Annotated in this window: 56 protein-coding genes, 1 pseudogene and 1 other annotated feature (1 of these 58 running past the window's edge); of the genes and pseudogenes, 51 read left to right on the top strand and 6 right to left on the bottom strand. The window is 36.3% G+C overall.

Features of this window, described 5'->3' with window-relative positions:
* Together addA and ACQRDX_RS01810 are read left to right on the top strand one after the other, a co-directional pair.
* On the top strand, window positions 1-2,615 hold the 3' portion of the coding sequence (gene addA, locus ACQRDX_RS01815; RefSeq protein ID WP_427893883.1) for a helicase-exonuclease AddAB subunit AddA. Its footprint begins 1,018 nt before the window's first position; only the last 2,615 of its 3,633 coding nucleotides appear in the window; its start codon lies beyond the left edge, outside the window; the stop codon is at window positions 2,613-2,615.
* 9 nt (window positions 2,616-2,624) lie between these two features.
* A complete protein-coding gene (locus ACQRDX_RS01810) occupies window positions 2,625-3,359 on the top strand; it encodes a PHP domain-containing protein (RefSeq protein WP_427893881.1) in 735 nt (244 codons plus the stop codon).
* A gap of 39 nt (window positions 3,360-3,398) precedes the next feature.
* On the opposite strand, the gene ACQRDX_RS01805 is transcribed toward ACQRDX_RS01810, so the two are convergent.
* A complete protein-coding gene (locus tag ACQRDX_RS01805) occupies window positions 3,399-3,701 on the bottom strand; it encodes a hypothetical protein (RefSeq protein ID WP_427893879.1) in 303 nt (100 codons plus the stop codon).
* A gap of 103 nt (window positions 3,702-3,804) precedes the next feature.
* On the opposite strand from ACQRDX_RS01805, the gene ACQRDX_RS01800 reads away from it, so the two are divergent.
* From ACQRDX_RS01800 to ACQRDX_RS01785, 4 genes are all read left to right on the top strand, one after another.
* On the top strand, window positions 3,805-4,551 hold the full coding sequence (locus ACQRDX_RS01800) for an SDR family NAD(P)-dependent oxidoreductase (RefSeq protein ID WP_427893877.1): 747 nt from the start codon (window positions 3,805-3,807) through the stop codon (window positions 4,549-4,551).
* Between the two features lie 116 nt (window positions 4,552-4,667).
* Window positions 4,668-5,438, top strand: coding sequence for a polyphosphate polymerase domain-containing protein (locus tag ACQRDX_RS01795; protein ID WP_427893875.1), 771 nt, complete (start codon window positions 4,668-4,670; stop codon window positions 5,436-5,438).
* Window positions 5,419-6,108 (top strand): DUF4956 domain-containing protein, encoded by a 690-nt coding sequence (locus ACQRDX_RS01790; RefSeq protein ID WP_427893873.1) that lies wholly within the window; start codon window positions 5,419-5,421, stop codon window positions 6,106-6,108. Before ACQRDX_RS01795 ends, ACQRDX_RS01790 begins: the two co-directional genes overlap by 20 nt.
* A 145-nt stretch (window positions 6,109-6,253) precedes the next feature.
* Window positions 6,254-7,234, top strand: a complete 981-nt coding sequence (locus tag ACQRDX_RS01785; RefSeq protein WP_427893871.1) for a rhodanese-related sulfurtransferase — start codon at window positions 6,254-6,256, stop codon at window positions 7,232-7,234.
* A gap of 272 nt (window positions 7,235-7,506) precedes the next feature.
* Here ACQRDX_RS01785 and ACQRDX_RS01780 read toward each other — a convergent pair whose 3' ends face one another.
* Entirely contained in the window at window positions 7,507-7,683 is a 177-nt protein-coding gene (locus ACQRDX_RS01780; protein WP_427893869.1) for a DUF3042 family protein, read from the bottom strand.
* Window positions 7,684-7,756: 73 nt separating this feature from the next.
* On the opposite strand from ACQRDX_RS01780, the gene miaA reads away from it, so the two are divergent.
* The 13 genes from miaA (at window position 7,757) to ACQRDX_RS01715 (ending at window position 20,130) form a co-directional block, all read left to right on the top strand.
* Entirely contained in the window at window positions 7,757-8,641 is an 885-nt protein-coding gene (miaA, locus tag ACQRDX_RS01775) for a tRNA (adenosine(37)-N6)-dimethylallyltransferase MiaA (RefSeq protein WP_427893867.1), read from the top strand.
* Between the two features lie 101 nt (window positions 8,642-8,742).
* Window positions 8,743-9,990, top strand: coding sequence for a GTPase HflX (gene hflX / locus ACQRDX_RS01770; RefSeq protein WP_427893948.1), 1,248 nt, complete (start codon window positions 8,743-8,745; stop codon window positions 9,988-9,990).
* Entirely contained in the window at window positions 9,977-10,609 is a 633-nt protein-coding gene (locus tag ACQRDX_RS01765) for a cystathionine beta-lyase (protein WP_427893865.1), read from the top strand. Before hflX ends, ACQRDX_RS01765 begins: the two co-directional genes overlap by 14 nt.
* A gap of 11 nt (window positions 10,610-10,620) precedes the next feature.
* Window positions 10,621-11,550, top strand: coding sequence for a ribonuclease Z (gene rnz, locus ACQRDX_RS01760; RefSeq protein ID WP_427893863.1), 930 nt, complete (start codon window positions 10,621-10,623; stop codon window positions 11,548-11,550).
* Window positions 11,547-12,302, top strand: coding sequence for an SDR family NAD(P)-dependent oxidoreductase (locus ACQRDX_RS01755; RefSeq protein ID WP_427893861.1), 756 nt, complete (start codon window positions 11,547-11,549; stop codon window positions 12,300-12,302). Before rnz ends, ACQRDX_RS01755 begins: the two co-directional genes overlap by 4 nt.
* A complete protein-coding gene (recJ, locus tag ACQRDX_RS01750; protein ID WP_427893859.1) occupies window positions 12,299-14,500 on the top strand; it encodes a single-stranded-DNA-specific exonuclease RecJ in 2,202 nt (733 codons plus the stop codon). The genes ACQRDX_RS01755 and recJ overlap by 4 nt, the downstream gene beginning before the upstream one ends.
* 134 nt (window positions 14,501-14,634) lie before the next feature.
* Entirely contained in the window at window positions 14,635-15,147 is a 513-nt protein-coding gene (locus ACQRDX_RS01745) for an adenine phosphoribosyltransferase (protein ID WP_427893857.1), read from the top strand.
* Window positions 15,148-15,252: 105 nt separating this feature from the next.
* Window positions 15,253-16,197, top strand: a complete 945-nt coding sequence (gene metA / locus ACQRDX_RS01740; protein WP_427893855.1) for a homoserine O-acetyltransferase MetA — start codon at window positions 15,253-15,255, stop codon at window positions 16,195-16,197.
* Window positions 16,198-16,206: 9 nt separating this feature from the next.
* The gene (locus ACQRDX_RS01735; protein WP_427893853.1) at window positions 16,207-16,902 is read left to right on the top strand and encodes a DnaD domain-containing protein; all 696 of its coding nucleotides are present in this window, start codon (window positions 16,207-16,209) and stop codon (window positions 16,900-16,902) included.
* Window positions 16,903-17,550: an endonuclease III gene (gene nth / locus ACQRDX_RS01730; protein WP_354367002.1), complete on the top strand. Its 648-nt coding sequence runs from the start codon at window positions 16,903-16,905 to the stop codon at window positions 17,548-17,550.
* Window positions 17,537-18,238: a tRNA (adenine(22)-N(1))-methyltransferase gene (locus ACQRDX_RS01725; protein WP_427893851.1), complete on the top strand. Its 702-nt coding sequence runs from the start codon at window positions 17,537-17,539 to the stop codon at window positions 18,236-18,238. Before nth ends, ACQRDX_RS01725 begins: the two co-directional genes overlap by 14 nt.
* Window positions 18,228-19,016 carry a Nif3-like dinuclear metal center hexameric protein gene (locus tag ACQRDX_RS01720; protein ID WP_427893849.1) on the top strand — a complete coding sequence of 263 codons (789 nt, stop codon included), beginning with the start codon at window positions 18,228-18,230 and terminating at the stop codon, window positions 19,014-19,016. Before ACQRDX_RS01725 ends, ACQRDX_RS01720 begins: the two co-directional genes overlap by 11 nt.
* 10 nt (window positions 19,017-19,026) lie before the next feature.
* Complete coding sequence (locus ACQRDX_RS01715; RefSeq protein ID WP_427893847.1) at window positions 19,027-20,130, top strand: NAD(P)/FAD-dependent oxidoreductase; 1,104 nt, start codon at window positions 19,027-19,029, stop codon at window positions 20,128-20,130.
* 68 nt (window positions 20,131-20,198) lie between these two features.
* Here the strand turns inward: ACQRDX_RS01715 and ACQRDX_RS01710 are convergent, their stop codons facing one another.
* The gene (locus ACQRDX_RS01710; RefSeq protein WP_427893845.1) at window positions 20,199-21,896 is read right to left on the bottom strand and encodes a hypothetical protein; all 1,698 of its coding nucleotides are present in this window, start codon (window positions 21,894-21,896) and stop codon (window positions 20,199-20,201) included.
* Between the two features lie 86 nt (window positions 21,897-21,982).
* On the opposite strand from ACQRDX_RS01710, the gene ACQRDX_RS01705 reads away from it, so the two are divergent.
* From ACQRDX_RS01705 to ACQRDX_RS01650, 12 genes are all read left to right on the top strand, one after another.
* Window positions 21,983-22,909, top strand: coding sequence for a glycosyltransferase family 2 protein (locus ACQRDX_RS01705; RefSeq protein ID WP_354367012.1), 927 nt, complete (start codon window positions 21,983-21,985; stop codon window positions 22,907-22,909).
* 53 nt (window positions 22,910-22,962) lie between these two features.
* Window positions 22,963-23,814 carry a dTDP-4-dehydrorhamnose reductase gene (gene rfbD, locus ACQRDX_RS01700; RefSeq protein WP_427893843.1) on the top strand — a complete coding sequence of 284 codons (852 nt, stop codon included), beginning with the start codon at window positions 22,963-22,965 and terminating at the stop codon, window positions 23,812-23,814.
* 104 nt (window positions 23,815-23,918) lie between these two features.
* Window positions 23,919-25,073 (top strand): beta 1-4 rhamnosyltransferase Cps2T, encoded by a 1,155-nt coding sequence (gene cps2T, locus ACQRDX_RS01695; protein WP_354367016.1) that lies wholly within the window; start codon window positions 23,919-23,921, stop codon window positions 25,071-25,073.
* A complete protein-coding gene (locus ACQRDX_RS01690; RefSeq protein ID WP_427893840.1) occupies window positions 25,063-25,992 on the top strand; it encodes a glycosyltransferase family 2 protein in 930 nt (309 codons plus the stop codon). Before cps2T ends, ACQRDX_RS01690 begins: the two co-directional genes overlap by 11 nt.
* A 3-nt stretch (window positions 25,993-25,995) precedes the next feature.
* Entirely contained in the window at window positions 25,996-26,802 is an 807-nt protein-coding gene (locus ACQRDX_RS01685; RefSeq protein ID WP_427893838.1) for an ABC transporter permease, read from the top strand.
* Window positions 26,802-28,025: an ABC transporter ATP-binding protein gene (locus tag ACQRDX_RS01680; protein ID WP_427893836.1), complete on the top strand. Its 1,224-nt coding sequence runs from the start codon at window positions 26,802-26,804 to the stop codon at window positions 28,023-28,025. Before ACQRDX_RS01685 ends, ACQRDX_RS01680 begins: the two co-directional genes overlap by 1 nt.
* Window positions 28,026-28,039: 14 nt before the next feature.
* Window positions 28,040-29,893 (top strand): rhamnan synthesis F family protein, encoded by a 1,854-nt coding sequence (locus ACQRDX_RS01675; RefSeq protein WP_427893834.1) that lies wholly within the window; start codon window positions 28,040-28,042, stop codon window positions 29,891-29,893.
* Window positions 29,893-31,134: a glycosyltransferase family 1 protein gene (locus tag ACQRDX_RS01670; RefSeq protein ID WP_427893832.1), complete on the top strand. Its 1,242-nt coding sequence runs from the start codon at window positions 29,893-29,895 to the stop codon at window positions 31,132-31,134. The genes ACQRDX_RS01675 and ACQRDX_RS01670 overlap by 1 nt, the downstream gene beginning before the upstream one ends.
* Window positions 31,127-32,116, top strand: a complete 990-nt coding sequence (locus tag ACQRDX_RS01665) for a glycosyltransferase family A protein (RefSeq protein WP_427893830.1) — start codon at window positions 31,127-31,129, stop codon at window positions 32,114-32,116. Before ACQRDX_RS01670 ends, ACQRDX_RS01665 begins: the two co-directional genes overlap by 8 nt.
* Before the next feature lie 72 nt (window positions 32,117-32,188).
* Window positions 32,189-34,678, top strand: a complete 2,490-nt coding sequence (locus ACQRDX_RS01660) for an LTA synthase family protein (RefSeq protein WP_427893828.1) — start codon at window positions 32,189-32,191, stop codon at window positions 34,676-34,678.
* Window positions 34,679-34,686: 8 nt separating this feature from the next.
* On the top strand, window positions 34,687-36,444 hold the full coding sequence (locus tag ACQRDX_RS01655) for a hypothetical protein (protein ID WP_427893826.1): 1,758 nt from the start codon (window positions 34,687-34,689) through the stop codon (window positions 36,442-36,444).
* 63 nt (window positions 36,445-36,507) lie between these two features.
* Window positions 36,508-37,920, top strand: a complete 1,413-nt coding sequence (locus ACQRDX_RS01650) for an HlyD family secretion protein (RefSeq protein WP_427893824.1) — start codon at window positions 36,508-36,510, stop codon at window positions 37,918-37,920.
* A gap of 43 nt (window positions 37,921-37,963) precedes the next feature.
* Here ACQRDX_RS01650 and ACQRDX_RS01645 read toward each other — a convergent pair.
* Window positions 37,964-38,748 (bottom strand): annotated as a pseudogene (locus ACQRDX_RS01645) (transposase); the annotation flags it as partial.
* Window positions 38,749-39,046: 298 nt separating this feature from the next.
* On the opposite strand from ACQRDX_RS01645, the gene ACQRDX_RS01640 reads away from it, so the two are divergent.
* From ACQRDX_RS01640 to ACQRDX_RS01620, 5 genes are all read left to right on the top strand, one after another.
* Window positions 39,047-39,892: a CHAP domain-containing protein gene (locus ACQRDX_RS01640; RefSeq protein WP_427893821.1), complete on the top strand. Its 846-nt coding sequence runs from the start codon at window positions 39,047-39,049 to the stop codon at window positions 39,890-39,892.
* A 352-nt stretch (window positions 39,893-40,244) separates the two neighbouring features.
* Window positions 40,245-40,790 carry a GBS Bsp-like repeat-containing protein gene (locus ACQRDX_RS01635; RefSeq protein WP_427893819.1) on the top strand — a complete coding sequence of 182 codons (546 nt, stop codon included), beginning with the start codon at window positions 40,245-40,247 and terminating at the stop codon, window positions 40,788-40,790.
* Between the two features lie 27 nt (window positions 40,791-40,817).
* Entirely contained in the window at window positions 40,818-41,069 is a 252-nt protein-coding gene (locus tag ACQRDX_RS01630; protein ID WP_427893946.1) for a CHAP domain-containing protein, read from the top strand.
* Window positions 41,070-41,261: 192 nt separating this feature from the next.
* Window positions 41,262-42,485 (top strand): peptidase T, encoded by a 1,224-nt coding sequence (pepT, locus tag ACQRDX_RS01625; protein WP_427893817.1) that lies wholly within the window; start codon window positions 41,262-41,264, stop codon window positions 42,483-42,485.
* Window positions 42,486-42,539: 54 nt separating this feature from the next.
* Window positions 42,540-43,007, top strand: coding sequence for an EbsA family protein (locus ACQRDX_RS01620; protein ID WP_354367042.1), 468 nt, complete (start codon window positions 42,540-42,542; stop codon window positions 43,005-43,007).
* 6 nt (window positions 43,008-43,013) lie between these two features.
* On the opposite strand, the gene ACQRDX_RS01615 is transcribed toward ACQRDX_RS01620, so the two are convergent.
* Window positions 43,014-43,208 (bottom strand): ferredoxin, encoded by a 195-nt coding sequence (locus ACQRDX_RS01615; protein ID WP_354367043.1) that lies wholly within the window; start codon window positions 43,206-43,208, stop codon window positions 43,014-43,016.
* A 45-nt stretch (window positions 43,209-43,253) separates the two neighbouring features.
* On the opposite strand from ACQRDX_RS01615, the gene ACQRDX_RS01610 reads away from it, so the two are divergent.
* The 5 genes from ACQRDX_RS01610 (at window position 43,254) to rplT (ending at window position 45,940) form a co-directional block, all read left to right on the top strand.
* Complete coding sequence (locus tag ACQRDX_RS01610) at window positions 43,254-43,886, top strand: SAG1386/EF1546 family surface-associated protein (RefSeq protein WP_427893814.1); 633 nt, start codon at window positions 43,254-43,256, stop codon at window positions 43,884-43,886.
* 20 nt (window positions 43,887-43,906) lie between these two features.
* On the top strand, window positions 43,907-44,587 hold the full coding sequence (gene cmk / locus ACQRDX_RS01605) for a (d)CMP kinase (protein WP_427893812.1): 681 nt from the start codon (window positions 43,907-43,909) through the stop codon (window positions 44,585-44,587).
* A 23-nt stretch (window positions 44,588-44,610) separates the two neighbouring features.
* Window positions 44,611-44,735 (top strand) — a sequence feature (ribosomal protein L20 leader region).
* Window positions 44,736-44,749: 14 nt separating this feature from the next.
* Window positions 44,750-45,280: a translation initiation factor IF-3 gene (gene infC / locus ACQRDX_RS01600; protein WP_427893810.1), complete on the top strand. Its 531-nt coding sequence runs from the start codon at window positions 44,750-44,752 to the stop codon at window positions 45,278-45,280.
* A 40-nt stretch (window positions 45,281-45,320) separates the two neighbouring features.
* Entirely contained in the window at window positions 45,321-45,521 is a 201-nt protein-coding gene (rpmI, locus tag ACQRDX_RS01595) for a 50S ribosomal protein L35 (protein ID WP_354367048.1), read from the top strand.
* Between the two features lie 59 nt (window positions 45,522-45,580).
* On the top strand, window positions 45,581-45,940 hold the full coding sequence (gene rplT / locus ACQRDX_RS01590) for a 50S ribosomal protein L20 (protein ID WP_003003310.1): 360 nt from the start codon (window positions 45,581-45,583) through the stop codon (window positions 45,938-45,940).
* A 223-nt stretch (window positions 45,941-46,163) separates the two neighbouring features.
* Here the strand turns inward: rplT and ACQRDX_RS01585 are convergent, their stop codons facing one another.
* Entirely contained in the window at window positions 46,164-48,299 is a 2,136-nt protein-coding gene (locus tag ACQRDX_RS01585) for an LTA synthase family protein (protein WP_427893944.1), read from the bottom strand.
* 167 nt (window positions 48,300-48,466) lie between these two features.
* Between ACQRDX_RS01585 and ACQRDX_RS01580 the strand changes: the two genes are divergently transcribed.
* The 10 genes from ACQRDX_RS01580 to pheA all read left to right on the top strand — a co-directional run bounded on the left by ACQRDX_RS01580 (window position 48,467) and on the right by pheA (window position 57,647).
* A complete protein-coding gene (locus ACQRDX_RS01580) occupies window positions 48,467-49,630 on the top strand; it encodes a class I SAM-dependent rRNA methyltransferase (RefSeq protein WP_427893807.1) in 1,164 nt (387 codons plus the stop codon).
* Entirely contained in the window at window positions 49,627-50,304 is a 678-nt protein-coding gene (gene aroD, locus ACQRDX_RS01575) for a type I 3-dehydroquinate dehydratase (protein WP_427893805.1), read from the top strand. Before ACQRDX_RS01580 ends, aroD begins: the two co-directional genes overlap by 4 nt.
* Complete coding sequence (locus ACQRDX_RS01570; protein ID WP_427893803.1) at window positions 50,294-51,163, top strand: shikimate dehydrogenase; 870 nt, start codon at window positions 50,294-50,296, stop codon at window positions 51,161-51,163. Before aroD ends, ACQRDX_RS01570 begins: the two co-directional genes overlap by 11 nt.
* Window positions 51,164-51,182: 19 nt before the next feature.
* Window positions 51,183-52,250: a 3-dehydroquinate synthase gene (gene aroB, locus ACQRDX_RS01565; RefSeq protein WP_354367078.1), complete on the top strand. Its 1,068-nt coding sequence runs from the start codon at window positions 51,183-51,185 to the stop codon at window positions 52,248-52,250.
* Window positions 52,251-53,417 (top strand): chorismate synthase, encoded by a 1,167-nt coding sequence (gene aroC / locus ACQRDX_RS01560; RefSeq protein ID WP_354367056.1) that lies wholly within the window; start codon window positions 52,251-52,253, stop codon window positions 53,415-53,417.
* A 48-nt stretch (window positions 53,418-53,465) separates the two neighbouring features.
* The gene (locus ACQRDX_RS01555; protein WP_427893800.1) at window positions 53,466-54,569 is read left to right on the top strand and encodes a prephenate dehydrogenase; all 1,104 of its coding nucleotides are present in this window, start codon (window positions 53,466-53,468) and stop codon (window positions 54,567-54,569) included.
* Between the two features lie 12 nt (window positions 54,570-54,581).
* Window positions 54,582-54,923, top strand: coding sequence for a YlbF/YmcA family competence regulator (locus tag ACQRDX_RS01550; RefSeq protein WP_427893798.1), 342 nt, complete (start codon window positions 54,582-54,584; stop codon window positions 54,921-54,923).
* Window positions 54,924-55,073: 150 nt separating this feature from the next.
* Complete coding sequence (aroA, locus tag ACQRDX_RS01545; protein WP_427893796.1) at window positions 55,074-56,357, top strand: 3-phosphoshikimate 1-carboxyvinyltransferase; 1,284 nt, start codon at window positions 55,074-55,076, stop codon at window positions 56,355-56,357.
* On the top strand, window positions 56,350-56,826 hold the full coding sequence (locus ACQRDX_RS01540) for a shikimate kinase (RefSeq protein WP_427893794.1): 477 nt from the start codon (window positions 56,350-56,352) through the stop codon (window positions 56,824-56,826). Before aroA ends, ACQRDX_RS01540 begins: the two co-directional genes overlap by 8 nt.
* Window positions 56,823-57,647, top strand: coding sequence for a prephenate dehydratase (pheA, locus tag ACQRDX_RS01535; RefSeq protein WP_427893792.1), 825 nt, complete (start codon window positions 56,823-56,825; stop codon window positions 57,645-57,647). Before ACQRDX_RS01540 ends, pheA begins: the two co-directional genes overlap by 4 nt.
* The last annotated feature ends 24 nt before the right edge of the window (window positions 57,648-57,671 follow it).

Raw genomic sequence — 57,671 nt, 5'->3', positions numbered from 1 at the left:
AGCACTTAAGTGTCATCTTATCTTATCAAGCTCAGGCTCTTCCGATTTTACAGCTTTTGCAAGCATTTGTATTGGACTTTTCAGAACAGTATTTGCAACGAAAACGTGAAGAAAATGCTTTTGAATTTTCAGATATTGGGCATTTTGCCATCCAGATTTTAGAGGATAATCAGTCGGTTAGAGACAGCTACCAAGCCAAATACCATGAAGTTATGGTAGATGAGTATCAAGATAATAACCACACCCAAGAGCGTTTATTAGACTTGTTATCAAATGGACAAAATCGTTTTATGGTAGGAGATATTAAGCAGTCCATCTACCGTTTTCGTCAAGCAGATCCTCAGATCTTTAATCAAAAATTCAAGCTGTATCAGCAGGAACAAGAAGCTGGGAAATTGATTTTACTGAAGGAAAATTTCCGTAGTCACCAAGCTGTTCTCAAGGCAACAAATGCGATTTTTACGCGATTGATGGATGAAGAAGTTGGGGAGATTGATTATGATGAGCGTCATCGCCTTTTAGCAGGTCATCCTGATCAACTAAAAGATGAACCTGACTATGAAGCCGAGTTTTTAATTTATAATACTGACCAAGAAGAGGGTGAAGACAATGCTACTCTTTCATCAGGTGAGATTGATCTGGTGATTAAAGAAATCATCAAACTGCACCAAAAAGGTGTGGCTTTTGATGACATTACACTTTTGGTACCTTCTAGGACACGAAATGATATGATTTTACGTGCTTTTGAAGAGCATGGTATTCCTCTTGTGTCAGATGGTGGGGAGCAAAATTATCTCAAGTCAGTTGAGGTTTTAGTTTTGTTGGATACTCTTAGGACCATCGACAATCCCTTGAATGATTATGCCCTTGTCGCTCTTTTACGCTCTCCGATGTTTGCTTTTACAGAAGATGAGTTGGCGCGAATAGCTCTTCAAGGACATCAAGAAGAGCCACAAACCCTTCTTTATGATAAATTAGAGTTAGCCTTGGCCACAAAAGGTCAGCACCCTCAGTTGATTGGTCCTGAATTATTCAAAAAGATAGAAAATTTTAAGGCTTATCTGACAGAATGGCGTCGTTTTGCCAAAACCCACTCTCTTTATGATTTGATTTGGAAGATTTACAATGAGCGGTTTTACTATGACTATGTGGGAGCGCTAAGTTATGGTGAAAAACGTCAGGCTAATCTTTATGCGCTAGCGCTTCGTGCGAATCAGTTTGAAAAAACAGGTTTTAAAGGCTTGTCGCGTTTTATCCGTATGATTGACAAACTTTTAGCCTCAGAGCATGATCTTGCAGATGTAGAAGTTTTTCTTCCTAAAAATGCCGTTCGTTTGATGACCGTCCATAAGAGTAAAGGTTTGGAATTTCAGTATGTCTTTTTATTAAATAGCGATAAAAAGTTTAATAACCTAGATAGTAGAGGTCCTGTTATTCTTAGTCGGACAGAGGGTATCGGTATAAAATATTTGGCAGATATGAAAGCGGACTTCCCTGCCAGCCACTCGTATTCTCATCTTTATGTTAGTATGGATACCCTACCTTATCAAATGAACAAGCGTGCTCTAAAACTTGCGGCTATATCAGAGCAGATGCGACTGTTATATGTGGCTTTGACACGCGCTGAGAAAAAATTGTATATTGTTGGTAAAGGGAGTAAGGAAAAGTTAGCAGATAAATTTGATGGAAAGTCTAAAGATGGTAAGCTTTTAGCAGCTGATCGTGAAGCCATGACAAGTTTCCAAGATTGGATTTTAGCGATTATGGAGGCCTTTAGACACCAAGAACTCCCAATTAAGCAAACTTATGTGACAGATAGTGATCTTACCCAAGAAAAAATTGGTCAATTAAAACGAGAAGGCTTACTGGAAGCAGATGATTTGGCGCATAATCGCCAGTCTGATGTGATTAAGAAAGCCTTGGAGAGCTTAGATAAGGTTTCTGAACTGAATCAACAGTATCAAGCTGCCATTAACTTACCGACTCTGCGTACTCCAAGTCAGTTGAAAAAGCCTTTGATTGATGAAGAAGTGGGTGGTTTTGTACAAACGATGCCAACAGATCAGTCAGCACCCCTCAAGCCCCTTCAGTTTCAGTTACCTGATTTTAGTCAAAAGCCAAAGGTCACTGCAGCTCAAATCGGATCAGCAGTTCATCAACTCATGCAAGTGGTGCCTCTAAAAGAAGCGTTAAGTTTATCTGATCTAGAGGAAGCCTTAGCTTTGATTGACCTAGAAGAGCAAGTTAAGAAAGGACTTCATTTAGAAAAAATCTTAGCCATATTTTCAACAGATTTAGGAAAACGATTGGTTAAAGAAGCAGATAAGGTGTATCGCGAAGCGCCATTTGCCATGTTGGAAAAAGATGATGCAAGTGGGGAGCAGTTTATTATTCGTGGTATTATTGATGGCTATCTTCTTTTAGATGATGAGATTATCTTATTTGACTATAAAACAGACCGCTACCATGAGCCAGAGGAGCTGAAAAAACGGTATCAAGATCAGATGAACCTTTATGCTAAGGCTCTATCTAAATCTTATAATGTGGCTATAGACAAAGTGAGTCGTTACCTGATTCTTCTTGGTGGAAATCAGGTGCGCGTGTTAGACCTATAAGGAGAGCTTATGAGAGACAATCATTTACATACCCACCATTCCTATGATTCTGAGGCAGACTTCAGGGATTACTTAGAGAACTATGAAGGAGAAATTGTGACGACAGAGCATTTTGATCTGTCCAATCCTTATAGTCAGCAAGACGATATTCCAGATTATGAGGCTTATAGTAAAGAAATTGAACAACTTAACCAACGTTATGGTCATCGTCTGAAAAAAGGTATTGAAATTGGTTACTATCAACCACGAGAGCAAGATATTTTGAGATTTTTAGAAAATAAAGATTACGATCTAAAGCTCTTATCTGTTCATCATAATGGCGTTAACGATTACCTAGATGACGAAGTAGCTGATAGAGATAAATTTGAGGTTATCACTGAGTATCTCGATTATCTAGAACATGCGATTGGTCGTGTAGAAGCAGATGTTTTGGCACATTTTGATTATGGTTTTAGGCTTTTTGAGGTGAGTGTAGAAGAACTTTCTCAATACGAAGATAAGCTTCTTGCTATTTTCAAAAAAATGATGTCTAACAATCTAGCTTTTGAGTTAAATGCCAAGAGCATGTACTTATATCACCATGAGCATCTCTACCGTTATGCCTTGAGTTTATTGAAAAAAATAGGTTGTAGCTATTTCTCCTTAGGATCAGACGGTCATCAGATAGAACATTTTAGACTGGAGTTTGATCGTATGCTGAGCTTACTAAAAGAGTTTGGCTACAGTGAAGACAATCTGCTATAATGTAAAATCCTTCAGAAGCTTCTGAAGGATTTTACAGTTTTAAAGGATAAAGCGTTCAATAACAATATCATGATCAGGATAATTTTTTTCTAAATGCTCAGCAACTTCTTGATAAAGGACTTTTAGCTCAGCGATTTTATCAGGGTATTCATGACCAATGTAGTGAAAGGTACATTCAATGGTTAAAAAGAGGTCATGAAAAAGAGTGTTCATGCGGTCTAGTTTTTCAAGTAGCTCGCTATCATTTTTTAGAAAATCGGGCACTTCTGTACGATGATTTAAAAAAGCATCAATTTCTTTGACAGGATAGCTACCGTATTCTAGGCTAAGTTCATAGGTCATAATGGTCTCCTTTGTTTTTCACTCAATTTATTTTATCACGCTTTGACCTTGGAAGAAAGAAAGTGGTTTCAAAAGTGGTATAATAATCTAAAAGGAGAAAATAATGAGACGAAGTGTATTAATTACGGGTGCTAGTAGCGGAATTGGAAAAGCCATGGCCTATGCGTTTGCAGAAAATGGAGATTTACCAATCTTAACGGGTCGGCGCCTAGAAAAATTAAAAGAGATTCAAAGTGATCTTAAGCGCCAGTTTGAGATTGAGGCTCCTATTTACCAGTTAGATGTGACTGACTTTGAGCAAGTTAAGGCTGTCACAGAAGAACTAGAAAATGTTGATATTTTGATTAACAATGCCGGTCTAGCACTAGGGCTTGATAAGTTTCAAGAGTATGAATTGAGTGACATGGTCACTATGTTAGATACAAACATCAAGGGCTTGATTTATATGACACGCCAGTTGCTGCCTCAAATGATTGAAAACAACCAAGGGCATATCATCAATATTGGCTCGACAGCAGGGATTTATGCTTATGCTGGCGCAGCGGTTTATAGTGCAACAAAAGCAGCGGTTAAGGTGTTAAGTGATGGAATTCGTATTGATACCATTGACTCAGATGTTAAGGTGACCACAGTCCAGCCTGGAATTGTTCAAACTGACTTTAGTCAAGTGCGTTTTCATGGTGATAAGCAAAAAGCGGATCGTTTTTATCAAGGGATTGAGGCTCTTAAACCTGAGGATATTGCAGAGATTGTGTGTTTTATCGCTAACCAACCAAGACGTGTTCAAATCTCAGACATTACCATCATGGCAAACCAACAAGCGACAGGATTTACAATTCACAGACAATAAAAGATTGGGAAACCAATCTTTTTTAAGGTTTGTTTAACTTTTCTTTCAGTTTGACTTAAGCTAATTTAGGTAATCTATTTCTATCAAAAGTTTACACATGAAAGGAACAGCACACCATGTCAACTCAAATTATTCAAACCCAATTTAAACGTATCGAAACAAAATATATTATTGATAAGGCTATTTTGCCACAGCTAGAAGAAGAATTAAAAGCCCACCTTAAAGCAGACGAATTTGCCGAATCAACGATTACTAACGTTTATTTTGACAATAAAGATTTTGACATGATTCAAGATTCGATTGCTAAGAAAAATAGCCGTGAAAAAGTGCGTATGCGTCTTTATGATGCTAAACCCAATGCTAAAAGTGAAGCCTTTTTAGAAGTCAAGAAAAAAGAAGATGGCGTTGGTTTTAAATATCGCTTAACCACTAATCCTATTTCAGCAGAGCGTTTTGTGACAAAAGGTATTACCGATCAGGCCTTGGTTGATGGGCTGGATCACTCTATTGTTGATGACAAGGTCAATGCAGAGTTGACACAATTGCGCAAACGCTATGGCAACATCAAGCCGATGATGTATATCTACTATGATCGTAAGTCTTATAAAGGGATTGCCGACAAAAAAGTGCGCGTGACGATTGATCAAAATCTCCTTTATCGTGATGAAAACGTATCTGCAACTGCTGGTAAGTATGGTCAAGATCTTTTAGATCCTACTAAAGTCATCATGGAAATTAAAGTACCTGGTGAGCAACCAGATTGGTTAGCAAATATTCTTGCTAAATATAATATCATTCAACAGTCCTTTTCTAAATACGGTACCGCTTATGGTCTCTCGAAAAATCTAAGTAAAGAGGAGGTTTACCTTGCAAGAAACCTTATTTAATAGTGTTTTTTCTAACACCACCACTACTAGTCTTAATCCAGTTGCACTTTTGGTCAGTCTTTTGGTCAGCCTTTGTTTAGGGGTTTTGTTAGCAAGTGTTTACAAGTACAAAACCTTTTACACGAAAGAATTTGTCATGACACTTTCCTTGTTGCCTACCTTGATTGCCATGATTATTTTTCTTGTTAATGGTAATCTTGGTGCAGGGGTGGCAGTGGCTGGAACTTTTAGTCTTATTCGCTTTCGATCTGCCGCAGCTAGCTCAAAAGAGTTGCTTTTAATTTTTACTGCCACAGCTATTGGCTTAGCAACTGGTATGGGCTATTTGGTACTGGCTATTTTATTTACACTCTTTTTATCTCTAGCTCTTTTCATTTTTGAAAACTCTAGTTTTACCAAGGTGAGTCGTACCAAACGGATGCTTCAAATTACCATTCCTCGTGGTTTTAATTATGATATGCTTTTGGAAAAAAGCTTCGCAGATTATTATAAATCTGGTGAGTTGATTTCTTTGAAATCACAGAAGAAAGGTAATAATTTAATTTTGGAATACCATGTGGAATTTGACAACCACATTCGTGATAAAAAAATTATGGATACTCTGTTAGCCTTAGATGATCACATTGAGGTTGTGATTAGTAAAACTGCCCAAAAACGTAAAACCTTATAATGAGCAGAAAGAATGATAGATTTTTCTGCTTTTTGCTTGTTAAGAATTCTCGGTTCAGATTTTTGAAAAAAAGAGTCTGACAGCGTATAATTCTTAATGTTGGAAAAATTCCAATACTAAAATCTATTGCAAAGATTAAGGAGACATGATGTCAGATATTCGAGTATTACTCTATTATAAATATGTTCCCATTGAAAATGCTAAAGAATATGCTGCTGAGCATTTGGCTTTTTGTAAATCTATCGGGCTTAAAGGCCGTATCTTGATTGCAGACGAGGGGATTAACGGTACAGTTTCAGGCGATTATGAAACAACACAAAAATATATGGACTGGGTGCACAGCGATGAGCGTTTTGCTGACCTTTGGTTCAAGATTGATGAAGAAAATGAACAAGCCTTTAAGAAAATGTTTGTTCGTTATAAAAAGGAAATTGTCCATCTTGGCTTAGAGGATGACGATTTTGATAGCGACATCAATCCACTAGAAACAACAGGAGCTTATCTGTCACCAAAAGAGTTTAAAGAAGCACTTTTGGATGAAGATACAGTGGTTTTAGATACACGTAATGATTATGAGTATGATCTGGGACACTTCCGTGGTGCTATTCGCCCAGATATCCGTAACTTCCGTGAGTTGCCACAATGGGTCCGCGACAATAAAGAGAAGTTTATGGATAAGCGAGTGGTGGTTTACTGTACTGGTGGTGTTCGTTGTGAGAAATTCTCAGGCTGGATGGTTCGTGAAGGCTATAAAGACGTTGGTCAATTGCACGGTGGTATCGCAACTTATGGTAAGGATCCAGAAGTTCAAGGTGAGCTTTGGGATGGTAAGATGTATGTCTTTGATGAGCGTATTGCCGTTGATGTCAATCATGTTGATCCAGTTGTTGTCGGAAGAGATTGGTTTGATGGGACACCATGTGAGCGTTATGTCAACTGCGGTAACCCCTACTGTAATCGCCAAACCTTGATGTCAGAAGAAAACGAACACAAGTATCTCCGAGGCTGTTCGCATGAATGTCGTGTTCATCCTAAAAACCGTTATGTAACAGAACACAATCTTAGCCAAGAAGAAGTCGTTGCACGCCTAGCTGCGATTGGCGAAGAGTTGCCAGTCTTAGTCTAGGAGTTTAACGATATAACACTTTTCTAATATCAGTAGCTAATACATGAGGTGGGGCTTTTTGTCCCATCTCTTTTTTATGATACTGCTTATTAAAAAAGGTGAGGTGAGCTTGTAAAGATTATCGAGCAAAAAGGCAGCTAGAGCTTTTATCGACCCTTGGATCAATTGTGTCAATGAAGCTAAGATAGTTAATTATTTTGGATGTATTGACTGGGGAGGATCTGCTTAGTGACGCTAAAAAAATATCTAGGAGCTAGCTCCTAGATATTTTTTTAGCGTGTCACACGTTTGCGTGCTGCTTTTTTGCGGTTTTCTTCGATAAATGCTAATTTTTTCTCTTCAGGTTCAATAACTTTTTTCTTGATGGCAAAGACAGCGCCAGCAACTGCAGCTGCAGAGCCAACAACACCTGTGACAAGACCTTTAGCGAATGCATATTTTTTAGCCATAGTGGGTTCTCCTTTATATGTTATAATAGTCTTATTATCTTAAAAAACCTAGGAAATTTCAAGGAAAAAGCGGATGAAAACAAAAATTTTAGCTGTTGTAGGACCAACAGCTGTAGGTAAGACAGCACTGGGCATTGAGTTGGCACAAATGTTTAATGGAGAGATTATCAGTGGTGATAGCCAGCAAGTTTATAAACATTTAGATATTGGAACAGCCAAGGCAAGTCAAAAAGAACAGGAGTTAGCACCTCATCATCTGATTGATGTGAGAGAGGTAGATGAGACATATTCCGCTTTTGATTTTGTGACGGAGGCAAAAGAGGCTATTAGTGACATTACTCGACGAGGAAAGCTCCCAATTATTGTGGGAGGGACAGGGCTTTATCTTCAGAGTTTGCTTGAGGGTTACCATTTGGGTGGTCAAGTCAATCAAGAAGAGATTTTAGCCTATCGAAAAGAGCTTGCTACCCTGTCAGATGAGCGTTTATTTGAAAAGATAGCAGAGCAAGGAGTGGTGCTAAAAGAGCCGAATCGCCGTCGTGCGATAAGAGCTTTGGAGCTTGCGCACTTTGGTAAAGACCTTAACAATGAAGCTCCCGATTTTGACGCATTTATCATCGGTTTAAATGACGACCGTCAAAAATTGTATGATCGAATTAATCATCGTGTCGATGCCATGCTTGAGATGGGGCTTCTTGAGGAGGCTAAGTGGCTTTATGACCATTATCCAGATGTTCAGGCTACACGAGGTATCGGCTATAAGGAGCTATTTCCTTATTTCTCTGGTCAAGAAGAGCTGGATCAGGCAGTGGAGAAGTTGAAGCAAAATACGCGTCGCTTTGCTAAGCGTCAATTAACTTGGTTTAGAAATCGTATGGCTGTCTCTTTTTATGATATTTCAGCAAAAAATACGACAGAAAACATCAAACAGGATGTTAGGCAATTTTTAGAAAAATAAAGGGGAGAGAAAGGATTTTCGCTCCGCTTTTTTGGTCTATTTATGATACAATAATAAGGTTAAAATGCAGAAATCATCAAGAAGAAATGGCAGGTCACATCATGATTGAAACAGCTCAAAAACAAGAAAGGGTACTTCTCATTGGAGTTGCCTTGCAAGATAGTCAGAACTTTGCCATGTCTATGGAGGAGTTAAAAAGTTTGGCAGAAACAGCGGGTGCAGTTGTTGTTGCTACCTACACTCAAAACCGTGACCGTTATGATAGTAAATCTTTTATTGGTTCTGGAAAAATCGATGAAATTAAGCCCATCATAGAAGCTGATGAGATTGATACGGTGATTGTCAATAATCGTTTAACCCCACGTCAAAATGCTAATTTAGAAGAAGTATTTGGAATTAAAGTTATTGATCGTATGCAGCTGATTTTGGATATTTTTGCCATGCGTGCTAGAAGCCATGAAGGAAAATTGCAGGTTCACCTTGCTCAACTCAAGTATATGTTGCCACGACTAGCTGGACAAGGTGTCATGCTTAGTCGTCAAGCTGGAGGCATCGGAAGTCGTGGCCCAGGAGAGAGCCAGTTAGAGTTAAATCGTAGGTCTATCCGTCACCAAATCACAGATATTGAGCGTCAACTCAAGCAAGTGGCTCAAAATCGACAGACCATCCGTGAAAAGCGTGTGTCATCAACAGCCTTTAAGATTGGTTTGATTGGTTATACCAATGCTGGAAAATCAACGATAATGAATGTATTGACAGAAAAGAGTCAATATGAAGCCGATGAGCTCTTTGCAACACTGGATGCCACAACGAAGCAACTTTATTTAAAAGATAAGTTTGAAGCGACTTTAACAGACACAGTAGGATTTATTCAAGATTTGCCAACAGAGCTAGTGGCGGCTTTTAAGTCAACTTTGGAAGAAAGTCGCCATGTCGATCTTTTGTTACATGTTATAGATGCTAGTGATCCTAATCATGAGGAGCATGAGGAAACTGTTTTAAAGATTTTAGAGGATTTGGAGATGGGGGATATTCCAAGGCTAACTGTTTACAACAAGATGGACTTAGCAAAAGAATTTACGCCAACTCTTTTTCCACATGTTAGTCTATCCGCTAAGTCAAAGACAGCTAGAGAAGATTTGAGAAGAGTGATTTTAGAAACGGTAAAAACTCTTTTTGTCCCCTTTTCGATTAAGGTTGATGCCAGCCAACTTTATCAAGTTTATGAGTTAAATCGCTTGGCACTACTAGAGGATTATGATTTTCAAGATCAAGTAGAGGTTATTTCGGGCTATATTTCAGAAGATAATAAATGGAGATTAGAGGGATTTTATAATGGACTACATTAATTTAGCGATGATCTATGGTGGTTTCACAAGCTTAGATAAGGTTTATTTGGAAGGTAAGTTAGCGTCACTTAGCCCTCAAGAAAAACTTGATATGATAACACCGCCTCCTAGTGTCATCAATGCGTATTTTGCTGAGCTTTATCAAAAACAAGGACCTAAAGCGGCTACAGATTATTATTTTGAATTGTCAAAAGCCCTTCAGTTTTTTGACTCTAAACCGTCATTTTTAGAGCGAAAACCTTTTGTGCGCCTCAATCTTTCAGGTAAAGCTTTTGGTTTTGCTTATCAGAATGATCAAGAAATCGCCATTATTTTTTCAGAAAAAAAAGAAGCTCATACAGCCAGTCTTTGTCTAGAAGTTGCTCAAATCTTTCCGCATTATCTTGTCTATCAAGAAGAACATCAGCTGAAAATGGGCCCTATCGTTTTTGACCAAGAGGTTGTAGAAGACCTAACGCCGACCACTGCTCTTCTTAGTCACGTCAACCGTCTAAAAGGTGGCATTCTTCAAATTACGAGTTTCAATCAGGAAGAAGCCATTAGTCTATCAGAGCAGTTTAAGGGGCAACGGTATTATCAATTTCATCAACGCCAGAGTATTATTTATATTAAAGAGTAGAGAGTGTGATCATGGATATTCAATTTTTAGGTACAGGTGCAGGACAGCCGTCGAAACAACGAAATGTTTCTAGTCTAGCCCTTAAATTATTAGATGAAATCAACGAAATTTGGTTGTTTGATTGTGGTGAAGGGACGCAACATCAAATTTTACAAACCACCATTAAACCTAGAAAGGTTCAAAAGATCTTTATCACCCATCTTCATGGAGACCATATTTTAGGATTGCCAGGTTTTTTATCTAGTCGCTCTTTCCAAGCAAACGAAGAGCAGACGGATCTAGATTTATACGGTCCTGTTGGGATAAAGTCTTTTGTGATGACGAGTTTGCGTGTCACAGGAACACGGTTGCCTTATCATATCAATTTTTATGAATTTGATAAAAATTCCTTAGGCAAAATCATGGAAACTGATAAGTTTGTCGTGTATGCAGAAGAGTTAGATCATTCTATTTTTTGTGTAGGCTATCGTGTGATGCAAAAGGATTTAGAAGGAACCTTGGATGCAGAAGCCTTAAAAGCTGCAGGTGTCCCATTTGGTCCTCTTTTTGGTAAAGTCAAAAATGGAGAGGACGTGATTTTGGAGGATGGTACAAAAATTGTGGCAAAAGATTATATATCTGAACCTAAAAAAGGCAAGGTGGTGACTATTTTAGGGGACACAAGAAAGACGGATGCTAGTGTGCGTCTTGGTTTAGGAGCTGATGTCTTAGTGCATGAGTCCACTTATGGTAAAGGTGATGAGAAGATGGCGGCACGCCATGGTCACTCTACCAACATCCAAGCAGCACAAGTGGCTAAGGCGGCATCGGCTAAACGATTACTCCTCAATCATGTGAGTGCACGATTTTTAGGACGTGATATTACACAATTAGCTAAGGATGCGAAAAAGATTTTTGAAAATTCACACGTTGTGAAAGACTTGGAAGAGATCAAATTATGAGAACAATCGTTATAACTGGTGCAAGCGGTGGCCTAGCAGAAGCTATCATTAAAAAATTACCTGATGATGGCTTGATTTTGTTAGGACGCAGTAAAGAACGTTTAATTGAAAAGTATGGTCATATGCCTAATGTGACTTGTCATCGTATTGACTTATCAGATACGACTGCTATGGAGAACTTGGTTTCGGAGCTTTATCAGCAATATGGGAAAATTGATATTTGGGTCAATAATGCTGGCTTTGGTGAGTTTAAAGCTTTTGATGATTTTTCAGATCAAGATATTAAAGCCATGTTTGAGGTGAATACCTTTGCGACAATGACCTTCTCACGCCTTGTTGGTGAGCGGATGAAGCAGGAAAAATCAGGGCAGATCATCAATATTGCCAGTATGGCTGGTTTAATTGCTTCAAATAAGTCTTCAGTATATTCTGCTAGCAAATTTGCGGTTATTGGATTTTCCAATGCCTTACGTCTAGAACTTGCTGATGATCACGTCTATGTTACAACGGTCAATCCAGGTCCCATTAAAACGGCATTTTTTGATCAAGCTGATCCATCAGGTGAATACCTAAAATCTGTTGAACGTTTTGTACTGACGCCAGAGGTAGTAGCGAGTAAGACGGTAAAAGCATTTGGAAAAAATAAGCGAGAGATCAATCTTCCCTATGTCTTACAGGTGACACATAAGGTTTATACCTTATTTCCTCGTCTATCTGATTTTTTAGCCAGAAAGGTTTTTAATTATAAATGATTTCAGCAAAATACGACTGGAAAATAGAAGAGAAGGCACCTAGTGATGCCTTTTTAAACCTATCTCAAAAAGAGGGCCTTAGCCCTTTAGCTGCTCAACTTTTGTTTGAACGAGGGATAGAGACAAAAGAAGAGTTGGAGCAGTTTTTACATGCAGATTTGTCTGAGCTTTATGATCCTTATCTATTACATGATATGGAAAAGACTGTTTCTCGTATCCGTTTAGCAATCGAAAATGCTGAAAGAATTTTAGTTTATGGTGATTATGATGCAGATGGGATGACAGCAAGTTCAATCATGAAAGAGGCCTTAGAGAGTTTGGGAGCTGATGTTGAGGTCTATCTTCCTAATCGTTTTACTGATGGGTATGGTCCAAATCAAAGTGTCTATCAATATTTTATTGAGCAGCAGGGAATTTCACTGATTATCACAGTGGACAATGGGGTAGCAGGGCAAGAGGCGATTGCTTATGCTCAATCAGTTGGAGTTGATGTCATTGTGACTGACCATCACAGTATGCCAGAGGTTTTACCAGAGGCTTTTGCGATTGTACACCCAGAACATCAGGCTGTTGATTATCCCTTTAAACATCTAGCAGGATGTGGAGTGGCTTTTAAAGTTGCTACAGCACTTCTAGAAGCACCGCCCATGGAATCTTTAGATTTGGTGGCTATTGGGACCATTGCTGATATGGTTAGCTTAACAGATGAAAATCGTATCCTTGTACGCTATGGTCTGAAAATCTTAGCCCATACAGAGCGGATAGGTCTTCAAGAGTTGATGCGTGTATCAGATATTGATAGCGATAATATTGACGAAGATACGGTAGGGTTTAAAATTGCGCCACTTTTAAATGCATTGGGACGGCTAGACGATCCTAATCCTGCTATAGAGCTTTTAACAGGTTTTGATGATGAAGAAGCTCAATCCATTGCTCTGATGATTCAAGAAAAAAATGAAGAGCGTAAGGATTTGGTGCAATCTATCTATGAAGAAGCCTTGAGCATGGTAGATCCCACTTCACCTGTTCAAGTGTTGGCTAAAGAAGGTTGGCATCCTGGCGTTTTAGGGATTGTGGCGGGACGTTTACTTGAAAGTTTAAGTCAGCCTATTGTCGTTTTAAATTGTGAAGGAGAAACAGCAAAAGGATCTGCTCGTAGTGTTTCTAGTATCAATATTTTTGATGCTTTAAAAGACCATAAAGAAGAGCTATTTGATGCTTTTGGTGGGCATGCTGGAGCAGCAGGAATGACACTTCCGATAGAGAATCTCCCTCAGCTTAAAATGGTCTTATCAGATTATATTTACCAAAATGGTCTAGATCAGGCAAGTAAAAATAGTTTAAATATTGATGCCTCTCTAAACTTGGGAGAGGTTAGTCTTGATACGGTGGCTAGTCTTGAGCAGTTGGCTCCCTTTGGAATGGACCATAAAAAACCAGTCTTTCTGGTAAGGGATTTTACGGTCTTACAGACACGTTCGATGGGAAAAGACAATAGTCACCTTAAGTTTAGAATTAAGCAAGATGGAGTGGAATGTGATGTCATTGCCTTTTCACAAGGTCACCTCAAGGATGAGTTTGCTCAAGCACAAGATTTGGAATTAGCTGTTACTTTATCTGTTAACCATTGGAACGGTGAGCGAAATTTACAACTTATGCTGGTTGATGTCAGAGTTGATGGGATTCAGTTGTTTGATATCAGAAAAAAATCAGCCCCTCTTCCAGATGGTGTCCCTATTTTAACCCAAGAGACAACCAGCCCTAGCGTTGTAGTTTTAGATATTCCAGATAGTGACGAGGATCTGCGACGGTTATTTAAAGAGAGAGAATTTGAGGCGGTTTATTTTAAAAATCAAATCAAAAATAATTATTACTTGACAGGATTTGGCACAAGGGAGCAGTTTGCTAGCCTTTATAAAACCATTTATCAATATCCTGAGTTTGATGTTCGCTATAAACTGAAAGAGTTGGCTCATTATTTAAATATACCTGATATTTTACTGGTGAAGATGATTCAAATTTTTGAAGAATTAGACTTTGTTGTTATCACAGATGGGGTGATGACGGTGAACAAAGCAGCGCAAAAACGAGAGATCTCAGAGAGCCAGATTTACCAAGACCTAAAACGATTAGTGAAGTTTCAAGAGCTGATGGCCTTGGGAACTCCCAAAGAAATTTACGATTACCTGACAAAATAGACCCAGAAGCGTAAGCTTTTTTTCAAAAATATGCTATAATAAAGAGTAATGATTTTATTCGATTACTTATCGAAAACAAGAAAGGAAATGAACAGGTATTTAGTATTTCAACTAGGCTACCTTGTATCAGTATTATGGATTTAAAAAATTATATCGCTACAATTAAAGACTATCCCCAAGAAGGTATTGAATTTCGTGATATTTCACCTTTGATGGCCGACGGAAATGCTTATAGCTACGCTGTCCGCGAAATTGTTCAGTATGCAACAGATAAAGAGATTGATATGATTGTTGGACCAGAAGCGCGTGGCTTTATTGTGGGTTGTCCAGTCGCTTTTGAGCTAGGAATAGGTTTTGCTCCAGTTCGTAAACCAGGGAAATTACCACGTGAAGTGATTTCTGCAGACTATGAAAAAGAGTATGGTGTAGATACTTTGACGATGCATGCAGATGCTATTAAACCTGGTCAACGCGTTCTTATTGTTGATGATCTTTTAGCAACTGGTGGTACGGTAAAGGCTACTATCGAGATGATTGAAAAACTTGGTGGTATTGTAGCAGGTTGCGCCTTTTTAATTGAGTTAGATGAGCTGAAAGGTCGCGAAGCCATCGGAGATTACGACTATAAAGTTTTGATGCACTATTAAGTTATAGCTTATAACTATATCTGACTACAAAAAATACATATTGGAAAACTATATCTCCATGTTCTATAATATTAAGATAGATATTATGGAAGTGGAGATGTTTTCATGCCGATTAAACTTGATAAAAAACTACCCGCAGTTGATATTTTACGTTCAGAAAATATCTTCGTAATGGATGATACTCGTGCTGCCCATCAAGACATTAGGCCTATGGAGGTATTGATTCTAAACTTAATGCCACAAAAGGAGGCCACTGAAACGCAACTTTTGAGGCTTTTAGCGAATACTCCACTTCAGATTAATGTGACGTTTCTTTATATGGCAAGTCATAAATCAAAGACGACTCATGCTGATCATATGAAAACTTTTTATAAAACCTTTGATCAAATCAAGGACAGGTATTATGATGGTTTGATTATCACAGGTGCCCCTGTTGAAACCCTTCCTTTTGAGGAGGTGGATTATTGGGATGAGTTGATCAGCGTTTTTGCTTGGTCTAAAAAGCATGTTTTTTCTACCCTTCACCTTTGTTGGGGCGCACAGGCTGGGATTTATTATCGCTATGGCATTGATAAACAAGCCCTTTCTCATAAATTGTCAGGAATTTATGAGCAAGAGGTGACGGATAAGACCAGTTTATTGATGCGTGGTTTTGATGATAGCTTTTTAGCGCCACATTCGCGCTACACCACTATTCAACCAGAAGATATTTTACATCGGACAAATTTAAAGATTGTGGCTCAAGGTCAAGAAGCAGGGCTTTCAATTTTGGCAAGTCGTGATTTACGAGAGATTTATAGTTTTGGACATTTGGAGTATGATTGTGCTACTCTTGGAAAAGAGTATGAGCGTGATCTTCAAGCTGGTATTTCTCCAGATTTGCCCAAAAACTACTATCCAAATGATGACGTGACAAAAGAGCCTAAGATGCGTTGGAATCTTGCTGCAGCGACTTTCTTTAGTAATTGGATTAATTATGCGGTCTATCAAGAAACCCCTTATCGCTTAGAGGAGCTAGAAGAGGAATCTTCCTTTTATGGCTACCTATAATGAGGAATTATGAAGTTTTTACAAGCATATCAGTCGGGCAATTTGGTTTTACCAGCTGCCCTACTTTTTCATTTTAAGGAAATTTTTCCCCAAGCAGATGATTTTTTAGTTTGGCAATTTTTTTATTTACAAAATACCACACAACATCATGATATCTTGCCGAGTAAGATTGCAGAAGCATTGGGAAAACAAGTATCAGATGTTAATGCGAGTATTTCTCGTTTGACAGCTCAAGGTTTACTAAATACAAAGACCATTGAATTGGATGGAGAAATTGAGATTATCTTTGATGCTAGTCCAGCTTTAGAACGTCTGGATCAATTCTTTTTGAATTCTTCATCAGGAGTCAGTCAAAAACCGTCTTCATCTAAATCACAATCTTTAGAGGAGTTCAAGGCTTTAGCAGATGATTTTGCCAGTGAGTTTGGTCGTATGCTGAGTAGCTTTGAGTTGGAAGATTTACGTAAAACAGTGATTGATGAGGAAATGTCCGCTGATTTGGTCCGTGAGGCTTTAAGAGAGGCTGTTTTTAATGGCAAGTTAAATTTTAAATATATCAATGCTATTTTAAGAAATTGGCGTCAAGAGGGCATTTTAACACTTCGTCAAGTTGAGGAGCGCCGCCTAGAACGGGATAAAGCGAATCCTAGAAATGTTCAGGTATCCGATGATTTCTTAAATGCTATGGACTTATGGAGTAATTAGATGTTGGGTCGTGAACGTTTAAAAAAGGTACTGGCTATTATTGCGGAAATGTTTCCAGATGCAAAAGGAGAGTTAGAGTATCAAACTCCTTTTCAATTGTTGGTCGCAGTGATTTTATCTGCACAAGCAACGGACAAGTCTGTGAATAAAGTCACCCCTAAATTATGGACCAAGTTTCCAGCCATCGCTGATTTGGCTTATGCAGACTTATCGGAAGTAGAAGATACGATCAGAAATATTGGGCTTTACAAAAATAAGGCTAAAAATATAAAAAAAACAGCTCAAATCATTTTAGAGCAGTTTGATGGGCAGGTTCCTAAAACGCATAAGGAATTAGAAAGTTTGCCTGGTGTTGGAAGAAAGACCGCAAATGTCGTTTTGGCAGAGATTTATAAGATTCCAGCTATCGCAGTCGATACGCATGTGTCAAGAATTTCAAAGCGTCTCAATATTTCAAAACCAGATGCTTCTGTTGAAGAAATTGAAGCCGATTTGATGAAAAAAATTCCTAAAAAAGATTGGATTGTGACACATCATCGTCTGATTTTCTTTGGGCGTTATCATTGTTTGGCCAAAAATCCAAAATGTGAAGCTTGTCCAGTACAAACTTACTGCAAATATTATAAGGATACCTATGGAAAAAAATAATCTAGAAATCAAACCCCTTTCAAAACGTTTAGAAACAGTTGCCAGTTTTGTTCCAAGAGGAGCCAAGTTATTAGATGTTGGAAGTGACCATGCTTACCTTCCTATTCATTTAATTAACCTAGGACAGATTACAGAAGCAATTGCTGGTGAGGTTGTAAAGGGACCTTACACCTCAGCACTTTCCAATGTTGCAGAATCGGGTTTGGCTGATCGGATTCAAGTTCGACTTGCCAATGGTTTAGCAGCATTTGAAAAGAAAGATAAGGTAACAGCGATTACCATTGCTGGTATGGGAGGACGTTTAATTGCTGATATTCTTGAGTCAGGAAAAGAAAAGCTTGAGAATATTGATCGCTTGATTCTCCAGCCTAATAATCGAGAAGATGATCTCAGAAGATGGCTACAAGCTAATCAATTGAAGATTATCACAGAAACCCTATTGCGTGAAAATGGTAAATATTACGAAGTTTTAGTTGTTGAAAAAGGTCGTATGACTTTGTCTGAGAAAGACTTTCGTTTTGGACCGTATTTAAGAAAAGAAGGATCAGAGGTTTTTGTAGAGAAATGGAGAGGGGAATTAGATAAGTTAAACGACGCTTTGAAATGCATCCCTGAAAATCGTCAACAAGACCGATCAGTCCTTCTTCAAAAAATAGAAATGATACAAGGAGTTCTCGATGTTAGCTAGTGAGATTATTGCAAAATATGAAAGTTTTTGCCCAAAAGAATTATCAATGGAAGGTGACATTTCTGGTATTCAAATTGGTAGATTGGATAAAGAGGTCAAGATTCTCATGCTGGCGCTTGATGTACGTGAAACAACAGTTCAAGAGGCTATTGAGAAAAATGTTGATCTCCTCATTGTTAAACATGCTCCTATCTTTCGTCCTTTGAAAGACTTAAGTGCAACGCCTCAAACAGATATCTTGTTAAATTTGGTGAAGCATGACATTACGGTTTATGTTAGCCATACCAATATCGATATTGTGCCAGATGGGTTAAATGATTGGTTCTGTGATTTACTAGAGATTAAACAAACAGAAGTTTTAAGTCCTACTAAGGATGGTTATGGGATTGGTCGGATTGGCGAGGTGGCGCCCATGACTTTTGAAGATTTGGCGAAAAAAGTGAAAGAAGTCTTTCAGCTTGATGCTGTTCGCTTAGTTAGCTATCGGTCTTCTAATCCTATGATTGAACGAGTAGCCATCTGTGGTGGCAGTGGTCAAGGGTTTTATAAAGATGCTCTATCAAAGGGAGCTGACGTCTATATTACAGGAGATATTTACTATCACACAGGGCAAGAAATGTTGACAAATGGTCTCTTAGCTATTGATCCTGGCCATCATATTGAGGTACTTTTTGTGTCAAAATTGGCAGAAAAATTTAAACTCTGGAAAGAAGAGGAGTGTTGGAATTTGACAATTTTAGAAAGTCAAGCCCCAACTAATCCTTTTTATCATTTGTAAGGAGAGAAAAATGAAACGTATAGCAGTTATTGGAGCAGGAATTGTAGGCTCTACAGCAGCCTATTACCTTTCAAAAGAAGAGTGTCAAGTCACCGTTTTTGATCACGGTGTTGGGCAGGCTACTAAGGCAGCAGCAGGGATTATTAGTCCTTGGTTTTCACGTCGTCGCAATAAAGCTTGGTACAAAATGGCACGTCTCGGTGCAGATTTTTATCCTCAATTAGTTCAAGATTTACAAGCTGATGGACAAGAGGTTGATTTTTATGATCAATCTGGTGTTATTATGATTAAATCACGCTTGGATTGGCTAGATGAACTTTATGCTATTGCTAAAGCGAGAAAAGAAGAGTCCCCTTTAATCGGTGATTTAAAAATTTTAAGTCGTGAAGAGACACTGGAGCGATTCCCTAATTTAGACGGTTTTGAGAAAGTGTTATATGCTTCTGGAGCAGCGCGTGTAGAGGGGAGTAAATTAACTAAGACTCTTCTGAAAGCAAGTGGTGTGGAAGTTGTTGAGGGTGAGAAGGTTTCCTTTACAGTCTTAGAATCAGGACAATATGATATTCAGGGGCGCATTTTTGATCGTATTATTTTAGCAGTTGGAGCTTGGTTACCAAGCTTATTAGAAGATCATGGGTATGATGTTTGGGTACGTCCACAAAAAGGACAGATTAATGATTACCTATTTGAAAACTTAGAAACAGGTCGATATCCAGTAGTGATGCCTCATGGTGAGATTGATATTATTCCCTTTAAACACGGTAAACTGTCTGTGGGAGCAAGCCACGAGAATGATATGGGGTATGATTTGAGTGTTGATGAGGAGATATTAGACCGACAAGAAGAACGTGCTAAACCGTATTTTCCAAAATTAGACGAAGCTATTTCACGCACATCACGTGTTGGGATTAGAGCCTATACTAGAGACTTCTCACCTTTCTTTGGAGAGGTCCCTGGTTTACAAGGAGTCTATGCAGCAAGTGGTCTGGGATCTTCAGGACTAACCATTGGTCCTTTGATTGCAAAACAAATGGTTCAGCTTGCAACAGATCAAAAAACAGATCTGGACCCATTTGAGTACGATATTCGTAAGCATCTATCAAAACGAGATTAGAAAGAATGTTTCGATAAGATGCTAAAAATAAAAAATGAGTTTGGGAAAATCCAAACTCATTTTTGTTATTAAATTAGTTTATTTTTGCTTATTTTCTCCTTAAAAAAGCTAATGATGCATCCTAACCAAGTCAGTAAGGTTATTCCTAAACCAATCATAAAACTCATTGGAGTTTTGTAGGCTAAAATAGCGACATTTTTCCCTTTTTTCTGGTTAATATAAGGGGTTCCGATGGTTGTTAATTGTCTATCTTTGCTAGTGATGACCTGACCATTTGCTGTTAGAGTAGAATGGTGGTATAAAATAATAGGGAGATTGATTTTTGTATCTGTATCCGATGTCCACTCTAGAATGAGTTGACTATTTTGAACAGAAGTTTTAAAGTTTTTCCTTGGTAAAATAACCAGCTCTTCGTATAAATCGTATTTATTGCTAGATGACTTTCTGTAAATAGGGAGGTAGTCGGGTGTAGATTTGTGGACCAGATTTAAGAATTTACTCTTATCAGGGTCGAAAATAGCTTGCCTAATAGCGTCAGCATCGCCTTCATAGGTCATATGTTTTCGTCGTTGAACAGGTTGATTGGTATCAAATTGTTTAGCAAAATTTTCTTGCGTGGTGTAAATGACTTGTCCGACTCCCATTAATAATGCAATCATCAAAATGACAGAATAAAATGATTTTGAAGGTTGACTTTTTTCAACCAACATCGCTAGGCAAATCAATAGAAAAATAGTGGCTGGGATAAAGAATCGAAATGGGAATTGGATAATTTCAACAATAGTAATCTTAGCAGTTACAAGACTCTCCCAAGGAAATAGACTGCTAGCTAAAAATAAAAAGATCAGAAGATTAAGATAGGTCATCTTAAGTTCTGGGGAAGATTTTCTAAAATAAACTGCTCCAGCTAAAAGAGTAATGCCTAAAAGGGCTATCAATGGCAGAGGGTCAAATAAGAGTTTAGAGCTTAATTGACTGATAGTATATGCCGCGAGTCGCTGATTGACAAATGGTTGTTTTAACTCGTTTTGACTAGAGAGTTGTAGCAGAGGCAACCAAATATTTATGGTTAATAGGGTAAACATGGCAATCGCCATGATCCCATCTTTTAGAATCTTTAATTTCTCATTTGATTTGATAAAGCCGTAGAAATAAAAAGGGAGATAGGATAAGACCAAGAAAGTGGACGTTAGGACATGGACTTGGAACATCAAGGCCACACTCATGCCTAATTGTCGTCTTTTAATCTTTCCAGTTTGGATAAAGTCAAAAGCAGGTATTAAACATAAGGGATAAAAGGCTGCTCCCCAACTACTAAATCCTTGACGTATGGTCCAGTATTGGATTGAAAAGGTAGTGAGATAAAATAGTGAGATAGGAAGGGCATACTGTAAGCGAATTCCTATCTTTCTTAACAGGAGGTATAATGAATGTCCTGCGATACTCCCGATTAAAATCCGAGAAAGAATTTGATAGGTTAGCCAATTTTTTGAAATCAAGACCAAGAGACCTTGAAAGTAAGCAAAAATTGGACCATAAAGAGCATTGATGATACGCCCTGACTGTTCAAAACTAAATAGAGAGATGAAGTAGTGCCACTGTCCAGTTTTTATCTGCATAGCTGTCTCGTAGAAACGATTATAGTGGAAAAGCACATCGGATCCTAAGATGGCTTTTTGGGTGATGATTTGAGGTAAACAAAGTAAAATACTAAATAAAACAATGATGAGACTAACACCTAGCCTCGTTTGATATTTTTTTGTCATAGCCTTATTATATGATTTTTGAAAAAGATTTACAAGAATGGTACAATGGAGTAGCTATTGAAAGATGGAAGAGAGATAAAAGAGAGATGGAAAAATTAAGTATAGTAGTACCTTGTTATAATGAAGAATCTACGATCCGTTCATTTTTAGCTGAAACGCAAAAGGTAGAGGAAATTTTAAGAGATCAGCTAATATTTGACTATATTTTTGTAAATGATGGATCAACCGATAACACCTTGCCTGTCTTACGTCAAGTTAGCGAAGAAAATGTTAATGTGCATTATTTGTCATTCTCTCGTAATTTTGGGAAAGAAGCAGGCCTTTTAGCAGGTTTAGAAGCAGCAGATGGCGACTATGTTACCGTTATGGATGTTGATTTGCAAGATCCTCCAGAATTATTGGTTGAGATGTATGCCAAAATTAAAGAAGGTTATGATGTCGTTGGGACTCGTCGTGGAGATCGAACAGGAGAGCCTCCTATCCGCTCGTTTTTTGCTAAGGCATTTTATCGATTGATTAACGCGGTGTCTGATACTGAGATGGTCGATGGTGCGCGTGATTTTCGATTGATGACTCGGCAGGTCGTTGATAGCATTTTAGAATTGGGTGAGGTCAATCGTTTTTCTAAGGGACTTTTTGCTTGGGTAGGATACGATGTTACCTATATTAGTTATAAAAATCGAGAGCGGGTTGCAGGAGAGACCTCATGGAATTTTTGGAGTCTTTTGCGTTATTCTATTGATGGATTTATCAATTTCTCAGAAGCGCCACTTAACCTTGCTATGTGGTCAGGACTAGGCTTCTTTTTCCTATCTATTTTGGGAATTTTGTTTGTGGTGATTCGTAAACTAACCATAGGTGGTAGCGTAACAGGATGGGCTAGCCTTGTTTCTATTATTCTATTTATTGGAGGCCTGCAGTTGTTATCATTAGGTATTATTGGAAAATATATTGCAAAAATTTTCTTAGAAGTGAAAAAAAGACCCGTCTATATTATTAAAGAAAAAGGATGAAATAAATCCACTTTTAGTGTAAAATAGAACTAACTTATTGTGAGGAGAAAATTATGATTTTAGTAACAGGTGCTAATGGCCAGCTTGGGACAGAACTACGTCATTTACTTGATGAACGAAATGAAGAATATGTTGCAGTCGATGTCGCTGAAATGGATATCACAGATGCAGAAAAAGTCGATGAGGTCTTTGCGCAAGTCAAGCCGACTTTGGTTTACCACTGTGCTGCTTATACAGCGGTAGATGCTGCAGAAGATGAAGGAAAAGAACTAAATTACGCTATCAATGTTACGGGTTCTGAAAATGTTGCCAAGGCTTGTGCCAAATATGATGCAACTCTTGTTTATATTTCAACAGATTATGTTTTTGATGGCGAAAAACCAGTAGGACAAGAGTGGGAAGTTGATGATACTCCAGATCCACAAACAGAGTATGGTCGTACCAAACGTCTGGGGGAGATTGCTGTGGAAATATATGCTCCTAAATTTTATACTATTCGTACAGCTTGGGTATTTGGTAATTACGGAAAAAACTTTGTTTTTACCATGCAAGCTTTGGCAGAAAAGCATCCGCGTTTAACAGTCGTTAATGATCAGCACGGTCGCCCAACTTGGACACGTACCTTGGCTGAATTTATGACTTACTTGGCAGAAAATCAAAAAGAATTTGGTTATTATCACTTGTCAAATGATGCAACAGAAGATACCACTTGGTATGATTTTGCAAAGGAAATTCTAAAAGATACAGATGTAGAGGTCGCTCCAGTTGACTCTAGCCAATTCCCAGCTAAAGCAAAACGCCCACTAAATTCAACAATGAGTCTCAAAAAAGCTAAGGAAACGGGATTTGTTATTCCGACTTGGCAAGATGCACTCAAGGAATTTTATCAACAAGAAAAAAAATAAAATGATTAAGGTTGAAGGTCAGGCTTCAACCTTTTTGATTTTAAGCAAAGACTCTATAATTATGCTATAATAGAATATAAGTGCAGTTTTAAAGGAGCAAGATCATGCAAGATGTTTTTATCATTGGAAGTCGAGGGTTACCAGCTCAATATGGTGGCTTTGAAACTTTTGTAGAAGAACTGATTCGTCATCAACAAAATAAGGCGATTCGTTATCATGTGGCTTGCTTAAGTGACTCATCCCACCATCATCATTTTGATTATAAGGGGGCAGATTGCTTTACCATCAATCCCCCAAAGCTAGGCCCTGCACGTGTCATTGCCTATGACATAATGGCGATTTCATATGCTATTAGCTTAATCAAAAAAAATCACCTGAAAAATCCGATTGTTTATATTTTAGGAAATACGGTAGGAGCTTTTATCGCTCCTTTAGCTAAGAGGATTAAAGCAGTTGGGGGGCGATTATTTGTTAATCCTGATGGTTTGGAGTGGAAACGTTCTAAGTGGATCAAACCTATTCAAATTTATCTGAAATATTCAGAAAAAGTGATGACAAAGCATGCTGATCTGATGATTTCGGATAACATGGGAATTGATGACTATCTTAAACAATCTTATCCATGGGTTAAGACACGTTTTATTGCTTATGGTACAGATATGACCCCATCACCTCTGACTAGCCAGTCGGAGAAAGTTCGTAGTTTTTTTGATCAGTGGGCTAGTAAGGAAAAAGAGTATTTTCTAATTGTTGGACGATTTGTACCAGAAAATAATTACGCTTTAGCGATTGAAGCTTTTATGGCTTCAAAGACTCAGAAAGATTTAATGGTTATCTGTAATCATCAAGGAAATGCCTATTTTGAACAACTAAAATCTTTGACAGGTTTTGAAAATGATAACCGCATCAAATTTGTCGGAACTGTTTATGATAAAGCATTATTGACCTACATCAGAGAACAGGCTTTTGCTTATATTCATGGTCATGAAGTTGGAGGCACCAATCCAGGCTTATTAGAAGCTTTAGCCCATACGGAGCTTAATCTGGTGTTAGATGTCAATTTTAACCGAAAGGTTGCTGAAAATACAGCTTTGTATTGGTCTAAAGAAATCGCTAGTTTGACTGCTTTAATTGATACAGAAGTTGATGATGATAAGCGCCAACGCTTGTCAGAAGAGGCAAAGGCTCATATGAGTGAAGACTATACTTGGGAAAAAATTGTGGGAGAGTATGAGGATTTATTTTTAAATGAAAGTTAATATCTTAATGGCCACCTACAATGGTGAGAAATACTTAGAAGAACAGATTGCAAGTATTCAGAATCAAACCTTTCAAGATTGGGAACTTTTAATAAGAGATGATGGCTCAACAGATCAAACAAGAGCCATTATCCAAAGATTTGAAGAAAGTGATCAACGGATTCGTCTCATCAATCCAAATAGTATGGAAAATATGGGAGTGATTAAGAGTTTTTATACCTTGGTAAAGCATGAAGTGGCGGATTTTTACTTTTTTAGTGATCAAGATGACATTTGGCTCCCCAATAAATTACAACTGTGTTTAGAGGCTGCTCAGAATGAAAGAAAAGATCTACCACTAATGATTTATACGGATTTACGAGTTGTGGATCAGGAACTTAATGTCATCCATGATAGTATGATTAAAAGTCAGTCCCATCACGCCAATACAGAGTTGCGACAAGAGTTGACTGAAAATACAGTGACAGGTGGAACAAGCCTGATTAATCATGCCTTAGCACAACAATGGCAAGTCTATGAAGGGATTTTAATGCATGATTGGTATTTAGCGTTGCTAGCATCTGCCTTAGGGAAGTTACTTTATTTAGATTCCCCAACTGAGCTTTATCGACAACATGAAAATAATGTTTTAGGAGCTAGAACGTGGTCTAAACGGATTAGAACTTGGCTAAAACCACATCAATTGGTAGATAAATATTGGTGGTTAATTTCTTCTAGTCAAAAACAAGCTCAACAATTGTTGTCTTTAGACTTATCAAAGAAAGATCGTGAAATGGTAGAGGCGTTTATTGGTATTATGAAAGAAAATACGCTCACTCGTATGAAGCATTTAAAAAAATATCGATTAGCTAAGAATCGTTGGTTTCATACGCTTATTTTTACCACATTGATTGTGACTAAATTTGGATATAGGAGGTAATATATGAATTTATTGTCTAAGGAAAACCGTATTCTTTTAAGGGAAATGATTAAAACTGATTTCAAACTACGTTATCAGGGTAGCTTTATTGGGCATCTTTGGTCAATTTTGAAACCCATGATGCTATTTACTATCATGTATCTGGTTTTTATTCGATTTTTGAGAATCGATGACGGAACTCCGCACACTGCAATAGGGGTCCTTTTTGCAATGGTAACTTGGAACTTTTTTGCTGAAGCTACGAATATGGGCATGCTCTCCATTGTAGGGCGCGGAGATCTGATTAGAAAACTTAATTTTCCAAAAGAAATAATTGTTTTTTCATCAGTTGCAGGAGCGGGTATTAATTTTAGTATTAATTTGCTAGTGGTCTTTGTTTTTGCACTTATAAATGGAATTCACCTAAGTCTTAATTTTTTGATTTTAATCCCATTATTCTTGGAGTTGATTATTTTAGCATCTGGTATTGCATTGATTTTATCGAGTCTTTTTGTAAAATATCGTGACATTGGCCCTATTTGGGAAGTTATGATGCAAGCTGGTATGTATGGTACCCCTATCATTTATTCTATAACGTATATTTTGCAAAAAGGACAGGATGATATTGCCAAAGTACTGATGCTCAATCCCTTAGCTCAGATTGTGCAGGACATTAGACATTACATTGTATTCTCAGGAAATCCACGTGGATGGGATTTGATTAATAATAAAATGATTGCAATAGTTCCCTATATGTTACCTATTATTATTTTTATAATTGGATTTGTGATTTTTAAGAAAAGTGCTAAGTATTTTGCGGAGATTTTATAATGACAAAAAATATTGCAGTTAAAGTAGAACATGTTTCTAAATCTTTCAAGTTACCAACAGAAAGTACACATAGTTTACGAACAACTTTGGTCAATCGCTTTAAAGGAATCAAAGGTTATAAGGAACAACACGTTCTTCGTGACATTAATTTTGAAGTTGAAGAAGGAGATTTTTTCGGAATTGTAGGTCGTAATGGTTCTGGTAAATCAACCCTTCTTAAAATTATTTCGCAGATTTATGAACCAGAGCTAGGTCGAGTGACTGTCAATGGAAAGCTTGTCTCATTTATTGAATTGGGTGTTGGCTTTAACCCTGAACTTACAGGGAAAGAAAATGTCTATATGAATGGTGCTATGCTTGGTTTTACAACCGATGAAATTGATGCTATGTATAATGATATTGTTGAATTTGCTGAGCTCGAAGAATTTATGAATCAAAAGTTGAAAAACTACTCGAGTGGAATGCAGGTTCGTTTGGCATTTTCTGTAGCGATAAAAGCTCAGGGCGATGTACTTATTCTTGATGAAGTACTTGCGGTTGGAGATGAGGCATTTCAACGGAAGTGTAATGATTATTTTATGGAGCGTAAAAAATCAGGAAAAACAACAATTCTTGTAACCCACGATATGAGTGCTGTTAAGAAATATTGTAATAAGGCAGTTTTAATTGAGAATGGATTGGTAAAAGCCTATGGAGAACCGTTTGATGTCGCAGGACAGTACCAAATAGATAATACAAAATCAAATTCTACAAGGCAAGAAAATGAGAAATTAGAAGAACCAGAAAACAATGAACAATTGGTAAATCATAGGATAAAAGATTTTAAAGCAAAGTTACTAGTCGATAAGATTTATCAACCTTCTGATACGATTCAGTTTGAAATTTCTTATGAACAGTTGGTTGAAGATCAAACGTATTTAGCATTTACTTTTTTTGATATCGACACAGGACAACCGTTATATAATGATAATTCAATGTATCTATCTACATCTGGTAGAGGACTAAAAAGGTTTAGTTATGATTGTTGTCTAGACTATTTCAATAGTATAAAATTACGCATGGTTGTGGTTGTCAAAAATATAGATTCAGAAATCCTAGCTGTTACACCAATAGAAGAATCACCGGTATTTTCTATCGCCCGTAAGATTGATCAAAATGATTTATCGCTAGTAGATTCTGCAGATGCTATTTTACAGAGACAGGGAACTTTCAAAATTCTATAAATAAGGGAGAAGAAATGAATAGAGTATTGATTTACGTTCATTATAATCCATATGACGAGTTTAGTGACCATGTGAAATTTCAATTAGATCAAATTGTACCAATATATGATACTGTCATATTTATTAGTAATAGTTTTTTAACTGAAAAAACTCAAAAATTAATAAAATCTAGATATGGTGTCGACACTCTTATTATTAGGAAAAATACAGGTTATGATTTTGCTGCTTGGAGGGATGGCCTGCTTGGTTTAGATGCGTCAATACTAGAGGAATTAGAATCTATAACTTTAATGAATGATACTTGTTTTGGACCACTTTGGGATCTAGAACCTTATTATCTATCATTTTCCAAAAAGCAAAATATTGATTTTTGGGGCTTAACTAATCATGCTGCAGTGCCTGATAGTAGTCCCTTTATTCCTGAGCATCTCCAATCGTATTTTATGGTTTTTCATCAATCCGTCATTTCTTCTGAACAATTTTGGGATTTTTTTCATAGAGTAGAAGATTTTGAAAATGTTCAGGATGTTATTGATTGTTATGAAACACAACTTACGAAAATTTTGACAGAGAGTGGTTTTAATTATGGGAGTGTTTTAGATACAGTGCCACTGGTAGAAGAGGGTAACTATAATTTCTCCTTGGATTATCCTAAAACTATTTTAGAAAATAAAGTCCCATTTATTAAAGTCAAGCTATTTGAAAAGCACCAGTTTATTGCTCCTTATGTTATTGATGATATTAAAGAGAGAACTTCTTACCCAGTTTCGTTGATTACAAACCATTTGTCAATGGTATATCTTCCGGATGCTATCTATAAATTAAGTCAGAAGAATACCGAGAAAATTTATAGTTTAGATGATAAAAATGTCTCAGTTGCAATTCAATTACATGTCCACGATACAACATTTTTATCTCAAGCCTTTGCCTGGTTAGATAATATTTCCTTTGAATATGATTTATTTCTTACTCTCGATTCAAAAGAAAATAAAAAAGAAGTTGAGTATTTTTTATCAGAAAACTCAAAATATGCAGATGTTAATATATTAGCACCGATAAATTCAAATCTGGAACCTTTATTATTGAATGGTAAGAAGCTACTTGACTACTCTTACATTGGTTATTGTCACACACTTCAATTTGCAACAGGTGATGTTTATACAACAAATTCTTGGCGTTCAGAACTATTTGAAATGATGATTGGGAGAGCAGATAGTATATTGTCTATTTTGCAATCCGAACCAGAGACGGGAATGATTATTCCAGATATTCCAACCTATTTTAGATATAAAAAAGTAATTGATGCTGATGTTGAGCACGAAGATGATGAATTACTCTCTTATTTATGGAAAAAACTATCTATGAAAAAAAATGTGGATTTTTCACTGATTGATACATTTATCACAAGTTATGGATCATTTTTTTGGTTCAAAAAGGAAGCTTTACAACCACTGTTGGAATTTTCAATTGATGAGGAAGATTCTAAGCTTTATACCGGTGATTTATGGAAAACCCTGGAACGTCTTCCGGTATATGTGGCCTGGGATCAAGGTTTTGATTTTAAAATTTCAAATACTTCTCATCAATTATCACCTTTCGTTGATCATAAATTACTTAATCATCGTAAGGAATATCGAGAAGTAGAGGTTATAAAAGAAGTAGAGGTTATAAAAGAAGTAGAGGTTATAAAAGAAGTAGAGGTTATAAAAGAAGTGGATAGGCCAGTTTATCCAGATTTTTATATCGATATGACTCATATAACTCAAAAAGAGGGAATTAGATATATATTCCTTCTTCCATGGAAGGCATTGAAATTCATTGTGAAATGGAATTTATTGAAAATACAGAATAAAAAGGGAAAAGAATAATGAAAAATCTTATAAAAAAGGTTATTTGGACATATCAGCATGAGGGTGTTCATGCAATATTTAGGAAGACAAGAGTATATTTTAATAAAACAAAAGAAGAAACATCTCAAAAAATTTCTAAGATTGATCTAGGGAATCTTCCTGTAATGCCTCAACTTGAAGATATAGCTAAGGCAGATTACTTAAAATTTCCGTACCATAAGCCAGCCAAAGTAAAAAAGAGCACTTTAGATATTGCGTGGGTTTCTCCACCAGTTGGACCTGGTGGAGGAGGGCACACCACTATTTCACGTTTTATAAAATATTTACAAAAACAAGGGCATCATATTACTTTCTATGTGTATGATAACAATACTATCCATCAATCATTAGCTGAGATTAAGACTATTTTATCGTCGTCTTATCACATTGACGTTGCAGTTGCTAATTTGAGTAATTTTGGAAATCATGATGTTGTTTTTGCAACTAGTTGGGAAACAGCTTATCCTGTTTTTAATATTAAAAATCCAAATCTTCATAAGTTTTATTTTGTTCAAGATTTTGAGCCATTATTTTATGGTGTTGGTTCTAGGTATAAGTTGGCTGAGGCAACCTATAAATTTGGTTTTTATGGTATAACGGCTGGAAAGTGGTTAGCACATAAAGTAGCAGAGTATGGTATGGATGCAGATTACTTTAATTTTGGTGCAGAAATTGATATCTATCGTCCAAAAGGTGAAATCAAGAAGAAAAAGCAAGTTGCATTTTATGCGCGTGCTCATACCGAACGTCGAGGTTTCGAAATTGGTGTAATGGCACTTAAAATTTTTAAAGATAAACATCCAGATTACGATATTGTCTTTTTTGGACAAGGTATGGAAAGTTACGATATTCCTTTTGAATTTATTGATCGTGGTATTTTAACAAAGGAAGAATTAGCTGAGATTTATCACGAAAGTGTGGCCTGTCTAGTTCTATCTTTGACTAATGTTTCTCTATTGCCGTTAGAACTCTTAGTATCAGGATGTATTCCAGTGATGAATAGTGGAGAGAACAACACGATGGTTCTTGGTGATACACCACACATTGCCTATACAGAGGCTTATCCTGTCCATCTTGCAAATGAATTATCTAAAGCAGTGGAACGTGACAACATTGATTTGTATGCACAAGAAATGTCTAATTTCTATGAAGGAATGTCGTGGGAAAAGAGTTATCAAAAAGTAGAGGAAATTATTAAGCGTGAGGTTTGTGATGTCTGAAAATGTTAAAGCAACAATTTTTATTCCTGTCTATAATGGTGAACATGATCATTTGGAAGAAACTTTAACTGCTATTTATAATCAAAAAACAGATTTTAATTGGAATGTGCTTATTACAGACTCAGGTTCAAGCGATCAATCAGTTCAGATTATTAAAGAGTTTGCTGAGAGGTATGGAAATTTAATTCTGAAAGAAATTGATAAATCAGATTATTCCCATGGTCGAACCCGTCAATGGGCGGCAGAAATTGCAGATGGGACTTATATGGTTTATCTTACTCAGGATGCTGTTCCATATAATGAAAATTGGTTAAATGAAATGCTCTCCCCATTTGAAATTAGTAATCAGATTGTTGCAGTTTTAGGTCGCCAAAAACCGCGTTATCATTGTTTTCCTGCTATGAAGTATGATATCAGTGCAGTGTTTAGTGAGCAAGGTACAGAAGATGCGATAACAATTTGGAAACGCACAATTGAAGAACAACGAGGCTGCTACACAAAGGAATCGTTCTACAGTGATGTTTGTTCTGCTGCACCACGTGAATTTCTAATTAATGAGATAGGATACCGTCCGGTAAAATATTCTGAAGATTATGAGTATGGTAAAGATATTATTGATGCAGGTTACTATAAAGCCTATAATGGTAAAGCAGTGGTTGAGCATTCAAATGATGTCCTACTTTCGGAATATAAAAAACGTATATTTGACGAAACATACAATGTTCGATTGAATAGTAATCTCCCAGAATCACAGATGAGTTATTTTTATGTATGTTTTCAAAGTTTAAAGGGAGCCTTACGAGATACCCGAAAAATTTTATCTGATAAAGATTATTCATGGAAACGTAAACTATATTGGACATTTATTAATCCTTTATTTCATCTTGAAAAATGGCGAGGAATTAGACTAGCAAATAGAGTCCAATTGGGAAGCGATATTGATAACTATTCACTTGAGGCTAAACGAGAGGAAAAACATTAAGAGTAAAAACTCCTCCTAGTGCATTACTGAAAGAATGTACAGGTAAAAAAGAGGTTTATAAAAATTCGTATTATGATGGAGCAATTAAAAAAAATAAAGACTAATCTGTCTGAAGACATCAACTTAAAAGAAATACTTCATATTTTTATTTTAATAACCGCAACCTTGGTAATTGGTACATATTTTATCAGTGAGTATTTGGTTGATTACCACTCGGCTAGTCAAAGTATTTTAAATTACCATTTAATTATAAGGATTGGATTAATTATTGCTATCCTAATATTTTCAGTCTACACATCTTATGATATTAGCAAATCATTTTTTTCGAAATTAGGCATTTCTTATATTTTATACTTGTTGGTATCTTATTTTCTACTTGCTACACAAAATATTAATAATAAGGAATTTGATCTATTAGATTTCTCAAAAAATAAATTTTTTGAATTAGATAGCTGGTGGTTAATAGGTGTCATTCTTTGTTTATCATATATTATTCAATGGCTTTCAACAAAATCAAAAATAGTTGAAGAAATAGACGAGATGTTATATGACTATAGTGAGTCCCATCTCAGTCTGGCTTTATTGGTATCTTTGATTGTCATTCAAGATAGTAAGCTTTTAGCTAATTTGAAGCAATACTTGGCGTTGTCTAATGGAGGAAATCTGCAATCCTATCTAGAAACAGTATCATATAAACTTCCACTTATCATTTTTACTGTAACATTAGTAACTTATACGTTTTGGAATGCAATTGATGGAATTCGAAGAAATAAGTCAACTTTGTCTTTAGCTATTGTTAGCAGTTTCTTGTTCGCGTTAATTTTTAACTATTCTATTCAATATGGTATAAAAGCTGATGCTGATTTTTTAGGAGAATATATTTTTGCAGGAGCAACATTATTTCAAATTGCTATATTGACTGCTGTTTACATGATTGTCTACTTTGTTATCAATCGTTACTGGTTATCAAGTATCTTTATTATTTTTTCAGGATTAGCTGTAACAATTGCAAATAGTGTTAAATTTAAGATGAGAAGCGAACCTCTCTTGATTACAGATTTTTCTATGCTTACTCAATTGGATTTGATATTTGGTTATGTCAATATTAAACTTTTAGTTTTTTCCATTGTACTGATTGTTTTATTGATTTTTATTTATTTTTATTTACGAAATAAATATTTGAAAGGAAAAATATTTAGCTCTATCAAAAAGAGGATTGTTTTGACTTTGTCAATATTGTCTCTTTTTAGTGGTATTATTACATTATATGCTTTGCAAGGAAGGGGACAGACTTTTAATAATATCCCAGTCTTTTCAAGATTAAATAGTCGAAATATTTCATTTACAGGTCATGCAACAAGCGCTCGTTATCAATCGCTCATGCATGTGTGGATGAAACAGCTAACTAAGCCGATTATGCTGAAACCTGATAATTATAGCAAGGAGGCAATTGATAAGTTAGTTAAGAAATATCAAAAACGTGCTAGTGAAATTAATGAGAGTAGAACTCAGAATATCGAAGACGAGACTGTTATTTTTATACTAAGTGAAAGCTTATCTGACCCTAGACGATTAAAAGGGGTAACCCTTTCGGAAAATGTTTTAAAAAACATTGATCAAATTAAGTCACAAACGACAAGTGGCCTTATGAAATCTGATGCTTATGGAGGTGGTACCGCTAATATAGAAATTCAGACTTTATTAGGATTACCTTTTTATAATTTGTCCCCTTCAATAGCTATTTATAATGTAGAAGCTATTCCTAAAATGTCTATTTTACCATCGATAAGTGATAGTTTTTCACCTGACAATAGATATGTTGTTCATTTGGGCGAGACCACTCTATATTCTCGTGCGGATGTTTATAACCGTTTGGGATTTGGTAGCTTTATTGCAGATGATAAAAATGCTGTTAAGCCAACAATAAATGAAAAGTATGGTGGATTTCCAAGTGATCAATCAACATATCAAAATGTTTTAGATAAATTGGATACAGATAAGAGTCAATTCTTTTCAGTTATTACTTATCAGAATCATGTTCCATGGTCTATGTCCGAACCAGCTAGTATTGTAGGTGAGGGTGAAGAGTTTACCGCGGAAGAAAATGAAAGCTTATCCAATTATATTCGACTTTTGAAAGAAACGGATATTAGAACTAAAGAGTTTTTAGATCAGCTATCAAAAATGGATAAAAAAATTACAGTAGTTTTTTATGGTGACCATCTTCCAGGGTTTTATCCTGAATCTACGTTCACAGAAGATCCAGAGAGCAAGTACCTAACAGATTATTTTATTTGGAGTAATAAAGATAATCAAAAGAAAGAATATGATAAGTTAAATTCAAGTGATTTTCCTGCTGCTGTTCTGGCTCATACTAATTCTAAGGTATCTCCATATTATGCTCTGTTGACAGATGTTCTAGAAAATGCAAGTGTGGATAAAACAAAGTTAACAGAAGAAGGTGATGAAATTGCTAACGACTTGAAGTTAGTACAGTATGATATTACAAGTGGAAAGGATTATTTAGGAGAGTATCAACAGTTTTTTGAATTCAAAAAATAGGGAGGAATATGAAAAAAAAATCCAGAAGTTCACAAAAATTCTATCTCAATAATTATATCTATTTATTGATTTATTCCATTATATTTGTACTTATTTCGCATGTCTCTATAAATGTTTCAAGCATTATATACGATTATCCTTTTCATCTAGCTAGAATTGTTGGTTTAGCACAGTCTTTAGTAAATCATGATTTTTTACCTAATTTGAACTATATGTTCTTGAATGGTTCGGGTTACGGTGTTGCGATGTTTTATGGGAATTGGATGCTTTATCTACCAGCTTTGGTATTTATCCATACAGAAACTGCGACTCTTAGTTTTGACATATTTGTTTGGCAATCCATCTTTTTTACTGTATGTGCTACCAATTATGTCCTGGAAAAAATAACCAAAGATAAATTAAGAGCACTCTTAGGGGCAATTGCCATATCTTGTTCTGTAACTTATTTTGGTTTTGGTATGACAGCTGTTGTACCATTGATTCCTTTATTACTTTATTCTATCTATAAGGTTATTTTCGAAGATCGCTACAGTCCTGTATTACTTGCTGTAACAATTGCTTTACTCATTCAGACACATATTATATCCACTTTGGTATTGGCCATCTTTTCTTTAATACTAGTTTTGCTTAATTTCAATAGGCTAACATTGAAAAAAGTAAAATCCTTTATTATTTCAATAATCTTAGCTATATTTTTATCAAGTGGATTTATTTTTCAATATCTAGAACAAAGTACTTCACAAACATTTTTTGTTAGCTGGAAATTGCGAAACTATCCTTTTCCATCGAATGCACTCATGTCTCCAGGTGACTTATATTCGATAGTAACAAATTATTATTGGCCAATTGTATTTTTGTTTATATTTTTATCAATAGTCATTTTTAAAAAGTTAGATGTATTTTCTAGACAATTAATTTTAGCAACACTTGTAATGTTCATATTTTCATCTAATCTATTACCATGGCACATATTGAGAGAAACTTTTCTTTCTGTCTTTCAGTATACGGAAAGATTAATCTATCTCTTACCTGTTTTTGTCATTTTTGCTATAGCAAAAACAGCTCCGAAGCAATTAGTTATCCTAACGACTGTTCTTCAATTATCGGCTTATGTATATATGTTCCCTATGACATTTAGGAGTTATGATGTACCTTATTCTGATAGAGGGTATTCCGATAGTGCAAAAAAAATCATGAAAAATACAAATGAAGATGCACTTGAATCTTATCGTAACTCAGTAGACTATACCTACGATACATCAGGAGATGAATATCTAACTATTGATGTTGATCACGATAATATTAGAAATGGTACTATTAAACAATTTGAATTTGATTCAAATAAGGTCTCAATATCAAATGTTACATATGGGTATAATCGACTTGAATTTGACATATCATTACACACTAATGCAGAGGATCAGATTATTGTTCTTCCAAGAATATGGTATAAAGGTTATACTGCTTTTTATTCAAAAGGAGCTTCAGGAAGTCAACCGAGTCTTTTGTATAAGAGCAAAACAGACGAGGAGTTGGACGAATCCAACAAAGTGAAGAAACCGAATTTGTCGCAGAAAGTTTTATATGATGGCAGAGCTTCATTGGAAGTAAGTTCTAGTGGGCATATTATGATTTTATACAAAAAAACGATCATCCAAAAAATCGGTTATCTGATAGAATTTTTATCATTTGTGATAATATTTATATATACATTATTCAAAAATTATAAAAAGTCTAGCTATAATAATAAACATGGACGAAAGTGATAATGAATTTTTTTATCAGGAGTCATTAGTGTTGATGAAAATAACTGTAGAGAGGGGTAAAATTTGTCACGTGATCTAAAGGCAAAACACAGACGTCGTCGAAAAAGAGAATTTATGAATTTGATTGTCATGTTCTTTGTTCTAGGATCGTTATTAGGGTGTTACCAGCTACTTTTAATCCAAGAAAATCAACAAAATAGAACATCTACCACAGATAATTTAAAATCAAAATTTAAAAAAGGTACTCAGGTGATGCTTAGAGAAACCGGTTCTTCTGACTTTGAGAATTATGGGACCCTAATTGGTACTATTGAAACTATCAAAGAAACGGAGAAAGGTTTTATCTATAAGGTGCTTTTTTCAAAGAATCTGCCCTCGATTAACGTTGAGGAAAATAATTTAAAACAAGTATCTTCGAAATACAATTTAGGTCAGATTATTGAATTGAATCCTTCGACGGGGATAAATGGAGAAGGTGAGATTACTTCAATTACTGTTAAAAGTTCAGATTCAATGGGAGAGATCTCATATGAAGCTAACTTTAAAAATGTCGGTCCTGTAACAAATATCACAGATAATGATTTGGCAACTATCTATAAGGTCCCCTTAGAATCAAGTAATAGTCCAACAGACAACTTGAAAATTCTACAGAAAAGTATGGAGGAGGCTAAAAATAATAACTATACTATTTTAGATTTTCCAGAGGGATCATTTAATATTGGGACTGCTACGCCAGATAAAGATTATATTCTTTTGACATCGAATATTGAGCTGAGAGGAAATGGTGCAAAGTTAATTATAGATGGAACCATGTATTGGTTTGGTTTAGCAACTGGCACACAAGCTATTGATGGGGTAAGTAATTTTTCAATGCACGATTTAAATATAGAAGCAAAAGATTTGGTTAACGGTGATCATTTTATGTTAATGGCTAATCATGGTAATAATTGGTCAGTTTACAATAATTCTTTTACATTAGTTCATAAATCAGGAAGTCATATCTTTGATTTGGGAGGTGTTCAAAATGCATCTTTTAATAATAATAAATTTATTGGATATGCACCAGATTTGGCTAATGAAACAAAAATCCCTGAAGGGGCTGATCAGCATGCTTACTACTCAGAGGTTATCCAATTTGATAATAGCGATAACGCAGCTGTCTGGGATGCAGGTTTGATTAAGAGGATTGATCCTGACTATGATACACATAATGCTATAAAATATCTAAGCAGTAATATTGTTGTTGACAACAATGAGTTTTTACCATATAAGGATAGTACAGGTAGAATTATTGCCTATAGCGGGACTATTGGGCAACATTCTTCAGATGTGGGGCCGGTCACCATTACTAACAATAGATTTAAATCATCTTTTGTGACACGTTTTTCAGAATCAGAAACAGTTTGGTTCTTTAACCCTATACATCTTCCAGAAAATACGATTTCTTATATTTCGGGAAATACAATTGATAATTAGAGGCTCATTGTCAATTGTAGTAGGTGACCTATAACTAAGCAAGAGAGAGAATCAGATTGATTCTCTCTTTTTTATCTCTTTTATATTTTAAAGAGAAATGATTTTTCATAGCCCGATAAGGTAGCGACTTCTTGTTAAAGCTTTTCATGATGGTGATTCTAGTGGTCATCATGGTACGACTCAAGTGCTGGATGATGTGAAAGTGATCAAGGACGATTTTTGCGTTTGGTAGTGAAACAGTCTGAGCTTAGAAATTGAAGAGCGAAGGGGTCGGTCAATTTGTAGTAGGAGCTAAACATATCCATAGTAACCACTTTAACCTGCTCTCTAACATCTCTAGGTGATGGTTGCTTGGGTGTTGTTTTCAAGGATGGTGACAATCTTTTCTGTTTCCAAGTCTTGAGCGATGAATGTGAGTTTTCTTTGAACGGCAGAGAGAGAGATATGAAGTTTTTTTGCGATAGCTGAGTTAGTCATTCTCTTTGTGTGGAGCTGTGTGATTTTAGCCCAGCTGGATCTGGAAATCTGCCAGTTTTTTTGAATGAGTGAGGTCTCAGCCACCAAGACTTTGCGATAAGCCTTGCACTGAAAGTGGCGTTTTTTAAGCTTAAGAAGGGTGGGCGTACTTTGGATATCAAGGATAGGAATAGTTGATGCTTTCTGAAAGTCGTACTTCATTCTTTTCCCTTTACAATGAGGACAGTCAGGGGCTTGATAGTCTAACTTCGTCCGTATCTCGATGTGGGTTTGAAGCTGTAAAACGAGAAGGAGTTTAATGTTTTTATCTTTCAATCCGATTAAATCTGTGGTATTCTTTAGAAGTTCCATATGAGTCTTTCTAATGAGTTATTTGAGCGCTATTCATTATAAGTCATATGGGACTTTTTTCATATAGTTAAAACGCCCTACAATATCTGAAAGGGAGTTACCCACTACAGATATTATTGAGCCAGTTTTTTGATGTCCAAGATAATCAGAATTCGTTTATAAGTTTTCATCTTTCTAAAATCAAAGGTATTTATAATCTTATGCTTCTTTAAATAGGATAGGTAATTTTTTACATATTTTATAAAAAAATTAATCCTTTTGCTTCCTTTCCGAATAAATCAGATGAAAGGAAGGTTTTATGAAATTTAAAAAATCAATTTTATTTTCCACGGTACTTATTCTAGGTTCTGCTAGCCAAAATGTTTTGGCGTATACTCCAAATTATTCAGATCAATCTGTCAGTCAGGTTGTATCATTTGCCTCTGATTTAGCAAATAGAGGCGTAGGAGTTGATATTGATGGACTCTATGGTATGCAGTGCGTTGATTTAGTCAATTGGATTAGTAGTAAATATTTCGGTAAGCCATTAAGAGGTAATGCTATTGATTTATTAAACTCTGCTAAGAGTCAAGGATTGACTGTTATTTATACCTCATCGGGTCAGACACCTAAGGCAGGAGATATTTATGTATCGGATACAACACGCCTATATGGGCATCCATATGGACATACTGGTGTGGTGATTCAAGATGCCATAGGTCAGTCTTTTAGAACGGTTGAGCAAAACGTTGATGGGAATGCTAATGCACTTTCAGTGGGAGGACCAGCTAGATTTTTAACAAGAAATTTGAGTCAACATGCGATTATAGGATGGATTCGACTTCCCTACAAGTCAACGACAGGAACTGTTGTTACATCTTCAGTACCTGTTGCCCCTAGTTCCCAAACTTCTTCAGTCAGCACAGTAGCACAGCAAGGAAAGTTTACTGTTGGCGTTGCAAAATTAAATGTTCGTGATAAACCAAGCTTATCTGGTAATATCGTAGCAACGTACACATCTGGTATGAGTTTTAATTTTAATGGAGTAGTGGAGGCTGATGGTTACCGATGGGCAAGTTATACTTCTTATAGTGGCGCTAAACGATATGTCGCTATTGGTCAAGTTAGTGGAGATAAACTAATAAGTTATGGTCAAATAAATTAGAAAATCATTATTTTGTCCTTGATATTAGTGTTACAGTGCTTGAAAATTTTTTATTAGGAGAGGAATTAGTGAAAGGATACGGAAAAAAGCATTTAGCCAGTAAAGCTTTTCTGATCATTCCCATAGTTTTAGCTTTTGCAGGAGGTATTCAAGCCCAGGTAGAAGACTAGGATCGTAACGCAGCAAGAAAGTAGTGAGATGAGTAAGATCTTTCCTCTAATGCTAGCTCCGAAGGACTTCAAGCACAGCCTCTTCTGAAACAGCGAGTTTAACCAGTGTTTCTCAAACAAGCAGTCTTTCTTCTACGCCGGTGACAGCTTATACGGTTCCCACACCAAAACCAAAAGAGAACATGGCGACAACATCTATGGTCAAAGTCAGCACAAGTGATTACCAGAAAGAAAATGGTAAAGTGACAGTTGTCGTAGATGCGGGTGCAGAAGCTTCATCGGTTAAACATGTTCGTGTTGTAGCTTGGTCTGAAAGTAATCAATCTAACTTAAAATGGTACACTGCAGCTGACCTCAAAAATGGTCAAGTTCATATTACTGTTGATACAGCTAATCATAAGTATATTGATGGAAACTACACAATTCATACCTATATTGATTATCAAGATGGCTCTACAAAAGGATTTAACTTAGGTCAGTACAATTTAATTGCAGATAATCCAGCAATTTCAAAAACAGTTACTGGACAAGCGAAATCTATCATCGATATGGCTGCGAGTTTGCTAGGTGTAAAAAGTGGTGATGCTGAGCATAGAAAAATTATTGATGACTATAACTCTGTAATCCCAAGGTCTGTTGGTTATACAGCAACCTATGATGATGACTGGTGTGATATTTTTACCACAGTAATGTTTCAACGTTCTGGTTTAAGCCATTTGATTGGTTGAGAGTGTGGTGTTGATCGTTATAATCAGATTTTTAAGAAATTAAACATTTGGAATGAAGATGGAACAATGATTCCTAAAGTTGGAGGTATTATTACATTTAACTGGGATCAAAATTATCAAGGAAATGATGGATTTGCTGATCATATTGGTATTGTATCGAATGTAGTAGATGGTATGATTTATTCTATTGAGGGTAACAGTGACAAACAAGTAAGAAATAAAACTTATCAAGTAGGACTCGGAAATATTCGTGGTTTCGCTCGTCCAAAATATAGTTGATAAATTATTTATTTAAAATGTAAGAAGGTTAGATGACCTTCTTTTTCTTATGGTGGAGAAAATTTTTAGTTGATCACTGGTATAGATGAGTGATTTCTACATTTTCTGTTAAAAGAAGGAAAATAGTCTTATTTTCTTTTTGACTAAAGTCTAAATATAGCTTAAAATAGATAGGAACGAAAGGAGAGTGCGATGAAAGAAAAATTACTTGAGCGTTTTTTAACCTATGTGAAGGTTAACACACGTAGTGATGAAACGTCAGATACTACCCCAACTACCCAAAGTCAAGTTGATTTTGCTTTAAATGTTTTAAAACCAGAAATGGAAGCTATAGGATTACAAAATGTTCATTATTTAGAAAGTAATGGCTATATTGTAGGAACTCTTCCGGCTAATAGTACACAGTTTAAACATAAAATTGGTTTTATAGCTCATATAGATACAGCTGACTTTAATGCTGAAGGTGTTAATCCCCAAGTGGTTACAGATTATGATGGTGGAATTATTAATTTAGGGACATCTGATTATCGTTTGGATCCAAAAGATTTTCCTAATCTCAAAAATTATATGGGACAAACTTTAATTACCACAGATGGAACAACTTTACTTGGTGCAGATGACAAATCAGGGATTGCAGAAATTCTAACGGCAATGGACTATTTAATTCAGAATCCTCAAATTCAACATGGTGAAATTAGAGTTGGATTTGGTCCAGACGAAGAAATTGGTGTTGGTGCGAATAAGTTCGATGTTAAAGATTTTGATGTTGACTTTGCCTACACAGTTGATGGTGGTCCACTTGGAGAGTTACAGTATGAAACTTTTAATGCAGCAGGGGCAGACATTATCTTTAAAGGACGTAATGTTCATCCAGGAACGGCTAAAAATCAAATGATCAATGCTCTTCAACTAGCTGTGGATTTTCATAACTTACTTCCTGAAAGTGAGCGACCTGAAAAGACAGAGGGGAGTCAAGGTTTTTACCATCTACTAGCTATTGAAGGGACCGTTGAGGAAGCACATTCTAGCTACATTATAAGAGATTTTGAGGAAGATGACTTTTTATTTAAAAAATCTGAATTAGCTAGAATAGCTAAATATTTTAATAATCAGTTTGACCAAGATAGAGTGCTTTTAACGATGGAAGATCAGTACTATAATATGAAAAAGGTAATCGAGCATAATATGGTTTGTGTAGAAATCGCAAAAAATGTTATGGAAGACTTAGATATCAAACCGATTATTGAGCCAATCCGAGGTGGTACTGATGGATCTAAAATTTCTTTTATGGGGATTCCGACACCAAATATCTTTGCTGGGGGAGAAAATATGCATGGTCGCTTTGAATTTGTTAGCTTAGAGATTATGGAAAAAGCAGTAGAGGTTATTATTGGCATTTCAACTTTTAAAGATTAACCTTTTTAAAACACAATAAATATGATAGAATAGAGGTTAATGGAGGTTATACCTGTGATAAAAATTTTTGGTAAAATCCGTTATCATTGGCAACCAGAGCTTTCTTGGATGATTGTCTATTGGTCTATTGCGATTACACCCATATTTTTAGGCCTATCTTTATTATATGAGCGTACGAAAATTCCGTACCAATTGTTTATACTATTTGCTATATTTGTCATTTTAGCGGGTATCGGATTTCATCGTTACTTCATTATTGAAGATGAGGAAGTGAAGGTTGTTTCACTTAGTATTTTTACACCTTCGAGGATAATGATAGCATCTATTAAAAAAATAGAAGTTACAAAGCACAGTTTAATGTTTATTACAGATAAGTATCCGAAAGGTAAAATATTTTATATGAGGAAGTGGCCTAAAAAATATTTTTTAGATGCTTTAGCTGTTCATCCGAAATTTATAGGTGAGGTGGAACTACTAGATAATTTTATTAAGCTAGATTATTTTGATCATTATCAAAAATAAAAAGCACTAATGAGAAATCAGTGCTTTTGTTGGACAGTTTTTGACAGCCAAGACAGTGGAATCTTTATCTGGAAGTTCTAGTTGCAGGTCATCTGAATTTACAAACTTGACAATGCCGTTGTCATAATAATCAAAATTATCTGAATAAGTTTGACATAGTCCACATGCGATACATTTTTCTGGAATAATTGTTACTTTCATAGTATCATTTTAATATTAAATTTTATTTTTAACAAGGGGGAAATCATGGCAAAAGAACCATGGGAAGAAGAACTTTACGAAGAGGCAGAAGTAGCAGAGGATAAAACAAAGAAGTCTAAAAATTCAAAAGTAATTAGTACTCCTGTTCTAACAGCTTTGTTGGGGATATTTTTTGCTATTGTTTTAGCTATTTTTATAGTGGTTTTATATACTTCTAACGGTGGTGGAAGTAAGGATGCAACTGATGGATTTTATGGCGCATCTACCTCGTCAGTTGCTGCAAGTTCATCTTCTAGTGAGGCTGCAAGCTCAACAACAGAAGAATCTACTACAACAGAAGAAAGTTCAGTGGAATCTAGTACAAGTAGCAAGAAGAAGAAGAAAAAATCATCAAGTGCCTCATCAAGCACTTCATCGAGTTCCACAGAAACAGTTGTAGAATCTTCCTCAGAAGAATATGTTGATCCGTATGCAGATCAGACAACTGAAGCCTATGCAGCTCCATCTACAAACTCAACGGGCGCAACAATTTCTGTTAATGCTGGTGAAGGTGCTGCTTCAATTGCCGCACGAGCAGGTATTTCTTTAGAGCAACTTTATGCTCTAAACCCTAATATGATGACAGGACCTGGTGGAACATGGTATGCTAATCCAGGTGATGTGGTCAATGTCAACTAAAGATAAAGTTTGAGGTAGTCATGAAACAAATTAGAATTGCAATTGACGGTCCTGCCTCTAGTGGAAAAAGTACAGTAGCCAAGATTATTGCAAACAATCTTGGCTATACTTATTTAGATACTGGAGCAATGTACCGTTCAGCAACATATTTAGCTTTAAAAAATCATTTAACAGAAAAAGATACACCAAGTATTTTATCTCAATTAGATAAAAATCCTATTTCTTTCCAACGATCCACTACAGGTTTACAGAAAGTTTTTGTAGGAGATACAGACGTGACGGACATTATTCGTGATAATGATGTGACAAACAATGTCTCTTGGGTAGCTGCCATCTCTGAAGTTCGCGAAAAATTAGTTGAACAACAGCGGCTGATTGCTAAAGATGGTGCTATTATAATGGATGGACGTGATATTGGGACCGTTGTTTTACCCGATGCGGAATTGAAAATTTTCTTGGTAGCTTCAGTGGATGAGCGAGCAGAACGTCGCTATAAAGAAAATTTAGAAAAAGGGATTACAACAGACTTAGAATCATTGAAAAAGGAAATCGCTGAACGAGATTATAAAGATAGTCATCGTAAGGTTTCTCCCTTAAAAGCAGCTGATGATGCCATTGTTTTTGATACAACAGGTATCAGTATTGAGGGTGTGGTGGAATTTATTTCAGAAAAAGCTAAAAAAATCATTGACATGCATTAAGATGTTTGGTAGAATATTCTTAATGAGAAAAGCAGAAGTGAGAACTTCTCGCCTTGCGACTAAGGTTGTCTGGCCCAACATGTCAAGATTCCTTTGGGAATATTATGTGTGCGGGCTTGATTTATCAGGTCCGCTTTCGTTTTTCTCTAAAAAAATGAAGAGGTGAAGAACATAGCTAAGAAAGATTTGTTCATTAACGACGAGATTCGCGTTCGTGAAGTTCGTCTGATTGGTCTTGAAGGTGAACAATTAGGGATTAAACCGTTGGCTGAAGCTCAAGCACTTGCAGATGATGCGAATGTCGATTTGGTTTTGATTCAACCACAGGCTAAGCCACCCGTTGCGAAAATCATGGACTATGGTAAGTTCAAGTTCGAGTATCAGAAAAAACAAAAAGAACAACGCAAAAAGCAAAGTGTTGTAACAGTTAAAGAAGTTCGTCTAAGTCCTGTTATTGATAAAGGAGACTTTGAGACAAAGCTTCGTAACGGTCGTAAGTTCCTTGAAAAAGGAAATAAAGTAAAAGTGTCTATTCGCTTTAAGGGCCGTATGATTACTCATAAAGAAATTGGAGCAAAGGTCTTGGCAGATTTTGCTGAAGCAACGCAAGATATTGCGATTATTGAGCAACGCGCTAAGATGGATGGCCGTCAAATGTTTATGCAACTTGCACCAATTCTTGACAAAAAATAATTGTCAATTGTTAACTATTATTTAAGAGGAGAAAATTAACATGCCAAAACAAAAAACACACCGCGCATCAGCTAAACGTTTCAAACGTACAGGTTCAGGTGGATTGAAACGCTTCCGCGCTTATACTTCACACCGTTTCCACGGTAAAACTAAGAAACAACGTCGTCATCTTCGCAAAGCTTCAATGGTAAGTGCAGGAGATTTCAAACGTATTAAATCAATGCTTACTCGTCTTCGTTAAGAAGTCAGTTGGATTGATATGTAGATTATTAGAACAGAATTATTTGGAGGAAAATATAAATGGCACGTGTTAAAGGTGGCGTTGTATCACGCAAACGTCGTAAACGTATTCTAAAACTTGCAAAAGGTTATTATGGAGCTAAGCATATCTTGTTCCGCACAGCGAAAGAACAAGTAATGAACTCATACTACTATGCATACCGCGATCGTCGTCAGAAAAAACGTGATTTCCGTAAATTGTGGATCACTCGTATCAATGCGGCTGCTCGTATGAACGGTTTGTCATACTCACAATTGATGCACGGTTTGAAATTAGCTGAAATTGAAGTAAACCGTAAAATGCTTGCTGATTTAGCAGTTAACGACGCTGCAGCTTTCACAGCTCTTGCAGATGCTGCTAAGGCTAAATTAGCTAAGTAATGAATTAAATAGAGTTTAGAATAAAACGTCTGGACTAAAAAAAGCAATGGTTTTTAACACTGTTGCTTTTTCTTTTTGACATGTAGATGACCTTTATAACATTTATTATAGTTCTTGTTAGATTGAAGAAGTAAAACAGGTGGATTGAAACGTGCTGAATAAAGCCAACTAAAAAAGTCGTTCTTTTTAAGTTAAGAACGACTTTTTTTAGTTAGAGATAGTTTTACTCTTGATTATTAGTGCTAGATGATTCAGATGTAGAGCTGGAGCTAACTTCTGAATCATTTTTATGTAATTCTAGATAACTCGGTGCTTTGAATAAGTTTTGTGTTGACTTATTACCATTTTGACTATAAAGACTAGTTGATTGATCTCCTTTTTCCTTTTCTATTTGTTTGAGGGCTTTTAGGGAGTCAGAATAAGAAATTTTACTTGAATCTAATATCCCTAAGCCACTCTCTGTATAAAATCTAAGGAGGTCTCCAGTCTGTATTTCATCACTGATAGAAAGTTGTTTAGCAGCAGCTTCTTTGTAGGTTTGTAGTTCAGCAGAAGTTGTTTCATCAGGGTTGGTGATTTCAACTCCTGTTTCAGTATTATAAACACGACCACTGTAAACAGTGTATTTTGGTGTAACATAGTTTCCTGATGTTCTGAAGGCAACTATTTGGCTATTATCAGGAGATAGTAAATCTTGTCCTAATTGAATAAAGTTTTTCGAGTCAATTCCTAAGACATGCTCAAGAGTAGGGAGGGCATCAATTTCTCCTCCAAAAGTGTTACTAACAAATCCTTTTGTCATCCCAGGGACATGAATCATATATGGAACTCGTTGGAGCATCACATTATCATAGTCTGTCCAAGTTTCAGGATCTTTTCCTAGTAACTCTGCTAAAGCAGTATTGCGAGAATTGGAAATCCCATAGTGATCTCCATACATCACAATAATAGAATTCTCGTACAATCCACTAGATTTTAGATAATCAAAGAAAGCCTTAAGAGAGCTATCAAGGTAGTTAGCAGTAGCAAAATAACCGTTGATGGTTTCATCATTTGTTTGTGCTAATGGGAATCCAACATCATCTCCTGAAAGGTTTTGATAAGGATAATGATTAGATACTGTAATGAATTTTGTATAAAAAGGTTGTTGTAGATGTTCGAGGTATTTAATAGAATCTGCAAACATAACCTTATCATTTAGCCCATATTGGAAAGAATTTTCTTTGGTTAAGGTTGACATATAAGACTGATCAAAGAAATAATTATAGCCAAATTTTTTATAAGTATTGTTTCGATTCCAAAATGAACCACTGTTTCCATGGAAAACTGCACTAGTGTATCCACCGGTTTCAGATAAAATAAATGGTGCAGCTTGTTGAGTGTTTTGGGCACCATATTGAACAAAAAATGAGCCTTGATTCAATCCAAAAAGTGATGTTTCCATTAGGGTCTCAGCATCGGATGTCTTGCCAGCTTTTACTTGATGGAAAAAGTTTGAGAAAGAAAATGTCTCATTAGAATGATAGAGAGAGTTGATAAAGGGGGTAACTTCATACTCTTTTTCATCTACTTTGAGCTTATAATCAATTAGAAATTGTTGGAAGCTTTCTAGGTGAATAACAATGACATTTTTCCCTTTTCCAATGCCAAAGTAGTCAGAGTTAGGACTAGCATAATGGCTAGCAACATATTCTTTAACAGGTTCTATTTCAGAAGGATCAGCTTCGGAACGAACCTTATGTGTTTTGTAAGTTTGGTTACCATCATATCCTAGAAATGCAGGTAGCCCAAGTGCTCGTACAACATAAGTATTTGAAAAACCTCTGCTTAGTAACTCTGGGCGATCAATTTCTGCCAAGAACAGATTGATTGAAAAAAGTAACGCAGACAAAGCAGTAACGGCAAAACTTGCTCGTTTATTAACAGGTTTAGTATCAAAGGTTACTTTTTTTCGATTATACAAGTAAATGAGAATAATAACATCTAGGATATAGATTAAATCCCAAGGTCTAAGTAGATTAATAGCAGAATCTCCTAAACCAGCTGAAACTTTACTTGAAGCTAGGGCAGCCGTAATCGTAATAAAATCAGAAAACTCTCTGTAATAAAGTGCATTTGCGATTAACAGTATATTTAGGAGAGCGTATAAGAAGAAGCTTAAAATATAAAATACTTTAGTATTTTTTACATATAAAGCCAGTCCTAAAAATAGTAAACTAAGAGGGATGGGGTTGATAATGGTCAAAAATAGTTGATAAACATTATCAAGGTCTAAGTTAAAATCAATATTATAAGCCCACATACTTTTTAGCCAATAAAAGAATAAGAGCGATAGTATGAAGCCAAATCGAGTGCTCATAATTTGATAAAAATGGTTTATTATCTTTTTCACTGAGTAACGTCCTTTTAGAAAATTTCCTAAATTAAAATCTCGTCTATGATTATAACATAAAAATATAGTGAGGAGTGGATAGAAGAGTTAATTTGCTATGAAAAGTCTGATAATATTATGGTATAATAGAAAATATGAAAAAACTTGTTGTAGGTCATTTGGCTGAAAGAACCCTGAAATCAGGCATTCAGCTATTAGATGGTAAATGTTATCCAAATCTTTCTTTCGACAATGAAGTAGTCGCACTGTATTCTGAAAAAGGACATCTTTTAGGTTCAGCTTATCTTTCTAAGCAAAATAAAGGAGTGGGCTGGTTTATTAATAAAAATAAAGTTGATTTAAATCAAGCCTACTTTGAGGAGTTATTTCGTCGGGCCAAAGAAAAGCGAAAAAGCTATAGTCATTCAGATTTAACAACTGCCTATCGTGTCTTTAACCAGGATGGAGATGATTTTGGTGGTATAAGTATTGATTTATATAACGATTATGCTCTATTTTCTTGGTACAACCCTTATGTTTATCAATTGCGAGAGATAATCTGTAAAGCTTTTCAAAATATTTTTCCAGAAGTCAGTGGAGCCTATGAGAAAATTCGTTTTAAGGGATTAGATTATGAGTCTGCCCATCTTTTTGGACAAGAAAGTCCGCAAACTTTTACGGTTTTAGAAAATGGTGTAGCTTATAGTGTTTTTCTTAATGATGGGCTGATGACAGGGATCTTTCTTGATCAACATGATGTGAGAGCTAGTTTAGTGGACGGTTTAGCACAGTCTCAGTCAGTTCTCAATATGTTCTCTTATACAGCAGCTTTTTCAGTAGCAGCAGCCATGGGGGGAGCTACTAAAACAACTTCAGTTGATTTGGCTAAACGATCACGAGAACTTTCTGAAGCTCATTTTTTAGCCAATGGGCTATCTACTGATCAGCACCAATTTGTTGTGATGGATGTTTTTGAATATTTTAAGTACGCAAAGCGAAAAGGGTTGTGTTTTGATATGATTGTTATCGATCCTCCTAGTTTTGCTCGTAACAAAAAGCAGACATTCTCGGTAGTGAAAGATTACCATAAGTTAATTGCGCAGGCAGTGGAAATTTTATCGCCTAAAGGGACGATTATTGCTTCTACAAACGCTTCAAATATGACTGTCGAACAATTTAAAAAACAATTGGATAAAGGATTTGGTCAGACCAAACACCGATATCACTCTTTAAATCAGTTGCCAGCTGATTTCACCTATAATAAAAATGATGAAAGTAGTAATTATTTAAAAGTATTTACGATTAAGGTTGATGTATGAGAATAGTAGTACCGGTAATGCCTAGAAGTTTAGATGAGGCTAACCAGATTGATGTCACAAAATTCGATGGTGTAGATATTATTGAATGGCGGGCAGATGTGTTATCAAAAGATGATATTTTACATGTTGCACCAGCTATTTTTGAAAAATTTGTTGGTTTTGAAATTATTTTTACTTTGCGTACCAATAAGGAAGGTGGAAATATTATTTTGTCAGATGACGAATACATTTCCATCATAAAGGATATTAATGCCCTATATCAGCCAGAATATATTGATTTTGAATATTTTTCTTACCGTAATGTCTTTGATAAGATGTTGGAGTTTCCAAATCTAATTTTGTCATATCATAATTTTGTTGAAACACCAGAAAATTTAATGGAAGTTTTTTCAGAGCTGACTGCAGTTAGCCCTCGTGTGGTTAAAATTGCTGTGATGCCTAAAAATGAGCAAGATGTTCTGGACCTTATGAATTATACACGTGGCTTTAAGACATTGAATCCTGAACAAACCTATGTCACCATGTCTATGGGGAAATTAGGTCAACTAACTCGGATGTCGGGAACTTTGACGGGCAGTGATTGGACATTTGCCAGCCTAGATGAGGCATCTGCTCCAGGGCAAATTTCTCTTTCTAATATGAAAAAAATTAAGGAGATTTTAGATGAAAATTGATGGACATACGCGATTAGCTGCGGTTGTTGCAAGACCGATTAAACATTCTATCTCACCTTTTATCCATAACACAGCTTTTGACGAAACCGGTGTTAATGGTGTTTATGTTGCTTGGGATATTCCGGAAGAGGAGCTAGAAGTCACGATAGCTAATGTCAAACGTTATGATATGTTTGGGGTTAATATTTCAATGCCCTACAAGCAAGCTGTCATTCCTTATCTGGATGAATTGACGGATGCGGCTGAGCTTATTGGAGCGGTTAATACAGTTGTTAATCGTGAAGGAAAACTTTATGGCTATAATACAGATGGGCTTGGATTTTTTAAGAGTTTAGCGACATTTGCAGATTTTTCTGTTGAGGGAAAAGTGATGACCATTCTTGGAGGTGGTGGTGCAGCGACTGCTATCATTGCTCAAGCCGCTCTTAACGGTGCTCAAAAGATAACCATTTTCAACCAAAGTCAGTTTTTGGATGAAACTCGTGAGCGTGCCAAACTTTTTACTGATAAAACAGGTGTTACGATTGAGGTTTTACCGATTGAAGAGCAAGCTTTGATTCAAGAAAAAGCAGATGCTTCAGATCTTTTAGTCAATGCGACAAGTGTCGGTATGGATGGTCAATCAATGGTAGTGTCAGAAGAGATGCAATTTCACACAAATCTTTTGGTTGCAGATGTCATTTACCAACCCTTTGAAACACCTTTCTTAGCCTTAGCGAAGTCCCAAGGGCGTCAAACTATCAATGGGTTAGGAATGTTATTATTTCAAGCGACCGCAGCCTTTGAATTATGGACTGGACAAGAAATGCCAACAGACAAAATTTGGGCAGCTTTAGAAGAACAATATAAAAGAAATTAAAAAGGAAGGAAGTACTATGATGAAAGTAAGAGTTGATCTTCCTCATAATCCTTATGATATTATTGTAGAACGTGGTTCCTTGGCAAAGTCAGGTCAGTGGGCAGCACAGTTATGGAAACCTCAAAAGGTCGTTATTATTACGGATAATCATGTAGGTAGTTTATATGCTGAAAAAGTAAAGCTAAGTTTTGAAGATGCAGGATTTGAAGTAGCTGTCTTTGACTTTTTAGAAGGTGAGGCACAGAAAAATCTAACCACAGTCAACAAAGCTTATGATTTTTTGTTTAAAAATGGTATGACTCGTAGTGATGGGATTGTGGCACTTGGTGGAGGTGTTGTTGGAGACTTAGCTGGTTTTGTCGCATCAACCTATATGCGAGGGATTCATTTTTTACAAATTCCTACTAGTTTGACAGCACAAGTGGACAGTTCTATTGGTGGTAAAACAGGTGTTAACACTCCTAATGCAAAAAATTCAGTGGGAACTTTTACTCAGCCTGATGGGGTTTTAATTGATCCAAATACTTTAAATACTCTTGGAAAAAGAGAACTCATCGAAGGAATGGGCGAAGTTGTCAAATATGGATTAATTGATGATTTAGAACTCTGGGAAGAGTTACAAAGTATGGATGGCTCTATTGAAGGAATCTTGGAACATGCTGAGAGTATCATTTATCATTCCTGTCAAGTGAAGCGCAAGGTTGTAGTAGAAGATGAATTAGACAATGGTACGCGTCTTTACCTCAACTTCGGGCATACGATTGGTCATGCAATTGAAACAACAGCAGGTTATGGTAAAGTCATGCATGGTGAAGCAGTTGCCATTGGTATGGTTCAGATATCCCGTGTTGCAGAGAAAAAGGGCTTGATGCCAGTAGGGATAACGGATGAGATTACCCAAATGTGTGCTAAGTTTGGCTTGCCAACAGATTATGAGCCGTGGGATAGGGAGAAATTATATCAGGCTTTGACGCATGATAAAAAAGCACGTGGAAAATCAATTAAGACGGTCATTGTTCCAGAACTTGGTCAAGCAGCCATTAACCAAATTCCACTTGAAGAAATGAGAGAATATTTGGAGAAATAAATGAGATATTTTACAGCAGGTGAATCACATGGTCCTCGTTTGACCGCTATTATTGAAGGGGTGCCAGCAGGTCTTCCTCTAACAGCTGAGTATATCAATGCTGAACTAAAACGTCGCCAAGGTGGTTACGGACGTGGTGGACGTATGAAGATTGAGTCAGATCAAGTCGAAATCACATCCGGTGTTCGTCATGGTTTAACAATGGGCAGTCCGATTACGCTAAATGTCACAAACCGTGACTTTAAAAATTGGACAGAGATTATGTCAGCAGCAGATATTGAAGAAAAGAAAAAATCTATTCGTAAGTTAACGAAACCTCGCCCGGGGCACGCAGATCTTGTTGGGGGGATGAAATACCGATTTTCAGACCTTAGAAATAGCTTAGAGCGCTCTAGTGCGCGCGAAACCACTATGCGTGTCGCAGTAGGGGCAGTGGCTAAGCGTTTGTTAGAAGAGCTTGGAATGGAAGTTGCTAGCCATGTTGTTGTTTTTGGTGGCATTGAAATTGACGTTCCAGATAATCTAACTGTTTCTGAGATCAAAGCATTGGCCAGAAAATCGGAAGTTTCTATTGTTAATCAAGAACGTGAACAGGAAATTAAGGATTATATTGATCGTATCAAAAAAGAAGGTAACACCATTGGTGGTGTCATTGAGACGGTTGTTGGTGGTGTTCCTGTTGGTTTAGGCTCTTATGTGCAATGGGATCGTAAATTAGATGCCAAGTTAGCCCAAGGTGTTGTGTCTATCAATGCTTTTAAAGGTGTTGAATTTGGTGTAGGATTTAAAGCGGGTTACCGTCCAGGATCTGAGGTCATGGATGAGATTGTTTGGTCTGAAGAAACAGGTTATACACGTACTTCTAATAATTTAGGTGGTTTTGAAGGCGGCATGACGAATGGTCAACCCATTGTTGTGAGAGGCGTGATGAAGCCTATTCCAACTCTTTACAAGCCTCTGATGAGTGTAGATATTGAGACACATGAGCCGTATAAAGCGAGCGTAGAACGTTCTGATCCAACGGCTGTTCCAGCAGCAGGTGTAGTGATGGAGAATGTTGTAGCAACAGTCTTGGCGACAGAGATTTTGGATAAGTTTTCATCAGATAATCTTGAAGAGTTAAAAGATGCAGTAGCGCGTCACAATGCTTATGTTAAAGGGTTCTAGTGTATAAAAGTTTAATATTAAGTGTTGAATGAGCTAATTGGAGTAAAAATGGAAGAAAAAATTATTTATATAGCAGGCTTAGGTTTGATTGGTGGTTCGATGGCTTTAGGGATAAAGCGAGCTCACCCAAATTATAAAATCCTTGGCTATAATCGCTCCAGTGAGTCTCGTGATATTGCACTAGAGCGAGGGATTATTGATGAGGCGACGGATGATTTTGCTTCATTTGCTCCCAGGGCTGATGTGATTATTTTAGCGGTCCCTATCAAACAGACGATTGCTTTTATTAAAATGTTAGCCGAGCTAGATTTAAAATCAAATGTTATCATTACAGATGCTGGATCAACTAAGCTTGACATCGTTACAGCAGCCGATCACTATCTGAAAGGGCGTCCTGTTCAATTTGTGGGAAGTCACCCCATGGCGGGTAGTCATAAATCAGGTGTAATAGCCTCAGATGTCACCCTTTTTGAAAATGCTTATTATATTTTTACCCCTTCAGAAATGACACAACCTGATACTATTGCTAACTTAAAAGAGGTTTTGTCTGGGTTGCAAGCGCGTTTTGTAGAGATTGATCCTAAAGAGCATGATAATGTGACTAGTCAAATTAGTCATTTTCCCCATATCATTGCTTCGAGTTTGATGGAGCAGGCAGGTGATTATGCAAAACTCCATGAAATGACCAATCACTTTGCTGCAGGGGGCTTTCGTGATATGACACGGATTGCAGAGAGTGAACCAAGCATGTGGACAAGCATTTTGTTGACTAATAAGGCTGCTGTGCTTGACCGTATTGAGGATTTTAAAGAACGCTTAGATAAAGTGGCGTCATTAATTGAAAAAGGTGACGAAGAAGGAATATGGTCATTTTTTGATCATGGTCGAAAAACTAGAAAAGAAATGGAAATCCATAAACGTGGGGGAGTTGATAGCTCTTATGACCTTTTTGTTGATGTTCCAGATGAAGAAGATGTCATTTTGCATATTCTAGAACTCTTGAGGGGAACTTCTCTGGTTAATGTTCATATCAATGAAGAGAATAGAGAAGACATCCACGGCATACTTCAAATTTCATTTAAGAATGAAAAAGATTTGAAACATGCACAAAAAGTGATTACAGAAAACACGTCTTATCGTGTAACAATTTAAAGGAGAAATAGTATGTCAACGAATGTCTATGATTTAGCAAATGAATTAGAACGTGCTATCCGTCTATTACCAGAATATAAGGCGGTAGAAGAAGCGAAACAACAAATTGAAGCTGATTCAGCTGCTCAAAGCTTGTGGTCAGACTTTGTAGCCATGCAAGAAAAAATGCAAGGGTTAATGCAAACAGGACAAATGCCTAGCCAAGAAGATCAGACAGCCATGATGGAGTTGGGACAAAAAATTGAAGCTAATTCAATTTTGAAAAATTATTTTGATCAACAACAACGCTTGTCCATTTACATAGCAGATATTGAAAAAATTGTATTTGCTCCATTGCAAGAACTTGTTAAATAAGAGAGAAAGGAGTTGGATAATAGGTCTCAACTCCTTTTATTGTAAACCTAAAAAAATTCTTTATAAAATACTAAAAAACAAGAGAAATTAAGAAAAAATGCCTTGTTTTATGATAGAATAGTTATAATTATAGATTTTGGAGTGTATGAGATGAAGTTAAAGACGAATGCAAGACAATTGAAAGGAACAATTCGTGTTCCTGGAGATAAATCCATTAGCCATAGATCAATCATGTTTGGTAGTCTAGCTAAAGGTGTGACGACTGTTCGTGATATTCTACGTGGTGAGGATGTCCTTTCAACCATGCAAGTCTTTCGTGATTTAGGCGTAATAATTGAGGATGATGGTGAGATTGTCAAGGTTCATGGAGTTGGGTTTGACGGTTTAAAAGCTCCTAAAAATGCCTTAGACATGGGAAATTCAGGAACGTCTATTCGCTTGATTTCAGGTGTTTTAGCGGGACAAGATTTTGAAGCAAAGATGTTTGGAGATGATAGTTTATCCAAACGTCCAATGGATCGAGTGACTATCCCTTTATCTCAGATGGGAGCAACAATCTCAGGGCAAACCGAACGTGATTTACCTCCTTTGCAGATTCGTGGAAGTAAAACCCTAAAACCAATTCACTACCATCTACCTGTTGCTTCTGCTCAAGTGAAGTCAGCCTTGATTTTTGCAGCGCTACAAGCTGAGGGAGAGAGTATTATCATTGAAAAAGAAAAAACGCGTAATCATACTGAAGACATGATTGTTCAGTTTGGTGGAGAGATTTCTGTCAATGATAAAGAAATTCGTATTTCAGGGGGACAAGAATTTGTGGGACAAGATGTCACTGTTCCTGGAGATATTTCCTCAGCAGCCTTTTGGTTAGTGGCGGGACTTATTGTTCCAAATTCTAAAGTTGTTTTGGAAAATGTTGGGATTAATGAAACTCGTACAGGTATCATTGATGTGATTAAGAGCATGAATGGTAACATCACACTTTCGCAAGTTGATGAGGTTGCAAAATCAGCGACAATTACGGTTGAAACTTCTGATCTAGTTGGGACTGAAATTGCAGGTGATATTATTCCTCGCCTCATTGATGAGTTACCCATTATCACACTATTGGCTACTCAAGCTAAGGGAACAACTGTTATCCGTGATGCAGAAGAGTTAAAAGTTAAGGAAACAGACCGTATCCAAGTAGTTGCAGATGCCTTGAACGCTATGGGAGCAAATATTACACCTACTGAGGATGGCATGATTATTGAGGGAAGAACAGCCCTTCATGGTGCAACAATCAATACTTATGGAGATCACCGTATTGGGATGATGGCTGCTATTGCTGGTCTGTTGGTTAAAGATGGAGATGTTGTTCTTGAACGTGCGGAGGCGATTAACACAAGCTACCCGATGTTCTTTGATCATATGGAGGCATTGCTCAATGGCTAAAATTTTAATCGGATTTATGGGGGCAGGAAAAACCACAATTGCTCAGTTATTAGACCCTAATTATGTTGATATGGATGCTATCATCACTAAACGTATTGGGATGCCGATTGCAGATTTTTTTGCAAAAGAAGGAGAAGCAGCTTTTAGAAAGATTGAATCGGAAGTATTAGAAGAGCTTTTGAAAACCAATCAAGTTGTGTCAACTGGCGGTGGAGTTGTTGAAAGTGAGCATAATCGTCGCTTGTTAGCTGCTAATGCGGATACCATTTATCTAAAAGCAGATTTAGAAACAGTGCGCCAGCGTATTCAAGCAGATACAAAGAATATTCGACCGCTTTTTGTTAACAATACTAAAGAGGCTTTTCAAGCTTTATTTGACCGTCGTCAAGCCTTGTATGAAGAAGCTGCTAGCCGAGTTATTCTTGTATCTGGAAAAACACCTGCTGAAATTGTAGAGGAAATTGGATGAAGATAGCCTATTTGGGTCCAAGTGGCTCTTTTACACACAATGTTGCTTTAAAAACTTTTCCAAAAGAAGAGTTAATCCCATTTTCGAACATTACTGAAGTGATTAAGGCTTATGAAAGTCATCAGGTGACCTATGCCATTGTTCCAGTTGAAAACTCTATTGAGGGATCTGTTCATGAAACTTTGGATTATTTATTTCATCAAGCTAAAATTCATGCGGTGGTTGAAATTATTCAGCATATTAAGCAACAATTAATGGTTAAAAATGATGGAGAGCATATTGAAAAAATATTTTCTCATCCTCAAGCCATTGCTCAAGGGAAAAAGTACATCACAAAGCACTATCCAGATGCAAAGATTGAAATCACAGCTAGTACGGCCTATGCTGCTCGATATGTTTCGGAACATCCTAAGGAAGCTTTTGCAGCAATCGCTCCAGAAGCTGCAGCTAAAGAATATGGTTTGACTATTATTGCAAATGATATTCAGGAGATGGAAGAAAACTTTACGAGATTTTGGGTTTTGGGAGAGCAAAAGCCTGAGATTCAACTAAAAAAAATAGATCATAAACTTTCTTTAGCTTTAACTCTTCCAGATAATTTACCTGGTGCACTTTATAAGGCTCTATCTACGTTTGCTTGGCGAGGAATTGATTTAACAAAAATTGAGAGTCGCCCTTTAAAGACAACTCTAGGGGAATATTTCTTTATTGTCGATTTAGATAATGAAAACAATCAGTTGGTTGACTTTGCTCTAGAGGAGTTAGCTGTAATCGGAATTTCCTATAAAATTTTAGGTGATTATCCCGTTTTTCAATTATAATTATCGAATATTAGAATGAAACGT

The sequence above is a fragment of the Streptococcus sp. SGI.013 genome (assembly GCF_050315295.1).
Classification (GTDB): domain Bacteria; phylum Bacillota; class Bacilli; order Lactobacillales; family Streptococcaceae; genus Streptococcus; species Streptococcus porcorum.
This window is presented reverse-complemented; position numbering and strand designations above follow the sequence as displayed.

Bases quoted from the DNA above. Each gene is read 5' to 3' on its own strand.
- ACQRDX_RS01780 (WP_427893869.1), bottom strand. From the start codon at position 7,683: ATGGCTAAAAAATATGCATTCGCTAAAGGTCTTGTCACAGGTGTTGTT.
- cmk (WP_427893812.1), top strand. From the start codon at position 43,907: ATGAAACAAATTAGAATTGCAATTGACGGTCCTGCCTCTAGTGGAAAA.
- aroA (WP_427893796.1), top strand. From the start codon at position 55,074: ATGAAGTTAAAGACGAATGCAAGACAATTGAAAGGAACAATTCGTGTT.
- rplT (WP_003003310.1), top strand. From the start codon at position 45,581: ATGGCACGTGTTAAAGGTGGCGTTGTATCACGCAAACGTCGTAAACGT.
- ACQRDX_RS01670 (WP_427893832.1), top strand. From the start codon at position 29,893: ATGAAAAATCTTATAAAAAAGGTTATTTGGACATATCAGCATGAGGGT.
- pepT (WP_427893817.1), top strand. From the start codon at position 41,262: ATGAAAGAAAAATTACTTGAGCGTTTTTTAACCTATGTGAAGGTTAAC.
- ACQRDX_RS01705 (WP_354367012.1), top strand. From the start codon at position 21,983: ATGGAAAAATTAAGTATAGTAGTACCTTGTTATAATGAAGAATCTACG.
- ACQRDX_RS01720 (WP_427893849.1), top strand. From the start codon at position 18,228: ATGTTAGCTAGTGAGATTATTGCAAAATATGAAAGTTTTTGCCCAAAA.
- ACQRDX_RS01710 (WP_427893845.1), bottom strand. From the start codon at position 21,896: ATGACAAAAAAATATCAAACGAGGCTAGGTGTTAGTCTCATCATTGTT.
- ACQRDX_RS01765 (WP_427893865.1), top strand. From the start codon at position 9,977: ATGGACTACATTAATTTAGCGATGATCTATGGTGGTTTCACAAGCTTA.
- ACQRDX_RS01675 (WP_427893834.1), top strand. From the start codon at position 28,040: ATGAATAGAGTATTGATTTACGTTCATTATAATCCATATGACGAGTTT.
- rpmI (WP_354367048.1), top strand. From the start codon at position 45,321: ATGCCAAAACAAAAAACACACCGCGCATCAGCTAAACGTTTCAAACGT.
- nth (WP_354367002.1), top strand. From the start codon at position 16,903: ATGTTGGGTCGTGAACGTTTAAAAAAGGTACTGGCTATTATTGCGGAA.
- ACQRDX_RS01635 (WP_427893819.1), top strand. From the start codon at position 40,245: ATGGCGACAACATCTATGGTCAAAGTCAGCACAAGTGATTACCAGAAA.
- ACQRDX_RS01690 (WP_427893840.1), top strand. From the start codon at position 25,063: ATGAAAGTTAATATCTTAATGGCCACCTACAATGGTGAGAAATACTTA.
- ACQRDX_RS01715 (WP_427893847.1), top strand. From the start codon at position 19,027: ATGAAACGTATAGCAGTTATTGGAGCAGGAATTGTAGGCTCTACAGCA.
- ACQRDX_RS01805 (WP_427893879.1), bottom strand. From the start codon at position 3,701: ATGACCTATGAACTTAGCCTAGAATACGGTAGCTATCCTGTCAAAGAA.
- ACQRDX_RS01580 (WP_427893807.1), top strand. From the start codon at position 48,467: ATGAAAAAACTTGTTGTAGGTCATTTGGCTGAAAGAACCCTGAAATCA.
- ACQRDX_RS01585 (WP_427893944.1), bottom strand. From the start codon at position 48,299: ATGAGCACTCGATTTGGCTTCATACTATCGCTCTTATTCTTTTATTGG.
- ACQRDX_RS01540 (WP_427893794.1), top strand. From the start codon at position 56,350: ATGGCTAAAATTTTAATCGGATTTATGGGGGCAGGAAAAACCACAATT.
- ACQRDX_RS01615 (WP_354367043.1), bottom strand. From the start codon at position 43,208: ATGAAAGTAACAATTATTCCAGAAAAATGTATCGCATGTGGACTATGT.
- ACQRDX_RS01680 (WP_427893836.1), top strand. From the start codon at position 26,802: ATGACAAAAAATATTGCAGTTAAAGTAGAACATGTTTCTAAATCTTTC.
- ACQRDX_RS01800 (WP_427893877.1), top strand. From the start codon at position 3,805: ATGAGACGAAGTGTATTAATTACGGGTGCTAGTAGCGGAATTGGAAAA.
- ACQRDX_RS01755 (WP_427893861.1), top strand. From the start codon at position 11,547: ATGAGAACAATCGTTATAACTGGTGCAAGCGGTGGCCTAGCAGAAGCT.
- ACQRDX_RS01725 (WP_427893851.1), top strand. From the start codon at position 17,537: ATGGAAAAAAATAATCTAGAAATCAAACCCCTTTCAAAACGTTTAGAA.
- ACQRDX_RS01555 (WP_427893800.1), top strand. From the start codon at position 53,466: ATGGAAGAAAAAATTATTTATATAGCAGGCTTAGGTTTGATTGGTGGT.
- ACQRDX_RS01570 (WP_427893803.1), top strand. From the start codon at position 50,294: ATGAAAATTGATGGACATACGCGATTAGCTGCGGTTGTTGCAAGACCG.
- ACQRDX_RS01550 (WP_427893798.1), top strand. From the start codon at position 54,582: ATGTCAACGAATGTCTATGATTTAGCAAATGAATTAGAACGTGCTATC.
- recJ (WP_427893859.1), top strand. From the start codon at position 12,299: ATGATTTCAGCAAAATACGACTGGAAAATAGAAGAGAAGGCACCTAGT.
- cps2T (WP_354367016.1), top strand. From the start codon at position 23,919: ATGCAAGATGTTTTTATCATTGGAAGTCGAGGGTTACCAGCTCAATAT.
- ACQRDX_RS01655 (WP_427893826.1), top strand. From the start codon at position 34,687: ATGAAAAAAAAATCCAGAAGTTCACAAAAATTCTATCTCAATAATTAT.
- miaA (WP_427893867.1), top strand. From the start codon at position 7,757: ATGAAAACAAAAATTTTAGCTGTTGTAGGACCAACAGCTGTAGGTAAG.
- aroB (WP_354367078.1), top strand. From the start codon at position 51,183: ATGAAAGTAAGAGTTGATCTTCCTCATAATCCTTATGATATTATTGTA.
- hflX (WP_427893948.1), top strand. From the start codon at position 8,743: ATGATTGAAACAGCTCAAAAACAAGAAAGGGTACTTCTCATTGGAGTT.
- ACQRDX_RS01785 (WP_427893871.1), top strand. From the start codon at position 6,254: ATGATGTCAGATATTCGAGTATTACTCTATTATAAATATGTTCCCATT.
- ACQRDX_RS01795 (WP_427893875.1), top strand. From the start codon at position 4,668: ATGTCAACTCAAATTATTCAAACCCAATTTAAACGTATCGAAACAAAA.
- ACQRDX_RS01640 (WP_427893821.1), top strand. From the start codon at position 39,047: ATGAAATTTAAAAAATCAATTTTATTTTCCACGGTACTTATTCTAGGT.
- ACQRDX_RS01735 (WP_427893853.1), top strand. From the start codon at position 16,207: ATGAAGTTTTTACAAGCATATCAGTCGGGCAATTTGGTTTTACCAGCT.
- rfbD (WP_427893843.1), top strand. From the start codon at position 22,963: ATGATTTTAGTAACAGGTGCTAATGGCCAGCTTGGGACAGAACTACGT.
- aroD (WP_427893805.1), top strand. From the start codon at position 49,627: ATGAGAATAGTAGTACCGGTAATGCCTAGAAGTTTAGATGAGGCTAAC.
- rnz (WP_427893863.1), top strand. From the start codon at position 10,621: ATGGATATTCAATTTTTAGGTACAGGTGCAGGACAGCCGTCGAAACAA.
- ACQRDX_RS01610 (WP_427893814.1), top strand. From the start codon at position 43,254: ATGGCAAAAGAACCATGGGAAGAAGAACTTTACGAAGAGGCAGAAGTA.
- pheA (WP_427893792.1), top strand. From the start codon at position 56,823: ATGAAGATAGCCTATTTGGGTCCAAGTGGCTCTTTTACACACAATGTT.
- ACQRDX_RS01810 (WP_427893881.1), top strand. From the start codon at position 2,625: ATGAGAGACAATCATTTACATACCCACCATTCCTATGATTCTGAGGCA.
- ACQRDX_RS01665 (WP_427893830.1), top strand. From the start codon at position 31,127: ATGTCTGAAAATGTTAAAGCAACAATTTTTATTCCTGTCTATAATGGT.
- metA (WP_427893855.1), top strand. From the start codon at position 15,253: ATGCCGATTAAACTTGATAAAAAACTACCCGCAGTTGATATTTTACGT.
- ACQRDX_RS01745 (WP_427893857.1), top strand. From the start codon at position 14,635: ATGGATTTAAAAAATTATATCGCTACAATTAAAGACTATCCCCAAGAA.
- ACQRDX_RS01685 (WP_427893838.1), top strand. From the start codon at position 25,996: ATGAATTTATTGTCTAAGGAAAACCGTATTCTTTTAAGGGAAATGATT.
- aroC (WP_354367056.1), top strand. From the start codon at position 52,251: ATGAGATATTTTACAGCAGGTGAATCACATGGTCCTCGTTTGACCGCT.
- ACQRDX_RS01660 (WP_427893828.1), top strand. From the start codon at position 32,189: ATGATGGAGCAATTAAAAAAAATAAAGACTAATCTGTCTGAAGACATC.